At 41.0% G+C, this 44925-nt stretch carries 39 protein-coding genes; 6 read left to right on the top strand and 33 right to left on the bottom strand.

Annotated features, from left to right (window positions below; genetic code table 11):
- From Q8N37_04935 to Q8N37_04870, 14 genes are all read right to left on the bottom strand, one after another.
- Positions 1-1530 (bottom strand): hypothetical protein (locus tag Q8N37_04935; protein MDP3057827.1); only part of this gene is annotated, 1530 nt, incomplete at its 3' end.
- Between the two features lie 176 nt (positions 1531-1706).
- A complete protein-coding gene (locus tag Q8N37_04930) occupies positions 1707-4094 on the bottom strand; it encodes a U32 family peptidase (protein MDP3057826.1) in 2388 nt (795 codons plus the stop codon).
- A 199-nt stretch (positions 4095-4293) separates the two neighbouring features.
- A complete protein-coding gene (locus Q8N37_04925) occupies positions 4294-4734 on the bottom strand; it encodes a YqaA family protein (GenBank protein MDP3057825.1) in 441 nt (146 codons plus the stop codon).
- A gap of 108 nt (positions 4735-4842) precedes the next feature.
- Positions 4843-5175 carry a hypothetical protein gene (locus tag Q8N37_04920; protein MDP3057824.1) on the bottom strand — a complete coding sequence of 111 codons (333 nt, stop codon included), beginning with the start codon at positions 5173-5175 and terminating at the stop codon, positions 4843-4845.
- A gap of 10 nt (positions 5176-5185) precedes the next feature.
- On the bottom strand, positions 5186-5734 hold the full coding sequence (locus Q8N37_04915) for a hypothetical protein (protein ID MDP3057823.1): 549 nt from the start codon (positions 5732-5734) through the stop codon (positions 5186-5188).
- Between the two features lie 75 nt (positions 5735-5809).
- Positions 5810-7285 carry a pilus assembly protein PilM gene (pilM, locus tag Q8N37_04910; protein MDP3057822.1) on the bottom strand — a complete coding sequence of 492 codons (1476 nt, stop codon included), beginning with the start codon at positions 7283-7285 and terminating at the stop codon, positions 5810-5812.
- 27 nt (positions 7286-7312) lie between these two features.
- Positions 7313-7765, bottom strand: a complete 453-nt coding sequence (locus Q8N37_04905) for a hypothetical protein (protein MDP3057821.1) — start codon at positions 7763-7765, stop codon at positions 7313-7315.
- A 5-nt stretch (positions 7766-7770) separates the two neighbouring features.
- Positions 7771-8295, bottom strand: a complete 525-nt coding sequence (locus Q8N37_04900; GenBank protein ID MDP3057820.1) for a hypothetical protein — start codon at positions 8293-8295, stop codon at positions 7771-7773.
- 96 nt (positions 8296-8391) lie between these two features.
- Positions 8392-9357: a hypothetical protein gene (locus Q8N37_04895; GenBank protein ID MDP3057819.1), complete on the bottom strand. Its 966-nt coding sequence runs from the start codon at positions 9355-9357 to the stop codon at positions 8392-8394.
- The gene (locus tag Q8N37_04890) at positions 9303-9989 is read right to left on the bottom strand and encodes a hypothetical protein (protein ID MDP3057818.1); all 687 of its coding nucleotides are present in this window, start codon (positions 9987-9989) and stop codon (positions 9303-9305) included. Before Q8N37_04890 ends, Q8N37_04895 begins: the two co-directional genes overlap by 55 nt.
- 70 nt (positions 9990-10059) lie before the next feature.
- On the bottom strand, positions 10060-18420 hold the full coding sequence (locus tag Q8N37_04885; protein MDP3057817.1) for a hypothetical protein: 8361 nt from the start codon (positions 18418-18420) through the stop codon (positions 10060-10062).
- Positions 18421-18437: 17 nt separating this feature from the next.
- The gene (locus Q8N37_04880; protein MDP3057816.1) at positions 18438-19427 is read right to left on the bottom strand and encodes a serine hydrolase; all 990 of its coding nucleotides are present in this window, start codon (positions 19425-19427) and stop codon (positions 18438-18440) included.
- Between the two features lie 120 nt (positions 19428-19547).
- On the bottom strand, positions 19548-19976 hold the full coding sequence (locus tag Q8N37_04875; GenBank protein ID MDP3057815.1) for a response regulator: 429 nt from the start codon (positions 19974-19976) through the stop codon (positions 19548-19550).
- A 67-nt stretch (positions 19977-20043) separates the two neighbouring features.
- Complete coding sequence (locus tag Q8N37_04870) at positions 20044-20442, bottom strand: response regulator (GenBank protein ID MDP3057814.1); 399 nt, start codon at positions 20440-20442, stop codon at positions 20044-20046.
- Positions 20443-20506: 64 nt separating this feature from the next.
- On the opposite strand from Q8N37_04870, the gene Q8N37_04865 reads away from it, so the two are divergent.
- On the top strand, positions 20507-20707 hold the full coding sequence (locus Q8N37_04865) for a hypothetical protein (protein ID MDP3057813.1): 201 nt from the start codon (positions 20507-20509) through the stop codon (positions 20705-20707).
- Between the two features lie 65 nt (positions 20708-20772).
- Here the strand turns inward: Q8N37_04865 and Q8N37_04860 are convergent, their stop codons facing one another.
- The 15 genes from Q8N37_04860 to Q8N37_04790 form a co-directional block, all read right to left on the bottom strand.
- A complete protein-coding gene (locus tag Q8N37_04860) occupies positions 20773-22818 on the bottom strand; it encodes an ATP-binding protein (GenBank protein ID MDP3057812.1) in 2046 nt (681 codons plus the stop codon).
- A 218-nt stretch (positions 22819-23036) separates the two neighbouring features.
- Positions 23037-24248, bottom strand: coding sequence for an ABC transporter substrate-binding protein (locus Q8N37_04855; protein ID MDP3057811.1), 1212 nt, complete (start codon positions 24246-24248; stop codon positions 23037-23039).
- A 198-nt stretch (positions 24249-24446) separates the two neighbouring features.
- Complete coding sequence (locus Q8N37_04850) at positions 24447-25439, bottom strand: HAMP domain-containing protein (protein ID MDP3057810.1); 993 nt, start codon at positions 25437-25439, stop codon at positions 24447-24449.
- A gap of 2 nt (positions 25440-25441) precedes the next feature.
- Entirely contained in the window at positions 25442-26467 is a 1026-nt protein-coding gene (locus Q8N37_04845) for an ABC transporter substrate binding protein (protein MDP3057809.1), read from the bottom strand.
- 70 nt (positions 26468-26537) lie between these two features.
- Positions 26538-27215: a hypothetical protein gene (locus Q8N37_04840; GenBank protein MDP3057808.1), complete on the bottom strand. Its 678-nt coding sequence runs from the start codon at positions 27213-27215 to the stop codon at positions 26538-26540.
- Positions 27216-27231: 16 nt separating this feature from the next.
- On the bottom strand, positions 27232-27771 hold the full coding sequence (locus Q8N37_04835) for a type II secretion system protein (GenBank protein MDP3057807.1): 540 nt from the start codon (positions 27769-27771) through the stop codon (positions 27232-27234).
- Between the two features lie 79 nt (positions 27772-27850).
- The gene (locus Q8N37_04830) at positions 27851-29062 is read right to left on the bottom strand and encodes a type II secretion system F family protein (protein ID MDP3057806.1); all 1212 of its coding nucleotides are present in this window, start codon (positions 29060-29062) and stop codon (positions 27851-27853) included.
- 94 nt (positions 29063-29156) lie between these two features.
- Positions 29157-30857: a GspE/PulE family protein gene (locus tag Q8N37_04825; protein MDP3057805.1), complete on the bottom strand. Its 1701-nt coding sequence runs from the start codon at positions 30855-30857 to the stop codon at positions 29157-29159.
- A 7-nt stretch (positions 30858-30864) separates the two neighbouring features.
- The gene (locus Q8N37_04820; protein ID MDP3057804.1) at positions 30865-31461 is read right to left on the bottom strand and encodes a hypothetical protein; all 597 of its coding nucleotides are present in this window, start codon (positions 31459-31461) and stop codon (positions 30865-30867) included.
- A gap of 241 nt (positions 31462-31702) precedes the next feature.
- On the bottom strand, positions 31703-32374 hold the full coding sequence (locus Q8N37_04815) for a type II secretion system protein (protein MDP3057803.1): 672 nt from the start codon (positions 32372-32374) through the stop codon (positions 31703-31705).
- 74 nt (positions 32375-32448) lie between these two features.
- The gene (locus Q8N37_04810) at positions 32449-32826 is read right to left on the bottom strand and encodes a response regulator (protein ID MDP3057802.1); all 378 of its coding nucleotides are present in this window, start codon (positions 32824-32826) and stop codon (positions 32449-32451) included.
- 41 nt (positions 32827-32867) lie between these two features.
- A complete protein-coding gene (locus Q8N37_04805) occupies positions 32868-34754 on the bottom strand; it encodes an ATP-binding protein (GenBank protein ID MDP3057801.1) in 1887 nt (628 codons plus the stop codon).
- Between the two features lie 292 nt (positions 34755-35046).
- Positions 35047-36024, bottom strand: a complete 978-nt coding sequence (locus tag Q8N37_04800) for an LD-carboxypeptidase (GenBank protein MDP3057800.1) — start codon at positions 36022-36024, stop codon at positions 35047-35049.
- Between the two features lie 301 nt (positions 36025-36325).
- On the bottom strand, positions 36326-36709 hold the full coding sequence (locus Q8N37_04795; protein ID MDP3057799.1) for a hypothetical protein: 384 nt from the start codon (positions 36707-36709) through the stop codon (positions 36326-36328).
- Positions 36710-36721: 12 nt separating this feature from the next.
- Complete coding sequence (locus tag Q8N37_04790) at positions 36722-37222, bottom strand: Panacea domain-containing protein (protein ID MDP3057798.1); 501 nt, start codon at positions 37220-37222, stop codon at positions 36722-36724.
- A gap of 447 nt (positions 37223-37669) precedes the next feature.
- Here Q8N37_04790 and Q8N37_04785 point away from each other — a divergent pair, with 447 nt between their 5' ends.
- Positions 37670-37954: a hypothetical protein gene (locus tag Q8N37_04785; GenBank protein MDP3057797.1), complete on the top strand. Its 285-nt coding sequence runs from the start codon at positions 37670-37672 to the stop codon at positions 37952-37954.
- Between the two features lie 26 nt (positions 37955-37980).
- Here Q8N37_04785 and Q8N37_04780 read toward each other — a convergent pair whose 3' ends face one another.
- The 3 genes from Q8N37_04780 to Q8N37_04770 all read right to left on the bottom strand — a co-directional run bounded on the left by Q8N37_04780 (position 37981) and on the right by Q8N37_04770 (position 39799).
- Complete coding sequence (locus tag Q8N37_04780) at positions 37981-38433, bottom strand: hypothetical protein (GenBank protein MDP3057796.1); 453 nt, start codon at positions 38431-38433, stop codon at positions 37981-37983.
- Positions 38434-38864: 431 nt separating this feature from the next.
- A complete protein-coding gene (locus Q8N37_04775) occupies positions 38865-39245 on the bottom strand; it encodes a hypothetical protein (protein MDP3057795.1) in 381 nt (126 codons plus the stop codon).
- A gap of 83 nt (positions 39246-39328) precedes the next feature.
- Complete coding sequence (locus Q8N37_04770; protein MDP3057794.1) at positions 39329-39799, bottom strand: hypothetical protein; 471 nt, start codon at positions 39797-39799, stop codon at positions 39329-39331.
- A 28-nt stretch (positions 39800-39827) separates the two neighbouring features.
- Here Q8N37_04770 and Q8N37_04765 point away from each other — a divergent pair, with 28 nt between their 5' ends.
- On the top strand, positions 39828-40049 hold the full coding sequence (locus Q8N37_04765; GenBank protein MDP3057793.1) for a helix-turn-helix transcriptional regulator: 222 nt from the start codon (positions 39828-39830) through the stop codon (positions 40047-40049).
- Between the two features lie 3 nt (positions 40050-40052).
- Positions 40053-41096 (top strand): hypothetical protein, encoded by a 1044-nt coding sequence (locus Q8N37_04760; GenBank protein MDP3057792.1) that lies wholly within the window; start codon positions 40053-40055, stop codon positions 41094-41096.
- Between the two features lie 2 nt (positions 41097-41098).
- Here the strand turns inward: Q8N37_04760 and lexA are convergent, their stop codons facing one another.
- Positions 41099-42676 (bottom strand): transcriptional repressor LexA, encoded by a 1578-nt coding sequence (lexA, locus tag Q8N37_04755; GenBank protein ID MDP3057791.1) that lies wholly within the window; start codon positions 42674-42676, stop codon positions 41099-41101.
- A 98-nt stretch (positions 42677-42774) separates the two neighbouring features.
- Between lexA and Q8N37_04750 the strand changes: the two genes are divergently transcribed.
- Both Q8N37_04750 and Q8N37_04745 read left to right on the top strand, forming a co-directional pair.
- Positions 42775-43188, top strand: a complete 414-nt coding sequence (locus Q8N37_04750; GenBank protein MDP3057790.1) for a very short patch repair endonuclease — start codon at positions 42775-42777, stop codon at positions 43186-43188.
- A 24-nt stretch (positions 43189-43212) separates the two neighbouring features.
- On the top strand, positions 43213-44778 hold the full coding sequence (locus Q8N37_04745; protein MDP3057789.1) for a DUF5677 domain-containing protein: 1566 nt from the start codon (positions 43213-43215) through the stop codon (positions 44776-44778).
- The last annotated feature ends 147 nt before the right edge of the window (positions 44779-44925 follow it).

Raw genomic sequence — 44925 nt, 5'->3', positions numbered from 1 at the left:
GCCTTTGGCGTCAATATTCAAAGCTTCGTCCACGCCGGAAGAAAGGACGGAAAGAGCCACTCCGCCGGCCGCGGCCGCGGATTTGATGTTAAGGCCGGTCGCGGAAGAAACGGTGGAAGCATCAATTTTAAAAGCGGGATTGGTGACGCCGCTGGCTCCGACGACCAAAGCGGTAGCCGAAGCGGAAGTGATCGTTTCCGTGCCGCCTATCGAGAGTCCGGTCAAAGTTCCGAGAGAAGTGATATTGGTTTGCGCCGCGCCGGAGACAGTGGCGGCACTGCCGTCAATGCTCGTGATGCCGGTAAGGACTAAAGCTCCTGAGGCTCGGTTCAAGGCCACGGAGGTCATACCGATAAAAGTGGAAGAACTGTTGGCCGCGCTGTCGCCGGTGTTGGTGCCGGTGGCCGTGCCGCCGCCGGTGGCAAAGTCCGCGTCCGAGAGAGCGGTGTTGAATTGGGCGGTGGTGCCGGTGATCCCGACAATGCTTGTCTGGTCCCCGGTGTTAGCGCCGGAAATTGTTGCATCGCCGGAAATTGTCAGAACGCGATTGGCATTGTTAAGAGTTACGGTCAATGTTTTGTCGGAAACCGTCAGATTTTCCGTATTGGCCAGTTTCAAATCAAAAGCTCCGGTGCCGGTGGAGCGGACACCGAAAGAAGTGAGAGCACCGATTGAACCGCCGGCAATAGTCGGCGCGGTTCCAAAGACCAATGCTCCTGAACCTGTTTCGTCTGAAATAACTCCTTTAAGTTGGAGCGATGTAGTTAAAGCAAATTGAGATAACGGATTAGCTACCAGTGCATCTCCGCCTCCGCCAATTGTTACCCAAGACAATGTCCCAGTTCCATTTGTTTGTAAAAATTGGTTTGGTGTCCCGTCGTCTACCGGAAGAGTCAGAGTGTATGGCGAGGATGTTATACCCGATTGTATAGAAACAGTATTGCTATTCGCAGAATTTTTTAAATTTATAATTCCTGTTATGGACGAAGCTGTTCCCAAAGTAAGCCCGCCTGCATTTACCGCACCGGCTAAATTAAGCGCTCCGGAATTCAATACCGGAATTTGATTGCCCGCTGGAGTTTGCGACGGAGTAAACCCTCCGACCGTATTGGCATTCACGGCAAAACCGGAAGAAACAATTCGCTGGCGCGGGCTCAAATTATCAAAAGTCACTCCGGCGCAAGAACCGCTTACTTGCGCGGCCACGTCAACATTTAAAAAAACGGTGTCATTGTCTTGAAAATTATAATCAAGAAGATCACCGCCTGCCGCCGTATCGCCGACACCCGCGTTAAAAATTCCATTTCTAACATTGACTATCATCGTAAGCGGCGTTCCCGTGGGCCAAATCTTGCTGTCCGGCGCCCCGACAGTCACGTCATTATAAATAGAAAAGCGAAAACAATAATTTTCCGGTGGAACACCGAGCAAATCGCCCGAATTATTTAAAAGCCTTCCTTGATAATTTAAAATTTTTGGCGCGCCGGCAACCGCTTGCGCCGAAGACGGAAGAAGATTAAAAACAGACAATACGACAAGTATTATTGAAAAAATAAAAAACCTAGAATTTTTAATTTTAAATTCTGATTATTTCTCATTTTATTTATTCAAAACAAACCCCCTATTAACCTTTTTGTTTATGTAATATTATACCATATTTTCACCAAAACAACAAAATACCGGATTTTAGCCAATTTAAAAAACTTTTATTCCACTCCCCGGTTAAAATGTCCGGTGGTGGTGTTTTCCGTAAAACCAAAATTACCGGATAAATAATTTTCCACGATTTTTAAAAATTTTCCCGAACCTTCTATCGTCTGAATTATCCTGATATTATCGGCGTCTAAGTTGTTTATGCCGGTAAAATATAGCGGCACAGAATTTAAAATTTGCATCCGGCAATTGGCGCAATCCGTAAAAATCGGAAAATTTATTTTTTTCTCATCAGTTATCCTGCATTTCCTCTCACCGCAAAACGAAGTTCCACGCAACACGCAATGTTCAGCGATCATTAGCGGCAAATAACCGTACACAACCGCTTCTTTTTCCATTTTCTCGCAATTAAGATCATTAATTTCACTAAGCGTGCTTTCCACAGAAGCGGTAAAACCCGAAAAACCTAGATCCTTCATCTCCCGCACCGAATAATTATTAAAAATATTCATCGAAAAATCTCCGATTTTTTTGGCTTTTTCAGGTAAGATCCTCAAGTATCCGAGCGCTGGCACCAGAAATCCGTCATAGTCGGCAAATATTTCTATTTTTTCTCCTTCTCTAAAAATCCTTGGCAACGCCTGATAAACTTCAATATTATTTTTATGGAATTTTTCAACATTAATTTTAAGCGCGGTATAGATCCGGCTGATTTTTTTATTCGCCAGCTCATCCAAAACCGCCGAATCATTCGATTGAATGGCAATCCGCCGTCCGGCATTTACCGCTTTATCTGTCATTGCGAGCCCCGTATTCGGGGCGCGGCAATCTCTAATTTCGGTTATGGGTTGCTTCGTCTCCGCCAGTGGGCGGATTCCTCGCAATGACAAAAGATTCGGCGTTTCTTTTTTCTCGCGCTTAAAAGAATTTATAATTTTTTTTTCGAGTTTCTGCGCGCCGTCGCGGCGCAAATTATTTAAATTTTTTAAAGGAATATAAACTTTCCCGACGATCTCAACATCAATTTTCTCGACAAAAAAAGGCGTAGCCCCAAGCTTAGAGAGCTGTTTGCGCGCCGCGTCTTCCGAAGTCTCGATCTTTATGGCGCTTTCCGCTTTTTCCCCTTCTGTTTTTACGCCATTTATTTCCAGAGAAATATTTTTTCCTTCCTTGGCCCGGAAGATCATTCTTGCCGGGGTCTTTTTTTGATAATTTTCTTCTGCCAGCGCTTCCAATTTTTTATTAAGCTTATAGTCAAAATTTTTATAAACTTTGTCCCCGACCCGAATATCTCCCTCGATAAAAATATTTATGATATCCCCGGACATTTTTTCCACCCGGAATCCGATATTTTTTTCCTGCCCTTCCCGCCCCCAAATTTCCAGCCCATCATTTACTCCCACGTCTTTTGTCCTGATCTTTATTGCGCCGCGCCGCGCTTCTATCACCAAACCCGCCAATACGCCGAAATTTTTCGATCTCTCGGGCGAAATCAGATCTTTGGGTTTTTTATCGAGCAAATAGCCGTGAGAAAATCCTCCTCGATTAAAGATCCCGGCCAATTCTTTTTTATCCGCTTCCAATTCTTCCGGCACTATTTTTTCATTCCGCGCCAAAGAATTTACCGCTTTCCGATATTTTTCCAGCACTCCTCCGACATACGCCGCGCCTTTCATCCGCCCTTCAATCTTTAGTGAATCAACAAATTGAATTTTATCCAAAATATCCAAAGCGCACAGGTCTTTGGTGCTTAATAAATATCCCTCAGTGTTCAAGCTTTCACTCGTTTTGCTGTCAACCAACGCATATTTTTTCCGGCACGGCTGAGCGCAGCGGCCGCGATTTCCACTGCGTCCGCCGATCATCGAACTCAAAAAACATTGCCCGGAATAGGAAAAACACAACGCGCCATGAACAAAACATTTTATCTCGATTCCTCGCCTCTTCGGCGAGTCCGCCGTTGAGGCGGATTGCAGCTTACTTTTAATATCGCAAATTTCTTTTATCGTCAGCTCCCGCGCCAGCACCGCTCTTTTAAAACCCATTTTTCCCAAGACCAAAATATCATTTAAATTATGCGCGCTCATTTGCGTGCTGGCGTGGAGCGGCAGATCAGGCCAATATTTCCGGGCAATATTAAAAACTCCCAGATCCTGAACGATCAAAGCGTCTATGCCTTCCGCGTATAGAAAATTTATATAATCAAAAAGCCCGGCAAACTCGCTGTCTTTTACCAATATGTTTACTGCCGCGTAGCACTTCACGCCTCTCAAATGCGCGTAGTCAATGGCTTTCTTGATTTCCTCCCGCGTCAAATTCACCGCGAGATTTCTCGCGCTAAAGTCTTTTCCGCCAAAATAAACCGCGTCGGCTCCCGCCTCCACCGCCGCGATAAAACTTTTCCAATCTCCTGCCGGAGCAAGAAGTTCAGGTTTTGTCATAATTTTATAAATATTTTAAATCTACAATAAACTTATTATAAGGCGAATGCGGTATATTTTTTTATTGAGGACTCGGGCCAGCTTGCACCAATAAACCGAATAAATTAAAAAATATTTTGCAAACACATTTGATCAATTAAGAAAAACCTTATAGCGCCCGCCGCAAATAAAAAAATATACTGTATTCGCCACTCTACAATTATATGAATTTTTCCGCTAAATAAACCACAAAAGTAAATCTGATGATCTTGCCGAGCAGCGCGTACAGCGAAAAAACCCAAAAATTAATTTCCAAGACCCCGGCAATACCCGCAAAAATATCCCCCACAATCGGAACCCATGTAAGCAAAAGAATCGGTGCGCCGTAACGCTCAAATATTTTATGATACTTTTCCATTTTTCCCTCTTTCTTTTCCGGTCTTTTTTTTAAGATCTTTTCCCTGCCAAGATATCCCAAATAATAGGTGGTGCAGCTTCCGAGATAGCTTCCGATAGCCGCAACGGCGATGATATAAAATAATATATTTCCATCAAGCGCCATCTTTGCAGCAATCAAATCCGGCGACAATGGTAAAATTGTCGCGGCTAAAAAACTGGCCGCAAAAAGAGTTAGGTATGTTATTATCACTATTGATATCATAGATAAAATCTTAGAACAAACGAACAAAAGAGAGAAGCGCGCCGCTCCTCTTTTCTGTTTTTCACATACTAAACATAAATATTTTCTATACGCTTTGCCGTCCGTAACTTAAGGCAATGGACTGGTTGAGGGACTGGGCGAAGGACTGGGCGAAGGACTGGGCGAAGGGCTTGGTGTTAAAGTTTCCAAAGGTATTATTTCCGCCGGAGGTTCTTCCGCGCCGCCGCTCTCTTTCAATCTTAATTTTTCTTTTATATTTTCAAATCCCGCCTTGTCCATAACAGTGGTTTTTTCTTTCACTATTTTTTCGTCCAAGTTAAAAACATATTTATTGATTTGCAGCAAAAAATTAACCACTAAAACAAAACTGCCGATTGCCAAAACAATAACTAAAAAACTCAAAAAAGCGTAGATCTTATCTTTTGTCCGGCTATTCAACATGGTAACAAGATTAATTTTTAATGTAAAGCTTGGCTTTAAAACTTAAATGGCTATTGTCGTTAAAAACTCCCGCGCCATTATTAATGCTAACGCTTCCGATCTCAATGAAATAAGGAAGCCTTTGCATTTTTTTAAAATAACTTTCAAACGATCCGAAATTGCCATCAAGGCTTGCCGAAAAATCAATGCTTCTCATTCCGCCGATGATCTGCGCGATCCCCGAAGAATCAAAAATTAAATTTTGGGTATTATTAGTTTCACTTGCCAGCGCGTCCAGGCTCGTAACCACTTTATCAAGGCCATCTTCTTTAGGCAAAGATTTTTTCAGAATCGGCAACCCGTCCCGCACCAAAGGATAATCGGTTTTAAGAAAAGAATAATTTTCATCTCGATTTTCCAAAACCTTCAACATACTGCGTGATTCATAAATATTCTTGCCGCTTGCTTCAATTTTATTTTTTAATACAAAAGACCCCGCACTGCCCGCGACAATGATCACAAAGATCGTTATGATTAATTTTACAATTTGACTTAATTTCAACCCATTAGAAATTTCCATATTTATATTTTCTTTATTACTTGCCTCGTTAAAAATAATTTATTTATTTATTTCTAACGGGTTTCATATTGTAAGCTATTTCAAATTAAAACTTGTACTAAAAGGAATGTTGCTTTTTTGAGCGATGTTTTGCACGGAAAATTTTACGTTACTGAAAAAAGAAGAATTGGCTAATCGGAATTTAAACGCGTTTAAGTCTTCCCTGGATGAAGAAACCCCGGAAATTGCGATCACACCTGAAATATTATCAAAACTGATGCTTGTCAAAGCTATTCCCGAAGAATTCAAACTGCTGATCTTTCCCATTATAGCCCCGTAATCAGTGCTGGTTTTGGAAGAAACGTTTAACAAGTCGCTGACGTAGCCATTGAATTCTTTGGTTTCCTGGTCAATTTTGGAATAGTCGGCGGGCATTTGCATGTTGCTTCTGGTTTCCATTTGCCGGCTTAAGTCCTTTCCCAAATAAGAAATAAAAAATAGCGAAGTCGTAAAAGCCACTATGTAAAACAACATTATGGTCGCCACTACGATCAAGATCGAGTTGGCAAAAGAGGTCATCTTTTGCGTTTCGTAAAGACTTTCCGTGCCAACCGGCAGCAAGCTGATAATAGTATCCTCGCTCCGGGGAATAAAAGCGCGCTTGGCCGCTCCTCCCACGGGAATCCAGTCATAATTATCTATCGAAGAAATGCCGGAACTGGCTTTTTCGATCAAAACATCTTTGTAATCTATCTTTCCAATGATCTTATCCGCGTCAAAACCCTCACTCATCAATAAAACTTTTTTAATTTTTTCCTTATTGTACTGATTTTCAAAATAATACGACAAATTCTTGATTTTTGTTTTCAAAACTTTGCTAAGATCGCCAATATCTTTGATCGGCGCGCCGCCGGAAGCTTCCTGCCAAAATTCAAACTGGCTGAAATAAGAATTATTACCGCTATAAATCATGCTGGTTACGCCTTCGTCCGTCAAATAAAAAAACAAAGTCGGTTCACCGGTTATTTCCGCCGCCCGGCCGATCGAGAGCGTTGTCGATTCCAAAGCGATAAGACTGAAACCATTCTCCTCCAAAGCGCTTTTATAGGCGTTTACTATTCCTTTGGGAATAATATAGGTCAAAATCTTGTCTTTTACCTTGCCGGTTTCGATCAGTTGCCAATCCAGATAGCATTCGCTCAAAGGCAAAGGCGAAGACTTGGCAACATTAAAACTAATCGCTTCGATCAATTGTTCATTCGTTAAATTTTTTGGAAATTCCAAAATATCGCTATAAATATTATTTTGAGAAACAGTAACGATCGCAAACACGGACAGCGCGCTCCGGGGTTTAAATGTTTTTTTGAGACTAGCCAAAGCGGCGCTTAGTTTTTTTCCATCTTTCACCGCGCCATGATCGATCACGCCCTCTTCCATGTCCACTTCGGATTTTCCTTGAACGGAAATATTGCCAAAACTATCTTTGGCCAAAGCCAGCATCCTAAGCTTTCGATTGCCTATTTCAATACCGACTATTTTTTCTTTGGGAATCAAAAGATTTAGAAAATCCATTTTTAAAATTTATGCTTATGTAAAAATTTAATTGCATAACGCGCCGGATTTCCGGCATTCTTCCCAAGACACAATCGTTACTTTTCCATTATTATCATTGTCCGTATCAGTGTTAAGAACAACTCTGATCTTTTTAGTATTCACCCCCACCGCGCCGGTGCTCAAGATCTCCGTTCTTTCCGCCGCTGGGACGTCTTTGCTGACCACAATATTCGCGCTACCGGTAGTAAGGCTTAAAACATAACCCGCGTTGCTGTAATTTTTATTTCTGACGACTTTCTGCATCGCATCCTTCGCTCCCGCTTCGGCGATATAAAACGCGATAGCGGCTTTATCTTGATTGTAGGTAATATCGCTTTGAACAAATCCGGAAAATGCCATCGCCAGCCCCAGCGCCAATAAAATTATCGACAGAGCCAAAACCGAAGACAGAGCCATGGCGCCTTTTTCTCCCCAATATTTTTTATTATTTTTAAACATCTTAATTACAATCTCAAAGACGCGGTTGTCTTGACGCTTTCAAAAAACTTATAATCTCCCCTTCCGTTATCATTATAGTCTATTTTGAGATTTATTTGAATAGTGCTACCCGCGCGACTAAAAATTTCCGGCGACATGCTGACGGTAACCTGGTCCGTTGTAATGTTTTCCGTAATTTCTCCCGGCAAACCGAAATTTTGCGTTCTTCGTAAAACGCCACTCGAGACGCTGAATCTCGTAGTGGTCTCATCGGCAATTTTAATATCCAAAATATTCCCCGATCCCCCGTCCGCCAAAGTCGCGGAAATGATCTCCTTCCCGGAACGCACCTCATCCACTATCTTCTGGCTGGCAAAACGCAAATTTTGCCTGACTTCGACGCGCACCTCTTCGCGCGTGGAACTGGTGGAAATCGTAAAAAAAAGATTAACGATCACTACCAAAAAACCCGATAAGATGGCGATATAGATCAATAGTTCCAATAGCGAAAAGCCTCCATCAAACTTTTGTTTAGTAATATTAAATACCATATCGTTTTTCGCAACTTTTTGATTTATGATTTACGATTTATGAATTACGATAAAAAAATGCTCTTAAATCGTAAATCGTACTTCTTAAATCTTCTCCTATGGCGACCAATTCACCACCACTTCATCAACCCGGGGATTAATTGATCCGTTGGAAGCGCAATCGCTACTGGAACAAATTATGATTTTATAGCGAAAATAGCGCTTGTTGTTATGATTCAAGGCGCAATCTGTCTCTATGGGAATCGGGGTATCGACATCGGCGATATAGCTTGTGCCGGAAACGCAATCCGGCCCTTCAAATACCCAGGGGCCAATGCTTGAATCCGAAGTGGCAATTTGCAAACCCACCTGCCCGATAGAACCGCCGTTAAGATTTCCTTTCCAGGTCAAAGAATTATAAGCCGCGCCTTTGGTTATTCCCGTATCCACCGTGGAAGATATGATATAACCTAAAACCGGCAAAGTGCCGGCTGTCGGCGGGGTAAACTTGTAAGTGATAACCATTCTGGCATGCACGGCCGAAACATCGGCTCCCGAAACATCAATTTTAAATTCAAAAGGATAAGTGCCGGGAGACCGAATGATCTGCCCAAGGCAATATAAAAGCGAAGTATCGGTTGAATTACCGATGCCGGTATAAAGAATCTTAAAATGATTCGGTTTTCCGAAAGAATCGAGATTAAAAGACTTGGCGCGGGTGGTGGCGAAAGACTGAACGTAATCAGACCCTTGAGTGGCGCGGATATCGGCCGCGATATCGTTCGCGCCGTTCGTCACTCCGGTAATTTCTATATAAGCGTCTTTTATTTGCGGATCCTTTTCACCGATAAAAAGATCAAAAGGAACGGTGGAAGAATTTCCGTTTACCATCACTGCCGGATTCTGGAAAATAAAAAACTTCAGAGTCCTGGTTTGGTGCGAAGGAGGCTGTTTTTCTTCAGGAGCAAAACCAAAAACCATCCGGCTGGAAATTATCAAAACACCGGTTAAAAACAAAAACAAACAAATTATTCCGCCGACATTGAGGTGTTGCCTCTTGAAGTTGAAAGGACGTATCTCCATAGTTTGCCATCGGTATTATAATATAAATTTATGGTCGAAACCGTAGCAGTCGAAAATTGCGGCAATTCCTGAAGAGAGATTATGACCTCGCCCGAATCTCTCCATACGCTTGGCAGATCGGCGCCGCTCGCCGCGGAATCGATCTCTTTTTTGGAAACGATCTGGTCTCCCTGAATAATTATTTCATACCCTTTGCTCGATTTTGTTTTGGAAGAAAAAGCCAATTGCCACTGGCTGGATTTTCCTTCAAGAGTCACGGCGCCCAGAGATTTGATAAAAATCAAACTGGCGTCGCTTGCCCATTTATTCGCTTCCAAAACGGCCAGATCATAGCTTCCTTTCACGGTTAAGACCGCTTTTGATACCACTACTTTTTCAGATTCGGTTTTAGGAACCAGAGGCACTTCTACCGGCCCCTGATCGACTGTTCGCCCTTCTCCGCCGGTTATTTTTTCAGTTTCCGGAATAACCAGCTTCTCTTCAATGACTTTCGGTTTTTCCGGCGGTAAATTAACAACCCCGCCGCCTGTTTTCAAACCCTGAAAGATTTCCGGCGAAACAACATAGACCGCCGCCGCCAAAATAACAACAATAAAAACAACTAAGATCATTACTAAAGATTTTTGATTCATATTTTTTATTTAATGATTTAAGTTAAAAATTAATATAATTTATAAATATTGATACGCTCTTAATTTCAGCTTATAACGGTTCATAATAATAAGTAATGATGGCTTTGGCGCCAAGCAAAGAAGTGCTGGTCGCGCCGCTCACGCTGACAACAAGCGAATTATCAACACTGAAATTATCCGTGCAAGATACACAATCGAAGTTCAAAGAACTGGCATTTTTAGCGAATTTCCAAAAAGTGCTATTGGCACCCGGATCAGCCAAAACATAAGATGTCTCGGAGCTATTCAAATTAACAATAACCGTGATATCGCCGGTTCCGCTTTTTGAAATTCCGAAAACTTCAATAATAACGCTTTTTATAAATATATTGGAGCGATCGATCTTTGATTCGGAAATAAACGTATCGAAAGTCTTATTGAAACTGGTAGCGCCGGTATTCAATTGTTCGATGTAAAATTCCAAGGTTTTCATTACTCTGGTTCGAGGCGCCGTGGTCGTAAAATTATTGCAAGAATTAGCAACGGACGGATTATAAGTATAATTACCAATAGCATCGGCCGAACGAACCATATAATAATAATCTTTGCTGGCAATAAGGCCTGATAAAACCACTGAATGCGAAGTGCCTGAACCGGCCGGCGACTCCGGTTGCTTGTTGGCCAAAACGCTAAATGTCGCGGCCGCGCTGGCTTGAGCGGTCGGACAGACTGTGCCATACGCCACTTGCTGAGTAGCGCTTCCGTCGGTATTCCAAATAATAGTCGCCTGAATATCGGAAACATCAGTTTCGGCAACGCTGGAAATCACCGGACCGGTGGTGTCCACATAAAAATCTGTTACGCCGTCGGCGTTTCCGCCAAAAGAGATCCAGTTGGAAACTTCGTTGGTACCGGAATTTTTAGCTCTAGCTCGCCAATGATATAGTCCATCAGTTAATCCGGAAACCGTTACCGCGACATCGCTAAAAACAGTACCAGGTCCTTGAACCGCGCTTAAAGCGGTCGGCGCGCCGTCAAATGGTATGTAAGTTTGCTTAACTTCAACTTCCAAGACCATATTGATCGAAATCAAAGCCGTGCTGTCGCCTTTTAAGATAACGCTATTGCTATTGACGCCGGCGCCAATGGTAATTTGAGTCACACCATCCGGTTTAAATTGCCTCAAATTGGTCGGGTCAGTCGGCGCGGTAGAGACATAACTGAAATCTTTTGCATTGCTTTCGTAATCAAAACCGCCAACGCCGCTAATCACTTTTACCGCTACGATTCCCGCGCCGGCTGGCACTTTAACTTTAACACCTGTTGCTGAACTATCGCCATTTTCCCAACCCCAAGGCGTCTGAGCTAAAGCATTAGTCGTTCCGAACAAAACATTGGAGATCGGCGTGGTGTAAGAAAAAGCGTTCGGGCAATTAGCAGAACCGGCTTGGCAGAGATGATTTCCAATAACCGTTACGCTGGTACTTTCCGCGCCATCGCTGGGGCTAAGAGAGATGATCCTCGGCGCAATCCTGAAACCGGTATACGAGCTTGTTGTGGCATCGGAACGCGTAAGCGCGATACTGCCCGTATAAGAATCGTCCGCGATAGCGATCGGAACTTGCAAGGTGGAAATCAAGCTCGCTCCCCAAGAAACATAAGTTGGAGCGCTTGTGCCAAGAATAGTGAGCGTTCCCGCCGTAGCACCGAAGTGATTGCCATTAATATGAATTTCACCGTCTTTTAATCCGCTTATCGGACAGGCGGCATCAGTGGCATTATATTCACGCGCGGTATCTCCCGACAAAGTCTCGCAATTGGAAACAGAAGTGATCTGCGGATAAATATAGAAAGCGGAAGAATCATTTGATTGTTTGGTAGTCTGCGGATTTGTCACCTTGACCACGCCGGAATTAGCGCCAGTGTTTGGAATATCCACATTAGTGATCGAAACTGCGCCCCAAGTCGGAGTGGTCGCTGACGGAGCAATGGTATTGATCAAGAGCTGCGCGTTGCCGCCGCTGGTGCCAAAATGATTTCCCGAAATCGTGATCGTGCCTGTCTGTATATCGCCGTCTCCTTTGGCAGCGGTGAATCCCGTGATCTGCGGATAGATATAAAATGTTGACCAGGAATTTGAAGTTTTTGCGTCGGATTTTGTCAAAACAATGCTGCCGGAATCCGTGCCGGCATTGGGAATGCCGACGCCGGTAATTGAAGCCGCGCCCCAGGTCGGCGTACCGTCTTGTGTTTGCCCGTTAACCAAAATAGAGCCGGCGCTGGCGCCAAAATGACTGCCATTCAAAGTAAATGTTCCGTTCTGATATCCGCCATCGGCTTGAGTAGCGGCGGAAATACCCGTCACTCTCGGCCAAATATTTATCGCGCTTTCCGCATCGGTTGAATTAGTAACCTTATTGCTTGTGCCGGCGCCTTGAGTGACGATCGCGTAACCGGAATCAGTGCTGTCGGAAATGCTTGTCGGTACTTGAACTTTTATACAGGTTTCCGCCCAGCCGTCCGCGGCATCACAAGTGCCATCAGCCACAAAAGTCGCAACTGTCCCGCCGACGATCACGGCCGAACCGCTGGTCGGTCCGGTGCCGAATTTATTTCCGATAATAGTGAAAACTCCATCGGTATCGCCAGACGCGTATTCTCTGGCGCCGGTATTTGCGCCCAGCGGCGCGGTCAGAGAAGTGATATCGGGATAAATATAAAACGTCAGGCCGTCGGAATCGGAAACGCCGGCAACATAGACCATTAGACCATTCGTCGTCGCGCCGCCATAAGTCGTAGTCAGATCGGTCAAAGATAATTGAATAGTAATTGAGGTGGCGCCCCAGGCAGTCACTTTTGCGTCAGCAATGATCTGTCCGCCAGTGCCGCCGATCTTCACACAACCGGTGCCGGCGCCGCCCGCGCAAGTAGCGCGATTTCCGGCTGTAACACCGATAAAATCAGTGCCGGTAATAACAATTGTCTGGCTGATCCTGCCGCCGTCGGTAAGCGTGCCTTCCGTTGAATTGGAAATTGAAGTCGCGTTCGGTCCGCAAGCAACAGTATTGAACGTGGAAGCGGTTGCCCACCCTGACCATTCCTGGGAAGTTACTCCGCCATTGTCTTTGTGCCGTTCTCGGAAAGAATAGGTCTTACTGCAAGCGAGAGCCGTCTGTCCGGCTAAAAGTCCGGCAAATGTTCCATTGGTATTATTTACCGTTACCGAGATATTGGCGCTGGATAATGTTTCACTCCATTCAGGAGTAACAAACGTCCCTTCCTCGTCAATCTGCCATTCAGAATCAAGATGAGTGTCGCCGTCAGTGCCGTCGGAAAATGCCGAGCTGTTGATCGTCGGATTAAAAGTCACACCTGATTGACCGGCCGGCACGCCATTGGTCGGAGTAGCTGGCGCGAACTTAATATCATAAGTTAAATTATTAGAAGTATAGGTAGTGTTGGAAGTAATGTTTAAAGCGCCATCCGTTGCCGTGCCGGGAATTACAATTGAAGGAATAGATGTATCGGTCCAAGTGGAAGAGCCGGAAGTCACTGACCCGCCGATAAAATTAACACTATTGGCCGCGCTGAATAAAGTCGGACAAGTGCCTGACTGACAAAGATGGTCGCCCGCAATGCTCACTCCGGTATCGCCTCCGCCGCCTTTGAGATTAACCGGAGTAGTGGAAGCGATCCTGGGCAGAATGCGGAAAACATTTCCGCCGTAATAAGCATGAGTTTTGTTATCGCTTCTTTTAATGACAATGTCGCCGATGTAAGTGGAGTTAACGATAGCAACCGGCACTTGCGCCGTGCTTACTAATGTAGTTGTCCACGAAGTATAGCCGGAAGTATCCACACCCAAAATAGTCAAGGGATTCGCTCCGGCCGGCGTGCCGAAGTGATTGCCGTTAACATGGATCTGTCCGTCTTTAAGTCCGCTTACCGGACACGCGGCGTCAGAAGCGCTGTATTCACGCGCGGCATCTGCCGCCAAAGTTTCACAATTGGAAATAGAAGTGACTTGCGGATAGATATAGAATGTTGATGAGTTATTGGAAGTTTTGGAAGTGCCGGGATTGGTCAAAGTGATCACGCCTGAATCCGTACCGGTATTGGGAATATCAACCGCGGTGACCGAACCCACACCCCAAACTCCGACAGAGGAAGGAGCCACGCCGTTGACGGAAATATTGGCTCCCGTGCCGCCGGCGCCAAAGTGATTGCCGGAAATCGTAATCGTGGCAGTCTGAACATCACCATCTCCTTTGGAAGCGGTATAGCTCGAAATCTGCGGATAAATATAAAATGCGGCTGAATTATTGGAAGTTTTGGAAGTGCCGGGATTGGTCAAAGTGATCACACCTGAATCCGTGCCAGTATTGGGAATATCAACCGTAGTGACCGAGCCCACTGCCCAAGTTCCTATGGAAGAAGGAGCCACACCGTTAATAGAAATATTCGCTGCAACGCCGCCGGCACCAAAGTGATTACCGCTTAAAGTAAAAGTGCCATCCTGATAACCGCCGTCAGCAAAAGTAGCGGCGGAAATTCCCGTAACCTGCGGATAGATATAAAAAGCAGACGAGGCGTTTGACGCTTTGGAATCGCTGGCTCGAGTCACAGTGATCGTGCCGGAATCAGTACCCGCATCCGGCGTATCCACCGTGCTAATGGATGTTGAATTCCAAACGCCAACGCTCGCGGGATTTGTGCCATTAAAAGAAATATTTGTCGTCGCGCCGGATGAACCGAGATGATCGCCATTTATCGTGACCGTGCCGTCCTGATAACCACCATCGGCGAATGTAGCGGTATAGCTTGAGACGGTCGGATAAATATAAAAGTTCAACGGCGAGCCGTCTGATACGCCGGCGGCGACTACTTGCAAAGCCAGCGCGCCTCCGTCAGAAGCAAGAGCAGAATTAACAGTAAAGCTGATAGAGGTATCCGTCCATGCCGTAACATCAGCGTCAGCCACGGTGGCATTACCGCCGACGACAAATCTCACGCAACCGGTGCCGGCGCCGCCCGCGCAATTTGCCCGACTGCCGCCTGCCGCTGTGCCAAAACCGGCGCCTGTTATAGTAGCGCTGTATCCGCTTCGCCCTCCATCGCCGCCGACCTGATAACTTACCGAAGTCGCATCCGGTCCGCAGGAAATAGTATTGAACGTGGAAGCGGTTGCCCATCCTGACCATTCCTGGGAAGTTACGCCGCCGTTATCTTTATGCCTCTCCCTGAAAGAATATGTTTTACCGCAAACAAGAGAAGTTTGGCCGGCCAGAAGTCCGGCAAATGCTCCGTTCGTGTTATTTACAACAACGGAAACATTGGCGCTAGATAATGTTTCACTCCATTCAGGGGTAACAAATGTCCCTTCTTCGTCTATCTGCCATTCGGAATCAAGATGAGTATCAGCGTCAGTACCATCGGAAAATGCTGAACTGTTAATAGTCGGATTAAGAGCAATACTTGATTGCCCGGCAGGCACGCCATTGGTCGGTGTAGTCGGCGCGAATTTAATATCATAGGTTAAATTGTTGGAAGTATAAGTAGTATTGGAAGTAATATTTAAATTTCCATCGGTTGCCGTGCCCGGAATTACAATCGAAGGAATGGAAGTGTCGGTCCAAGTGGAAGAACCGCTTGTCACTGATCCACTGGTAAAATTAACACTATTAGCCGCGCTGAATACTGAAGGGCAAACACCGGATTGGCAAAGATGGTCGCCGGTGATTGAAATAGTATCTCCTCGTCCGCCTTTAAGATTGACTGGAGCAGTGGAAGCGATTTTCGGCAGAATCCTAAAAGTGTTGGAGCCGTAAGCCAAATCGGTTTTTGAACCGGTAGCGGCCGCACGAGTTAAAGTAATGTCGCCGGTGTAAATATTATCGGCGATTGCCGCCGGTACAGTGACAATCACGCCCGTATCTCCCCAGGTGGTAACTGACGCCGCAACCGAGCCAAAACCGCCGGTAAAATAAACAGTTCCGGGATTGGCATTCGTATCAAATCGCGTACCGTTCAAGGTAATACTTTCCAATTCTCGCGCCGCATCAGTCGCAGTTGCGGAAACAGAAGTAATATTCGGATAAACATAATATGTCAGTCTCGCGTCATCAGCCGTGCCGCCCACAGTCACCAGCAAACCGTTAGCGGCAGTGCCGCCGAATGTGGTCACTTGAGCTGATGGCACAGTCGCGGAAATAGTCGTATTGTTCGCGCTGTTGCAAGTCAAAGCTAAGCCAGCCACTTGCACGGAAATTGATCCGCAAACCGTGCCAAAACCGGTGCCGGTAATGGTAAACGTTTCCCCATTTCTACCGCCGTCAGCCAAAGCCGAATCAGTAGCATCAGTGACATTAGGACGAACGGTGGTAATGCCTCCAAGCGCCACCGGATAAGTGCCGGCTTTGGTTGAACCGCCGGAAAGAGTGAAATCAGCCGCGGCTGTAATTTGCGGTTCAATCGTATTTCCGCCCACCGCATTGGCACCCGCATCGATTATTAAATATACACAGGTATAATTCGGGCTTATTGTCAAAGGAATACTGGAAGTCAAAGCGGTAAACGCCGCTTTATCCGAAGCATCAAAAGACACACCTGTTTTAGCGATGGTTTCCGTGCCGGCGTAAGAACAAGTGCCGGCATTAGCAGTCGAATATCTAAGTGTCGCATTAGAAGCATTGAGATTAGCGTTTATCGTACCTGTATCGGAAATTGTCAAAGCCGTAATTGTATCAGCTGAACCGGAATTTTGCTGGAAACGCCAAGCGCCGCCAAGATATTGTCCGGTCGCGCCGGCATCAATATTAACAGTCTGCGTGCCGGTAGTGGTGGTTGTTACTATCGGCGTAGGCGCCGATGTCGTCCCCTGCCCTTCCGCGCTCAAGGCGGTTTCGTCAGTATCTTGGTTTCGTGCTTTTACTTTAACTCCATATAAAGTACTTCCTTGCAATCCTTGTAAAACCAAAGCGTCCAATTGCGCATCAGTTAACCAAACTGCCGTGGCCGAAGGATTGCCAGTGGCATTTACCCATTGATTAATCCAAGTAGCATCATTGGGTGTAGTGGTAACCACTTGCACGGCGAAGTTGGTTGTCGGGTTGGCAGCAGGGTTGCTATTTTCGGCATTAGTTAAATTCAATGTTGACACCGTTGCTCCGCTTAAAGTCGGCGTGCCCGGCACATTAGCCGAAGTATAAGCTGAAGAAATTCCGGAAGCGGTAGTTTCATTCGGGGTGCCGGCCGAATCGCGAGCTTTTACCGTATAGCCATAGCATTGGTTCGGCTGAAGCAAAGTATCGCTATAAGCAGTTCCTGCCTGCCACGCGCTGGAAGTGCCGCCTGTGCCGGCATTGGCGGCACAAATAGAATTATCAAGAGTGAAAAAATAACTGACTGGCGGCGTAGTCGCATCAGTAGCCGTGGTCGCCGTCATATCTATTTGACTAACGCTGAAGTTTGCCGGCGGCGTGGCAAAAGTCATCGGGTTTGGAGTCGGAGGGGTGGTATCAGCCGGCGTTGTTGCTCGCAATCTCACTATAAAAGCCGAACCCGTATGCGCAGCCGCCAAAGTAGAGGCATAGACCGGAGCGGCAGAAGCTGTGCCTGCAGTAACCAAGTGGTAACCGCCGGACATCGCCATATCCCCGCCCGATGTCGTTATTAAATCTGATGCGGGGTATTCCGTGAACGCTCCAACCGTCAATCCGGTTGCGGTAATACCGATTGCCGATTGCGCGCCGGCATCAGAGCGGATAGCGGCATAACCCACGAGCATATCTCCCAAAGTTATTCCCGGGTTAGCGGAAGCGGTAACGGAAAATCCCGTTCCCGCCGTAGCGTCTCCGCCGCCCGCGCCAACGGGAGTTTCCCATGTTTCGCTCGCTCCTTTTTGAAATACGATAATTGCAGCTCCGGAAACATTGTTTGTACCATTGGTAATTGTCGGATTTGTTTCTGACCCCGTATGCTCTTTATAGTAAATACTCGTTTGCATTGAACCGACGTCAACGCCGGCCGCTACTGTGCCGTCTGTTGCGGAACCGATACTTATCCATCCTTGATTAATTGTGGGGGCGTCATTATACGGTTTTGTGCCGTAGGCCAAAAGCATCATATCACCCGCGACCGCGGTAGCAGGAATAACGGGCGTTAAGTTAGCTGTGCCGCTCACATATGCTCCCACATTGCGAACGGATACTGCCGCTCGCGCTTCACGCACTTTCATCTTTTCCGCCAAATTGCGAAGCGATGAAAAATTATCAACCACTCTGGACTGATGTTCGTTTTGCAATAGCCAAACTTTATCCACAATGCCGCTGGTTTTTTCATAAGAATCGACTAACTCTGTCAAAGCATAAAAAGGGATATTGGAAAAAACCACCCCTGTGATAACCAGAAATATAAAAATATTTTTGAATATTTTTAAAAATCTTTTAATCATTAATAAAATATTTAGAATTACTCTTTATATTCTTTTACATAATTAAAAACTTTTTCCGAAATGTCTTTCATAACCTCTTTCGCCTCTTGCTCGGTTTTTGATTTTGTCATTACTACTAAAATATACGGTCTGCTGTCAAAGTATATTATACCTGAATCTATGTAAACTTTCTTGTCTATATTCATCCCTATTTTATGGGCGAAAACAATATTCTCCGGAAAGCCGCTTCCTAGATATTCCCTGAAAGGCTCTTCGGATAAAAAAGAAATAATTTTTTGCGAGTTCGCTTCTGACAAATAAGAAGAGTTGTAAAGCGCGCGCAATATGACAGAATAACGCTTTGCGCTAATGCTCCCGTCGGTTTCCAAAAAACCGTCAAGCCCCATATGAGCATATACTTCATTTATTTCGGAAGGTTCCATATTGCGCAAAAGAATGAAATGCGCCGTATTGTCCGAATCAATCAAAGAACGCCTGGCTAATTCTTCTATGGTAAAAACCGAACCAGTCGGTTTATTGTATAAATCTCCGAATTTATCATCTTTATCGGTTGCCATTAAAACCAATTTATTATCCCATCTCCATTCCCCTTTATCGATCTTTTTTGCCGCCGCCATCGCTATCGGAACTTTCAGCAAACTTGCCGGATAAAATTCCGCATCTTTGCTTACAGAAATATTCGCGCCGGTGGGCAGATATTCAAAATAAACAGAGATATTCGGGTCAGCTTCGTATTTATCACCCAGATAATCGCGAAGCGGCTGAATATTGACTATTAAGTCTTTCTTGTCGTAAATTCCTCTGGCCGGATCAAGAAAATTATATTTGCCGGCGTTTAATTTTCCCGCGAGATCGCTCTCGTTATTTTTATTCGGAACATAATAAAAAAATGTCCAAAGATTCGCTCCGGCCAAAATAAACGCCAAAGCAATTAATGCCATTATAGCACTTTTTTGCTTTTGGTGCATCTTTTCGATTTTTTGCGATTCCTCCTTGTTTTTCGACATAATTCTATTTTCTTTAAATTACAAAATAGCCCTTTTCTGAGATTGCTTCGTCTCCGCCAGCCGGCGGATTCTCGCAATGACAAAAAAACAATACTAAAGTTCATTTAAAAAAATAATAATCTATGCTAAATATTTCTTGATCTTTTCAATTATATCGCTTATTTTCATATTCGCTTTTATAATATATTCCTTGACCTCTCCGATCTCTTTTATCCTTTCAATATCCTGATTTTGCCCCAAGTTCGTCAAAACAACCACCGGAATATTTTTCCATTTTTCATTATTTTTTATCGCTCTTAACACATCAAAACCGCTGGCTCCGGGAAGCATTAGATCCAGAAGCACCAAAGAAGGCGGATCTTTTTCCAGGCTCTTGATCGCCTCGGTTCCATTCATTATGATCCAGACGTTCAATCCCTCCTTTTTAAACTTCGCCTCATAGGCCTTAACCAGCAAAGCATCATCCTCGATCAATAATATGACCTTCCCGATCTTGCCGCTTTTATTTTGATTTGTGTTATTTTGTTCCAACCCGTTAGAAATTTTCATATTGTTTGTTTTTACGCTGCCCCATTAAAAATCAATGATTTTCGTATTTCTAACGGGTTAAATATTTTTAAACTTTAATTAGCTTAATAACTCTTTCTATTATTTCATCAATGTGATAATTGCTTTTTACGATATAATCCGTGGCTCCGAGAGAAAAAGCTTCTTTTATTTTATCCGGGCCGGCGGAAACGCTGACGATGACAAAAGGTATTTTTTTCAACTCCGGCTCTTTTTTAATTTTTCTGAGCAATTCTATGCCATTCATTCCCGGCAAAAGAAGATCCGCCCAGATCAAAGCCGGTTTTTTTTCTTTTATTAACTCCAAGCCTTTTTCCCCGGTCTCGGCCGTAAATACCTCATAGCCGATTTTTTTAAGCTTAAAATCTATCGCCATCAGCAAAGACGGCTCGTCCTCCACAACTACCACTACCGTTTTGTTTTTTTTCAACCCGCCGGAAATTTTCATATTGTTTATTTTTTACACTGCCCCGCTAAAAATCAATATCTTATATATTTCTAACGGATTTTGTGTGTTTAAAATTTATTTAATTATCGCGAATTACGAGATAGCCATTTTCTGTCATTGCGAGCGATCCGCCGATTGGCGGAGAGTGCGGCAATCTCAAGTCTCGACTATAGATTGCGGAGCCTGTTCCGAGCGAAGCGAGGAATCTCGTTCATCTAATTTGGTAAGCGACTTTCTGAAATTCGACAGGTTTGCTTCGGCTTAAGCCTCGCAACCGCCCAAGCTCCTCGCAATGACAAATAAGCATTTTACAAATTTATTTAGTTATATTTATACCGCCAATTTCACTTCGCCCTCTTTGGCTTCCATGCCGCTAAGCGGTATGGTGATGAAGAAGGTCGCGCCCTTGCCTTCTTTTGATTCAAACCACACTTTTCCGCGCCACCCTTCCACTAATAATTTTACCAGCGCCAATCCCAGACCGGACCCCTCGGGCGCCGCTTGTACGGCGTTATTCGCCCGATAAAATTTTTCAAAGATCCTTTCTTGCTGGCTTTTGGGAATTCCGATTCCTTCATTTTTGATCGACAACTCGACAAATTTATCCTTTTTTTCTATTTTTACCGTAATAACTCCTTTTTTCGGAGAATATCTTATGGCATTGGAAATCAAATTTTGAAGCACCTGCCAAATAACGTCATAATCCATATAAATGTCCGGAATTTTTTTGGGAATTGCCTTTATTACCACTTTTTGATTTTTCTTTTCGAGATCCGCTTTAAAAGCCGTTGCGACACTTTCCGTCATCTTGGATAAATTAACCGCTACCGGCTCTATCTTCACTCTTCCGGCTTCAACCCTCGCCATCTGCAGCAAAAGATTCACCAGATTTATCATACGAACGACGCCTTCGTAAATATTGTTAAGAAAAGTTTTTTGGTTTTTATTCATCTTGCCCGCATCCCCTTCCAAGAGCATTTCCGAGAACCACCGAAGCGACGTAAGCGGCGTGCGCAACTGATGGCTGGCAGTGGAAATAAAACCTATCTTCGCGTCATCCAGTTTTTTCTCGCTAGTAATGTCTCTGATCATCAGCACAACTCCGCGGTCGCGGCCCGTCCCCCGCAGAGAAGAAACCGCCATAACAATCGGTATTTTTTCCCCGTCCCTGTCAACATATGAATAATTTTCTCCTATTTTTGTCGTTATGCGATTTTCTGAAAATACCGCGTTAAGAATAAAACAATTCCTGTATGAAAACTTTTTATTATCCTTGTAGATATCTATGATATCCCCTAAATATTTTCCGACTAAGTCGTTTTTTGATTTTCCCAGTATTTTCTCGGTAGAATCATTAACGAGAAGCACGTTCAAACTTATCCCCAGCACTAAAATACTATCATTGACCGAATTGACAATTGCTTCAACATGATCACGCTCTTTTTGTAAATGATACTCCAAAATCTTCTCTTTTTCCAGTGATTTTAAAATTTCAGTATTTTTTTCCGACAACTCTTCCGTCTTCTTTTCCAAGCTTTTTGTTTTTTCTCTAATTTTTTGCTCCATTTGATGCGCGTCTTCCAACAGGTTAAGCATAGCCGTTTTGGCACTTATCTGCAAATCGTTGCTTTTTTTTAGTTCAATGATCCTGTCTTTAGCTTCAAAATTCGCTTTTTTCAATCCTTCTTCTTTTTCTTTTAAATTATCATAAGTATTTTTTAAACTTTCGGCCATATTATTGAAACTTGCCGCCAGTTGGCCGATTTCGTCGTTTGATTTTATTAAAACCTTTTGTTTTAAATTGCCCGCAGCGATCTCAGCAACCATTCTTTCCAAATCTTTAATCGGCTTTACGATTATATTGACAAATAAAAAAACGAGGGCTATGGCGATTGATAAAGAAACCAGTAAGCCAAGAATTAAAAATAAAATGATGTCCATCACCGCCTTATTAATTTGTTTTTTATAGTAGCCTGTCCTTAAAATTCCTTTGTTATATTCCAATCTTATGGCAATATCGTAAATATCTTCCCCGACTTCGTATTGAATTGATTTAATCTGGGTATTCTCTCCGGGAAATAAGAGATTTTTGTGAAGAAGAGTTTCTGATTGTGCTTTGCTCGAAGTGCTTTCGATAATTTGGTTTTTCTCATCAATGACCATTACATAAACAATATCTTTACGAGAGAATTTTTCGTTAAAAATCAAATCAACAATTCTGTCTTTATCGCTGATTAAAATAGGGTCGGTTAAGTTAATCGCCAAACTATTGGCAGCAATAGTAACTCTGTTCAACAACTCATTTGTCAGGATTTTATTCAGTAAAAAATAGACAATTAAAATACTAATTCCTGAAGTTATCAGGATTATAATCAAAAAAAAGGAAAGAAGCTTGGTTCTAATTTTAAAACCGCCAATTATCCTGCTGAATAGTGAGGATATTTTATTTTCCATTAGTATTATCAATTAGATTGGGTTACGAAATCGCCTATTTTAGTTTTATCAGTTACATCCTAAAACTTCGCTTTAGGCAAATCCTAAAGCGAAGTTTTAGGATTTGCCATTCATTGAAATTCCTTAACTACCGATTAAATTCAATGGGGGGGGGAAAAGAAAAGGGTAAATTTTCCATCTTTTATTATTGTTAAATAAACACTGTCTATTCCCTGATGGTCATTGGGGCCAAAACTTACCGCCGACCCCATACCAACTGAGTAATCTTTGATTGACTCTAAAGACTCCATAAACTTTTCTCTGGTTAGATCTTTGCCACTTCTTCTTAGGGCTTCAATTAAAATTCTAGCGTTAATAAAACCTTCTCCTCCTCCAAAGCTGGGATTTTCTCCGGGATAATATTTCTTAAGAGCATTTCTATATAAAGCTACTCCTTCAAAAAGTTTGGCTTCATATTCGTTGACCGGAGGAACGACCTGAGTGACAAAAACATTTTCGGTGGAACCTTCCAAGTCTTTCATAAATTCTTCGGGACCAACGAAAGAGACGCTGTGGAAAAGCATTCCTGGTTTTTTTTGTTTAACTAATTTGACAAATTTTGCTGATGGAGAAGAAGTGCCGACCATTGTCACCGCTTCGGCGCCGGAATTAACAATAGCTTCCACTGCTTCTTCAACATCCATTGTTCCCCTGACATAGGAAACGGCGGTTATTAATTCTTTTCCTTTTTTTTGAAGAGCGATCCTTACTCCTTCAAGTCCATCTAATCCATAGGCATCGGCTTGATAGAAAACCCCGATCTTTTTAAGTCTTAAATCTTCCGTGAAATAATTAACCGCCAACTCGATTTCCTGATAATAAGACGCCCTGATATTAAAGATGTATTTTCTAAACGGTTCTCTAAGCGTGTTAGCCCCGGTTAATAATCCCACCAAGGGAATTTTTTTTTCTTCCACCATGGGAATAATTTTGACTGCCGTTGGTGTTCCCGTATAATTGAACAAGGCAAAAACTTTATCTTCTTCAATCAATTTTTGGGTATTTACAACGCATTTCGCAGGGTCGTACTGGTCATCATAGGCGATTACTCTTATTTTTCTTCCGTAAATCCCGCCTTCTTCATTTATCTGATTGATGCGCGTCATTGCTCCTTTAATATAAGCGCTTCCGAGATAGCCGATTTGTCCGCTTAGGGCAGAAGACGAGCCGACGATGATTTCCGTGGCAGTGACCCCCGGAACAACATCCCGCGTTCCGGAAGATTCCGGTTTTGGGGTCTTAAAATAAACAAATATCGCGCCAGAAATAATAACTAATAAAACAATTGATGTGATAAATAATTTTTTTGACATATTTTATTGATTGTTTAAATTAAAACTAAACCGCCGATTGCGTACTTTTTATTCATATTTTTATTAATTGGTTAATTATTTTATTCGACCTTTGCCCAAATTCTAATAAAATTTTCTGCGACTACTGTCTTGAAAATTTTATTAGAATTTGGAGCACCCAGGCTACGCCTTTTGGCTTGCCTTTATGGACAAAACTCTTTATTCCTTTTTTAACTCCTCGTTTTCTTTCTTTAACTCCACCATTTTCAATTCGCGGCCGACCATCAATTTATTTACCCGTTCTAATTCTGTCAATTTTTTATTAAGTTCTTCGGATCGCTTAGCCACGGTTTCTTCCAATCCTTCCTTTAATTTTTCCAGATCCGCCGTTCTTTCCTTGACTTTCTTTTCCAAACTCCCTCTTTCCGTTTCAAGATCTTTGGTTCTTTCTTTAACTTTTTGCTCTAATATCAAATAAGACCCTTTTAGTTTAATTACCATTTCGTTAAAAGCGGAGGCCAACTCGCCAACTTCATCGCTTGCTTCCACTGCAATTTTTATATCAAGATCTCCTTTACCGATATTAATTGCCGCGTTTCTTAGATTTGTTATTGGCACAACAGTTTTTCTTAAAAAAAGAATGAGAAAAAATCCGATAACTAAAATGGATACGCAAAAAAATAAAAATAGTTTTATTATCTTTGCTATAATATCTTTTTGTTCTTTGATAATATTTTGTAATTCATTCGTTTTGTAATCTAATAATTTATTTTCAAGCACCCTTAGCTTATCTATTGATTCATACACTTTAAGAATTTGATTATTCAAAACAGGCTTATTTTCAGATTGTTCGTTTATTTCAATTAAAAAATTAATATTCCCGCCGAGCTCAAGGAAAGCCATCTTGAATTCTTCTTTCTTCTTCTCGTCATTAACAAGAGTATATATTTCTTGAGAGGATTCTTCGGAATAATCTTTAATTGCCGCCTTAAGTTCTTTGCTTCCAATCACAATATACGCATTAAACTCAGACTCAAATAAGCTTATGCGACTTATCTGTTCTTGTAAAATTACATTCTGATTATTTAACGGAATAATATCGGAGAATTTATCGCTAACAACGGAAAGCGTGTAGCTGCCAACAATAAAGAACATTAAAAAAAGAAAGAAAAACGCCAAAAAAGAAAGAGAAATTTTATTGCTTATTTTCATAATTATTCATCCTTAATTATAGTTTTTGCCGTTCTTATCAAGACGGGAGTAAAAGATACGTTTAGTTTCTTCGCGATTTTTAAATTCAGCATTAAATCGCTTTTTTTGTTTGTTGCTTCGGGAATGTTCTCCGGACTGGCGCCATCCAGTATCTTTAACGCGGTTTGAGCAGACCATTCCCCCTGCTCCTCCGGTATTTTTATCAGTCCTATTAGCACGTACTTCATCATAAAAGATTGGAATGTACCTAAAGGAATCTTTATGTTTTCCAAAACAAATGCCTCTGCCGCCTCGCTATCCCAACCTACTATGCCGGCATTATTTTCGAGTATTGCCAAATCCGTTTCATTTTGAAGATTCAAAAACGCCGCTTTCCATTCATTAAAAGTGTTAACATGATATATTTTTGTAAAATTTATATTGAACATTTTACTTTGATATTCCGCGTTTTTCTTGTCGGTAGAGGTATTCCCGGCTATAAATCCAACTCTTGTCCCTTTTGAATGCTCTTTCAGCATAGAGATGAGCTGGGGGGTTAAACTTATTTCTACCATACCCGTAGCATTTTTGTAAGGCGTTCCGTAGATAGAAGTATCCCAGTTTATACCACAAAAAACAAAAGGCAATTTTGCGTCTTTGTAATATGGCTTGACTAAATACTTGAACGCGGGATCATCACAAACTATGACAACATCGGGTTTAAACTCTTCAATAACCGATTTTGCCAGCAGCCCCGCTTCTTTTCCAAATTGATCGGAATCATTTCTCTTGGTATCCATCCAATGAGTTTTAAGTTCAACTCCCGTGTCTTTCAAAACTCCAACAATACCTTTTGCTACGCCATCACTCCACTCATAACCCTCATGATAAGAATTCACAAAAAGAATTTTTTTGCCCGCATATTTGACAGACGGCACTCCGCTTGTATTGGTTGTTTTTTCTCCGCCTTTTTGCCCCAAAAACCCGACGGCTGCTGCTGCCGCGATTAAAATTAAAACCGCGCCAATGATTATATACTTTTTGTCCATATTTTAAATTTATTAAATTATTAAAACAAAATAATTTTTATTTATCGTTATTAAACCATAAACTAAAAATCTACTGTTTAAGCTTAATGCTCCCGGGCGTGCCGGTATCGATATTCCCGTCATCCGAATCATACTTCGACGAATCGGAAAAATCCGCTTGCCCCGAACCCCCGGACCAATTGCTTTGGCTGAAAGTATTATTTTTCCAGCGCGTTAAATATTCTTCAAGCGTAATATCCGCGCTGCCGCTTTTTGAGACCACCACTTTGATCTTTTGCGTGGAAAGATCTTTCACTTTTTCGTCAGGCGCGCAATTTTCCGCTTCCGTGCAAATCGGCCTTTCCAGCGTCTTTTTGCGGGTAATATTCTCAATGTAGATCTTTCTTGCGTATATTATACCATCAATTGAAATATTTCCCTCATTGCCGACAACCACACTGCCAAGCGCCCAGGAAGAGCCGCTTTTGTAAACATAATACGGCTTTGCCATTCCTTTATCAGTATCCGGATCGCCGCTGCCTGTCGGCGGCAAATAAATATTATGCCAATCCGCCTCGCTAATCGATTGCATCGCCTCAAATCCTTCCTCGGCCAAAGAAATAGCCGAACTTTTGGCGCCGGAATTCTGCCCGCTTTTTTGGCTTACATAAACCAGCCCGCTAACCGCGCCGATAATCGTCGCGCCGACCAAAACCGCCAGCAATATTTCCAGCAAAAGCGCGCCTTTTTGATTTAAAATTTTTTCCATATAATTACTATCCTATTTACTGCCTGTCAATTTTTCCCTGAGAAGTAACAATAATATCTTTAAAACTCGCGCTACTATTCGTTTGCTCAATCCTTACTGTCCCGTATTGCGCCGCGCCGCTTCCCCGATTATTAAAAATAATTTTATTTCCTCCGCCCAAAAGAGAGACATTGCCGATCTTAACAAAAGACGCTAAATAATTATCTTCTTTAACGGCGACTCCGTTGCATTTCAGATCGCAGTCAAAACACTCGCCGCCTCCGCAATCCACCCCTGTTTCGCCATTATCCATCGCGCCATTGCTATTGCAATCATTCCGGAATAAAACAAATTTATTTTCCTGTGCGCTAAAACATACACCCCACGCCTTAAAGTCTTTTCCGCTGATCGAACGCGATTGGGCATCGCGCAAAGTGTCAACTATCATTTTAGAAGTTGAGTCAACCTCAGCCTGCCCTTGATACCCGAAAAACCAAATCACCGCGCCGCTGGAAAGAATAGCCAAAATCGCCATCACGATTATTAATTCCAATAAACTGAAACCACGATTGTTCATCTGATTTAAGATTTAGGATTTAAGATTTAGGATTTTGAATTATTCATAAATCATAATTCATAAATCCTAAATCTGTGCATTAACGTACCGATCCCACTAGTTGATAGATCGGCAAAATAACAGCGAAAGCTATTCCGGCCACCACCGCGCCCATAACCAAAAGGAGAAGCGGTTCGATCAATGACACTAAACTTTTCAAACTATTGTCTATTTCTTCCTCATAAAATTCCGCCAAATCTATTAAAATAGAATCGGTTTTTCCGGTTTTCTCGCCGACGCTAACCATGCTGGAAAGCATATAGGGGAAAACCTCTCCCTGGTGCTTAAAAGCATTTCCCAGAGAAACGCCCCGCACTACTTCAGCTTTTAAATTCTTGATCGTATCAAGATAGCGATTTTGTCCGACCGCTTGAGAAGAGATATCCAAAGCTTTTAGGATCGTCGCTCCGCTGGCCAAAAGGGTTCCGAGGATCCTGGCGAACCTGGCTAAAATTATTTTTTGATACAAAGCAGACACTAGCGGAATTTTAAAAATCACCTGATAGATCGTCCTCTGAAAAAAAACAGCCGAACGAAAATAAAAAATAGCGATGCCGGCAATCAATAAAATTCCTAAGATCAAATAAATATTGCCGGTCAAAAAACTGCTTATCGCGACGATCAGCTTGGTGATCCAAGGAAGTTCATTTTTGCTCTGACTGAAAACTTTGATCAGATTAGGCACGACAAAAATCATTAAAATAGCCACGATGGCGGCTGAAGCAAATATCAAAACCATCGGATAAACCATCGCGCCCCATACTTTTTGCATTAATTTATATTCTTTCGAAAGAGAAACTCCTAAATGTTCCAATGATTGATCAAGCGTGCCCGAAGCTTCTCCCGCTTCCAAGAACGCGATAAAAATCGGAGAAAAAACATTTGGATATTTTTTAAAAGCAACGGAAAGCGGCTGGCCTTTTTCCAGATCAAATTTTGCTTCGGTTAAAATTTTCTTCAGCGCTTTTTTCTTGGTATCGTACAATACTATTTCAATGCCTTCCTTGAGCGTCAGCCCTGCCTTGATAATTGTCGTAAGGTGTTTGACGAGCATTATCCGGTCTTGCGATGAGACGCTCGAAAAAATATCAAATTCAAAACCTTCTACCGAAATTTTTTTGGTATGAATGGAGATGATCGTTAGATCCTGCCGGCTTAGGTAGTCGGACACGGTTCTTTTGTCCGGCGTTTCCAATTCCCCGTTTATAATTTCTCCCTGATTATTCGCGGCAGTATAGACAAATGTAGGCACAAAAATGATTTAAGATTTAAGATTTAAGATTTAAGATTTAAGAAAAATCCAACTCGTTCATAAATCGTAAATCATATATCATAAATCGTGAATCTTACTCTCTGATCACTCTGAGGATTTCGGAAACTGTCGTCTCCCCTCTCTGCACTTTTTCCAGTCCGTCTTCAAACAAAAAAGTCATCCCGTCTTTGGCCGCCTGTTTTTTGATCTTATCGCCGTCAGGACTTACAACGATCAGGTTCTTTATCGCCGGCGTTAATTCCAAGATCTCGTAAATTCCCACCTGCCCGCGATAGCCGGTGCCTCCGCAAATATTGCATCCTTTCGAATGATAGGCCGTATCCAGAGCTTTCACGTCAAATTTGCTATAAGGGTTAAGCGCCAATTGCTTTTTTATTATCTGCGTTACGTCTTTTTTTAATTTATTGCTGGCCAAACAATTGGTGCAATTTCTTCTCACTAATCTTTGCGCCACTATCATCGAAAGAGTGGAAGCAAGCAAAAACGGTTCGGCGCCCATGTCTATCAAGCGCGGAATGGACAGCACGGCATCATTGGTATGAAGCGTGGCGAGCACCAAGTGTCCGGTGAGCGAAGCGTGAATGGCCATTTCCAAAGTTTCTTTATCGCGAATTTCTCCCACCATTATAATATTCGGATTTTGGCGCAAAAAAGACCGCAAGCCTTCGGCAAAAGTAATTCCGGTTTTAGGATTTACCTGGGTCTGATTAATACGCGTAATGTCGTATTCGATCGGATCTTCAATGGTGCAAATATTGACTTCGGGCTTATTGAGAAGATGAAGAATAGTATAAAGCGTCGTGGTCTTGCCGCTGCCGGTGGGACCGGTGACCAAGATCAATCCTTGAGTTTTTGAAATATTGTTTTTCACGATTTCCAGATGCTTTTCACTCAAACCGAGATCCGTGAGATTAAGCGGCCGGGCTGATCCGGCCAAGATGCGCAACACTGCTTTTTCTCCGTGAAAAGTCGGCATAATGGAAACTCTGATGGAAATATCCTGATCTTCGGACTTAAACCTGAATCTGCCATCCTGCGGAACGCGATGCTCGTCAATTTGCAAATTCGCCAATATTTTGATGCGCGCGATAAGCGCCGGATGGATCACCAAAGGAAGATCAATGACATCGTGCAGCAAGCCGTCGATCCTGTAGCGCACTACGACTTTTGATTCAAATATCTCGATGTGAATATCCGAAGAATTATGCGCCACGGCATAACTAAGCATTGTGTCGAGAATCGAGATCACCGGCAGATCTTGCGCGATTTTCACCGCGTCGCCTTTGCTGGCATTGGCCCGTTCGACATTCTCTTTTATGATCTGATGGAATTCTTTGCCGATATCTTTCTGATATTTCTTCCATGTTTCTTTAAGATCGGTAAGTCCGGTAATATAAACCTTGACCGGCATTTTTGTCTTAGCCCTGATATATTCGATCGCCTGCAGGTCCAGAGGGTCTGTCATCGCGACGCGCAAAAATTCCTTTTCCCGCCCAAAAACAACCGCTTGCATTTTCTTGGCCGCCACCTCGCTCAAAAGTTCCATATCGCTGAATTTTATTTCCTCGCTCAAAAGATTTGCCGCCGGAACGCCCAAATATTCCGACAACAACTCGGTCAAATATTTTTCCGTGATAAGATTGTTGCCGATCAAAACATTTTCTATTTTTAAGCCAAAGCGCTCCGCGTCTTTATCCGCTTTTTCATAATCCGCGCCCTCGACGATCCCGGAATCTAAGATTATTTTTTTTATTTCTTTTTGATTTATATGCATAATCGCTTTAAAGTTTTAAATTATCAAAAAATTGCAATTTCATAATAAGATTGCCGAATCCCGCGACAACCAGCGCGCTCAAAGCAATGCTCGTAGTGAGCGCAAGCCGGCTTTTATCTTTTAAAATGATCGCGTTTATAATTCCTTTCAATGTTAACAATCCAAAAGCAATGGCTAAATAAGCGAAAAATTTCGGCCAACCCACGACGAAAGCGGTAAAAAAAGCAAGATAGATATCGGATTTTTCAAAAAATCTCTCTTGCGAAAATTTATTAATTAAAAACAAAAAGCCCGCCCAGATCGTTCCAACGAACAAATTAACGACTTCCGGCCGCCAAAAATGAAAATAGGCGTAACTGGCAAAATACCATGTATTATGCGGCGGCAGAAGATAGCGGCTCATCGGATCCAATTTCCACGCATTATAAGTCGCGATCGTGAGATAAGCGCCTTGCAAAATAAAAAGCGCTATCACGATCAGAACCCCGCGCTTGATCAGTTTAAGATCAAGCTCGCGAGTCTTAAACCAGGAAACTAAAATAACACCAAGCCAAAAAAGCGGAACGGCGAAAATCAGAATGTTTAGAATATTTGCAATATTCATCTGTTAAATATAAAAATTTACAATTTTCAAGCGCCAATTTTCAATCAAATCCCAATGAACTAATTTTCAAATTGAAAATTAAAACATTGAAAATTCATTGAAAATTGAGAATTGTAAATTGAAAATTTTACTTCCATGGCTAATATTAAGATAGATCGTTAGACCCAATATCAAACGTAAGCCGTAGATACCAATCGAACGATCTATCAAAATATTTTTATCTGACAAAACTCTAAATAATTTAAAAATCCGTTCCAGCACCCAAGATATCCAGCTTTGTCCCAACTTCATAATAAGCAGTGTTATTACCGCCGTCTTTGGTCATTTTATTGCTAAATTCACTGCTCTCCAACACAGCGTCTATTTCAAAAGTTAAATTAGTATCGTGGCAAGCGTAGCGATAAACTTTGTCGAGGTTGGTAACGGCGGAATAAGTGCCAATGCTATTTGTCGGATCAAGCGGCATATTGGAAACTGGGGAACCCCCTGTTATCCCGCTTAGATTGACAGGCAGCCAGCCTGTTCCGTCAGTCTTGCCTATATCAGCCGCCACCACTTGCCCGGCAACTACAAGCGCGCTGCCATCCAAAGTGCCCGTAATGAGAGTTGTGGAATCAACCGAATAAAAAATCTTATCATTGGCCGCCCAAGTACCAGCTCCGGCACCGGTTTTACAAGCGGTGTTCGCCGCCGCTCCTCCCAAATAAGCGGGATTAACACTAGTTAAATATAAACCAATCGCGGTTTTTATAGTAGAGAGATCGCTCATTCTCTGAGTATCGCGGCTTTTTTTCAAACTTTCCGCCGGGTTTAAGATCAACACCAGGGTGACTGACAAAATCGCCAAAATCGCGATCACGATCAAAAGCTCAAGTAGTGTAAAACCTTTCGTTAGATTTTTGCTCGTTTTCATTCTTTCACCTCCTTTTAATTAATATTTTAACATTAGAATTTTATCCGCCAGCCGGCGGATCGTGAAACAGCAAACTATTTTATATACTTGCTGATCTTATTAATGATCTCTTCCAATGTATACTCTGTTTTAATAAAATATTCAACCGCTCCCAAAGAAAACGCTTTTTCCTGATCCGATCTCTGCCCAAGATTGGAAAGCGCCACTACGGGAATGCCTTTCATGCTTTCGTCGCTCTTGATCTTTTTTAAAAATTCAAACCCGTTCATTTTCGGCAGCATCAGGTCCAAAACGATCAATTTAGGCATTTCTTTTTTAGCCATCTTAAATCCTTCGTCTCCATCCAGCGCCACCAAAACATCATAGCCCGATCTCTCGAATTTTATCTGATAAGCTTTGATCAAAAAACTATCATCTTCAATAATTAGAATTTTTGTTTTTTCTTTTTTCATATCGCTTTTTTAAAAAATTATTGCTTATGCCGCCGCATATCTTATATTTTACAATATCCTTTACTTATTGGCAAGAAAAAATAGAATACCGATCCCTTATTTTCGCTTGATTTAAACCATATTTTACCCCCAAACACGTCTAAAATCGACTTCACGATATACAGTCCCAAGCCTGTGCCGCTGGCATTATAAGACACGGCATTATTAGCGCGGGAAAACTTTTTGAAAATCTTGTACTGCTCCGCCTTAGGTATTCCTATTCCTTTATCAGCCACTGAAAATAATAATAAACTGGAATTTTTCTTTACTATTTTAACGATTATGTCCGCGCCGCTGGGACTATATTTTGACGAATTAATAACCAAATTATCAATAATATTTTTAAGTAAAACTTTGTCTGTTTCTATCTCAAGTTGCTTGTCCTCCATCCCCAAAAACTTTATTTCTTGGTCTTTTTTTTCCAGCAGCGGCTTAAGCTCGCTCAAAATTTTTTCGACAGTATCTTCTATTTTTATCTTTTCTAAATTAATAATCAGCTGTTTGCTTTCGATGCGGGACATGCTAAGCATCGTGTTCACCAAATTGATCATGCTCTGATTATTAACATACGTTTCTTTTACTATATCCAATTGTTTCTTTTTAAGAGCGCCCACGTCGCCGTTAACCAAAATTTCCAAAAACCATTTTGTCGCGGAAAGCGGAGTTCTTAATTGGTGGGAAGCGATAGAAATAAAATCGGAACGCATCATTTCCAGTTTTCTTTTAGCGGTAATATCGCGAAAAACCACGATACAGCCCATAATTTTTCCCTGCCGGTTCTTGATTGACGTAATGCGCTCTTCGATATAAATCAAACTCCTTCTTTTAATCATTAAAACAAAATGCCTGTCCGCGACAACAACATCTCCTTTTAGCGCCCTGTCAATATGTTTTGTTTTTTCTTTTTTGGTAACCTCGTCTAAGAATTTCAAATATTTATTATAAACAACCCCGCGCAATTTGGTAAATTTAAAACCGGTAAGCGCTTCCGCCGCCGGGTTGAAAATAATGATCTTTTTTTCTTCGTCTATCGCGAACACAGCGTCTCCAATGCTATCAAGGATCGTTTCCAGCCTGTTTTTTTGCTCTTGTGCGATGTCGCGTTCAACATAAACGCTTTTTAAAGCGCTTTCCAAATTAATGCGGGCAAATTCGCGATCTTCTTCGGCAGTTTTTAACTCGCTGACATCCCTGAAAACAACAATCGCGCCGATAATCCCCTCTCTGACAAAAGGAGCAGTGGTAATTTCTACCGGAAACACCCTTCCGGAAACACTCTTATAATAAATATTATCTTTAATGGTGACCGATACGCTCTTTCCGCTTTTCAACATTCTTCTAGCCGGCCATTCATCCGGAGGAAGCTCCTTGTCGCCCTTTAGAAGCGCTAAAATTTTTTTAATATGCTTGCCAACCGAGTTTTTTGCAACTACATTCAAAAGTTTTTCGGCCGTCTTGTTCAACAAAATAATATTCAGATCTTTGTCCAAAACCAACAATCCTTCGCCCATCGAAAAAAGGATCGCTTGAAGCTCCTGACGCTCTTCTTTTATTTTTTTGTCTGAATTTTGAATGCTATCCATCATCTCATTGAACACTTTGATCATATAGCCTATTTCATCATCAGCTTTTATCATGACTCTTTGCTTGAAATCTCCCTGCCTGATCTTGCTAATCGCTTCTCTAGTCGCGTTAATCGGCTTAATGACGAAAAAGTCTAAAAACAAAGCAAGCATTGCCAGTAAAAGGAATAATCCGCCAAAAATAATCAGCACTGCGATATTATCATTTTTAATATCGCTGGAAACAGCTAAAAAAACAGCTGCTATAAAAATAACAAAAGCGGCAACGATCGGCAAAAATAATTTAAAAAATAAATTCAGTCGCATAATAAAAAACCAAAATGAAAAAAATCAAAATGCTCGCTTAGTTTTTAATATTTACATTTTGAATTACTTTCATTATAGCATAAAGCCGAGTTTTAATTAATACTCGGCTTTATATCTCAACAACAAATGCTAAAATAAATTAATTTGACTTTACAGCTTTTTAATTTTGTTATTTGTCATTGAAGGTTCGCTTGCCTCGCTTAATCCGCCAATCGACGAAGAAGCGAGACGCAGGAAGGAAGTTGGAACGTATTTACAGCAAAAACGATTTAAAATTATACCTGTTTATTAGCTAATGTTCGATAATCTCTAGTTTTGAATTTTCTTTTTCTACTCGCATTCTTGCTGTTCCGCCAATTGGAAAAGTGATTATTGGATCAGTATGTCCAAAGTCTACATTGGCAATGACTGGAATTTTATCCAATTCTTTTTTGGTCTTTATTATCTTGATTAATTTATCATCTGTCATCTGGCTAGCCTTCTGAAATCTACCGATAACAATTCCTTTCACTCCTTTGAACTCAGGAAGATGAATGAGGGATTGCAAGTCTCTATTAAAATGATATGGCTTTGATTCTTCATCGTCTTCGAGAAACAATACCGAACCTTCTAAGCTAGGGAAATACTCAGTTCCTTGTAAAAGATTAAATGTGCAAAGATTAGAACCAACAATCGTTCCTTCTGCTCCTCCTTCGTTTATCACTAGCCAACCAGGGTTAGGAACAAGATTTCTATTTTTTTGATCCGCCCACCACATATCATCAGTCCAATTTTTACTTGGTAAGACTTCAAAAGGTTTGTCTTGAAGTAAACATTTTTTAAAATATTCTAAAGTATGGTCAAAATACAGCTCATGGCCAAAAGTTGAATAGTGTGGCCCAGAATAAGTTATCAGGCCTGTCTTGGCATATATCGCATTATTCAAAGCGGTAATATCGGAAAAGCCACAGAGTATCTTTGGATTCTTCTTGATTAAATCCCAATCAATGTATCTTAAAAGCTGGTTACTATTGAATCCGCCAATCACGGTAAAAATCGCTTTTACATCAGGATTACTAAACGCCTCATGCAAATCTTCAATGCGCGATTCGATTGAGTAGGAAACAAATTCGTCTACTTCTTCAATGTGTTTGCCAAAACTCAATTTCAACCCCATTTCGAAAAATCGACGATTCGCGATATTTTTACTTTCTTCGGCGATAATCGACATTGATCTTGATGGCGCAATAACTCGCACTTCATCGCCTTTTTTAAGTTTTGCTGGTTTAATAATTTGCATAGATTTATAGTTATTATTTAATTTAAATTACCATAAAATCAGCTTTTAAGCAACGGGTATCTGTCATTTCTAACATAAAACGAGTAACCAAAAAAGCGAGATTTTACTCGCTTTTTCAGCTTTCTGGACGGGGACGGATCATTTGCCACAAAAATAATCGGCTCCCCCTACTGGACGCATTCAGAACATTTGATTGGAAAACATTAAATCAAGAATTTAACTTTTTAAAAAACTTGAAAATGTTGAATTGCGATTTATAGTAAATAAAAAAGCAGACTAAAATCATGCTTTTTTACGAATCAAGTTTTTTTAAATATTCTTTTAAATCTCGGATATAATCATTATACTTATCTTTTTTTCGGTGACCTTCGCCATGGAAGCCAAGCTCTTTACGTTCTTCAATAAAATCAAGATTAATAGTATTTTCTCTAAGAATAAGATAATAAACAATCCGATAACCACCACTTTTCCCTTTATTACTATCGGGATTCGGTATACCAGCGGCCCAAGCTTCATAACTATTTTTTGGTGATCTATAAACAAGCTTTTGACGAGGAATTTCATTCCGACCTACAGTAGGTGCCCATGATTTAATTGCTTCACGTACAGTAATAGAAATAACGATCTTATCGCACATGCGGACAAACTGTTCTCTTTCAACATAAATCCATGCCATATGCGTAACAAATTACCGAAAGAAATCAATGTCGCTTGCATAGGCATAATCGACAACTTCATACGGTTTTGAATAAAACCAAGGCGCTTCAAGATGCGTCTGCGCAACGATTTTATCGGTCGGCCAATTTCCGAATTCGTCACAAATTTGCTTAAGCAGTTTACTTTGATCAACGGAGAAAACAGACTCGTCTAATTTTGTTGAATCTTTAATCTTAAAATTTATCATTTCGCCATTTTTGTAGTCAATGGTTTGAATATCAATCGCTTGGTCACTATTAAGTTCAGTAAGTATTTCGCCAGCATGTGAGGGTACAGGACCATATTCTTGATGAATATATAAATCTCCAGTAATAGATTTTTTATGATCACGAAAATATACAAAATCAAGATAATATAAAAGCTTATTAAGTTTTGTGCCGTGTAAATACTGATTATTACAATACTTAATAAAATACAAAACAGCGTTTTTATATATACGCTCGTCAATTTTTGGGCATGTAGTATTAACCATAGATCTATTTAAATGATATTATACAAACTTATACTCCAGCTTATAATAACATTATTACAGAGATAGTCAGTAAATTCATTTATAAGTGTAGGACATTTAACTATACCACTTTAACACTAGATGTCAATAGTCAGACACAATCCTATAATTAATTATAACACATTCTGGTTTTAATGACTAATTATGTTATCCACAATTTAACATGATCAGATGAATTTTGCATTAAAACGCAACATTGCTGTTTATGCTTAATATTGCAATTTCAACCATATTTGATAGAATAAATGCAATAATTCCAACGAGGCACGAATACGAAAAATAGGATAAAGCCGAACGAGGCGGATTACTAGCGACATCTATGACAATAAGTTAAAAGAATATAAAGAAATACAACAAGGACTGCTTGAAAAAATGCAAAGGCATAGTATAGCCGATGAAAGCTACTATTTGGCTGTAAATCAAGTATTAAGCCTATCACAAAGGGCTTCAGAAATTTTTGAAAGTTCTGAACCAAACGAAAAACGGCAATTGCTGAATTACTTGCTTCAGAACTGCCGTTTAAACGAAAGAAATCTTTTGTTTGAGCTTAAAAAGCCCTTCGATGCACTTGTAAAATATAACAAGTGTCCAGAAATGCTCCCCCTACTGGACGCATTCAGAACTTTTGACTGGAAAGGTTTAAATCTAGAATTTGGATTTTTAAAATTTGAAGCAATAAGTATGCTAAATTAAAAAGAGTAAACCGCATGATTCACTCTTTATTTGTGTCGTTTTGTTATTTTTTCTTTAGCCAAAATTTCATTGGCCATGTCCAGCATTTTATCGGGCGCACCTCTATCTCTTTCAAAAATATAGTTATCAGGGGTAAAGTGTTTTTTATTCACTTTTTCTATGTCAGTCTTACATCTTCTTCCTTGGTAAGAATCTAAACCAAATCGTTGCACATTATTTGCTTTTTTAAAAGGCAATAATGATACACCGAATTGAATCAGAGAATCTACATCCTTGTTTGAAATAGAATCATTTTTGTCATAAAGTATTGTTCCCAAAACTATGCCTGGAGTTGTGTAATTCGGCTCTATTATTACTCCTTCCGCCAATGACCTTGCTGTTGCAAAAGAAGCTTTTAATATAGCCCGCGCTACATCAAGCTCTGTTTCGTCATTCCCTACATATATATGGGTTGTCCCATTAATCTTTTCGTACTTCATCTATAAACTCCTCCTGATTATCTCTTCCTTTGTTCCCGTTTTATTCTATTCAGAAATATCGTTTTCCAATAGGATATTCACATGCAAGATGAAAAAAATCTATTCTAAGCATAAACGATAGCAATCAGTCAGCTTTCGTTTGATATGTTAGATAATTTTGTTTCTCTGTAGGAACTTTCTTTGCGATTTTTTCTTTAATACAATTAACATTTGCCATTTTAATCCTCCATTATTTTCCTTTACGGAACAAATATAGTAAAAATCGTATTTATTACATCTGTTCCATAAAGGATTTTTTTAAAAGAACAATTTCGCCTCCGATGATTCCATCAGGGGCTTTTCTAAATCTACAAATTATTTTGTGGACTTGGAAAATGAAAAGGGAATTTTGCTTTTAATATAGCTCCCTTAATTGCTTTAAAATTTTTAGTTTATTTACGAAGTTTTTCTTTTTCTTTTATCTGTACAAGAAGCTGATCAATCTCTTTGTTGGTTATTTTTAACTCATACAAACTGATTACGCCATCTTTAGTAGCTTGTATTACTACTTCTGCAAAGTGCATAGCGGGCTGTAGGCCAAAATCTTGATCACATATTAAATGCCCCAAATACCTAATAGCTTCTCGTCGCTGAACCTCTTTAACATACAGGTCAATTTTTTCATCAGTTGTTTTTAACTCGTCCCAACTGATTATTTTGTTTCTAACAGCTTGCTTTATTTTTAGCGCATCAAGCTTTGCTGTTTCAAAACAATATCCTTTTTTTAATCTTTTGAGCTCTTTTATTGCTTCAAGTCCTCTTTCATCTTTCATATTTATTTTTCCTCCAGAATATGCATACCTATTTTTACATTGCTGTAAGTCTAGGATTTTTCGCCACGATTTCTACATCATGACTAGCCAGTATAGCAGGTTTTAAGCCAAAAGTCAATAGTCGGTGGTATTAAAAATAACCGCTTAGATAAGCGGTTATTTTGACAGCTCCGAACGCTGAACGAAATCCGAACTTTTTTTAGCGAAAATCCGAACGCTGAATTTTGATGCTCCGCCCCGCCGCCGCTCGCTGATGCTCGCTCCGACAAAGAAAAGTTTTGTTCACGATTTTTTATTTGCGCGCGCCCGATTTTTTCTTCTAAAAGGAAAACGAAACTTTTCTTTGGCTGTCTGCTCTGAACGAGCAGGGCGGCGGGGCTTCGCTTCGGCTCGGGCGAGGCGGAATTCCCCCCACACCCCCCTTCCGCCTCGCCCTCGCTTGGGCTGGCGAAATTTTTGACGGCGGAAATAATCTTTTCCTTGCCCCACCCTCCCTGCGCGGAAAAGGTTGCAGAACTCCCTAATTTAGTATATGACAATTTGGAATATGACACAATGGCATATTATAATAAAAATACTAATATGACAAAAGCAATTTATTCAAAAGACCATAAATACATTGTTGAGCAATTAAAAAAAGCTCGCCAAGGAGCGGGCTTAGATCAGGCAGAAGTTGCAAAATTGCTCGGCAAGACACAATCCCATGTTTCCAAGGTTGAAGCGGGTCAGCGGCGTATTGACATTGTTCATTTACGGGAATTCGCAAAAATATATCGGAAAGACATATCGTTTTTTATTAAATAGATTATGAAATATAAAATTACAAGAAAAGATTTCGATACCGCGTTTAACTTTGCCCTTAGGTATCATCTTGAACCAAAAAAATCTCAGTCTTCTCGAACATCTGGGGCTTCAAGAGGTTTGGGCGGAGTTTTGGACAGTTTCATTCTGGGAAAACTCGTTGAGCTTGGAGTTGCTAATGTTCTTAAATCATTAAATCCGAGCAAAGATTATATTTTAGATTTCGATATCAAGCAAAACAACGAAGTTCTAAATGAACCAGATATCGTTAGTGTTGTAGAAAATAGAAAAGAGAGAAAGCCCAAGTGTTTTTTGGAAATAAAAAACATTTCCAAAGATGATCGGTGGATCGGTCTTACGCTTGAACAATTTGATACGATTAAAAGATCATCTAAGCCAGAGAATATTTTTGTCATAGGCGCTTATATACAGAATAACAATCAAGGGAATATCAAGCAAAAAGATCTGTTGGGAATTTATCTTAGAGACAAATTTAAGTCTGAGATATTTAAAGATTTTACCAGCATTGAAAATATCGAGATAGTTATTGAATATGCCATATCTGGAAAAGAGCTAGATGAACATGGCATCGAATTTAAGAAAGGTTTTTTTATGTATGAAACAGAGATATTTGAAATTGCTGGAAAACAGACGGACAGCAATATAGGCAAGGGAAAACTAAAGAAGATCGGGACTTTTTCAAATGGCGTTCTCGAAAGATATGTTATGGATAGCAAATTTCCAGATCCTAAGTTTATTGGGAATATTAAATTCAACGGCAAAATTGAATCATACGAAAAACTTAATCAAAAAAGCTCACGGCGATTTATTCATTGCCTTACTAATGTTGTAGTTTCAAATGATGTGCTTGGAACATTCAATCTGGAAAAAGGGAAGACATATCTTTTCAATCTTCATACGGTCGGGAGAAACCCTGCTTTAAATAGAAATAATATTTGGATAGCGAAAAGAAACATCCCGTCTTTGCAGTCCAAAAAATTAATCACCGAAACCGAAAAAAATCTTGAGCACATCGCGAAAGAAATATAATCCTATTCCATTGCTTTCATCATTTGTCTTGCGACAGCCTCAATTACTGGCACGCTTACCGAATTTCCAAGCTGTTTATATAGGGCAGAATCTGCAATTTGCGGCAATTTGTAATTTTCCGGGAAACCTTGAACGCGAGCGCATTCTAGCGGAGTCAGTTTCCTAATTCCTTTCTTATCTTTAATAATGGGCACATTATGCCCCCCCATGCCCATGTTTGCTGTGAGCGTTGGACAAACACCGCTTTTATTTTCACGGACATATTGCCTGCGCCATTGATATACTTTTCCTTCTTCTTTTACAAAACCTTTCAATTTTTCATATAAAGGTTTTCCATTGTAATAATACTTTTCAGAGACATTTTTTTCTAGCAAGTCATTGATCTTTTTCGATAGTTTTATCGGATCGGGAAAAGAAAACTTGTCGGCATAATCTTTATTTTTGAAACCTACAATATAAATTCGTTCTCGATTCTGCGGAATATTCCCGTATTCCATGCTATTTAAGACTTTAGGTTTTATGTGGTAGCCGAGATTTTTCAATGTTTCCTCGATTATTTTGAAAGTTTTTCCCCCGTCATGGCTTTTTAGATTTTTTACATTTTCTAGAAGAAAACCTTCTGGCTTACGAGCATCGATAATCCGCGCAATATCGAAAAATAAATTTCCACGCCCTTTTTCGTCGTTAAATCCCTGCCTATATCCTGCGATAGAAAATGCTTGGCAAGGGAACCCGCCTAATAAAAAATCAAATTCTGGCAAATCGTCTATGCCGATTTTTCTTATATCCTCAACAATTAATTTCGAATCCTTAAAATTAAGATCGTATGTTTCTTTACATTGAGGTTCAAAATCATTTGCAAAAACAGTGCTAAAACCAGCATTTTCAAAACCAATCCTTATTCCGCCAATACCTGCAAATAGGTCAATGGTTCTGAATCCATGCCTTGTCTTTTTTTGTGGTTTTTTCTCCTCTTTTGTATCTATATTCCTAATTATCTGAACAACCACGCCCCTCACTTCAACTTCTTTTCTATAAAAAGGGAGCAAGCTTTGATTTCTCGGTTCTAGCCGAAATCTTGTTTTTTCCCGATATAACTTTTTAAGCGTTGCTTCGTTGTCGTCAATAATGGCCACGACTGTCTGTCCATTTTCTGCTACTGATTGTTTTTTAATCACGACAATATCGCCATCAAAAATACCTTCGTCAATCATACTTTCACCGACAACACGGAGCGCGTAATAACCCTCTGAGGTTTTAATGCTAGGATTTATAAGTGAAATCGTATCCTCTATATTCTCTATTGCTTCAATCGGCTGACCGGCAGCAATTCTCCCAATAATTGGAATCTCAATAATTGATTTTATTTTTTTCTTAAGAGAGATGCCTCTTGCTGAATTATCAGATTTTGAAAGATAGCCTTTTTCTTTTAGGGTATTTATATGTTCGTGAATTGTTGAAACCGCCCTAAGTTTTAACTTCTTCCTAATTTCTTCAATCGTGGGCGAAATGCCATTTTCAGCTCGATATGTATTTATAAAATCGAAGACCAGTTTTTGTTTTTTTGTCAGAGTTTGCATATTGCTATAAAAGTTAGTTTGCGCTACAATTCAATTATAACCGAAAAGGAACCGAAAATCAAAGCGGTAGTTATCCACAGATTTTTAATCAATGTTTTATGGACGTTTTTTCTAAAAAGAAAAGAAGCGAAATAATGTCAAAAATTCGCTCGAAAAATACAAAAGCTGAGCGCATTGTTTTTTGCGAGCTCCGGAAAAGAAAAATCTATTTCCAAAAACATTATAAAAAAGCCGCTGGTTCCCCTGACATCGCCTTTCCTAGAAAAAAGATAGCAATTTTTATTGACGGGGACTTCTGGCACGGAAGATATTTTTTAAAAGATGAGAAGAGGCTTCCCAAAAAATACTGGCGAGAAAAAATTAAATCAAATATCTTGCGCGATAAAAGAAATCGAGCAAAGCTGAAAAAACAAGGGTGGAAAATTTTGAGAATCTGGGAGCATGAAATAATAAAAAATCCGATTAAAGCATTCTGGGAAATTGGTAAATTTATAAATAAATCGAAAGTATAAAAGAGCGAGTTATTCACATATACCATGCAAGAAGATAAATTAGAGAAAAAAACCGAAGAACAGCGCACAACGGACATTTCTAAGCATAAACGGGAAGGTAAAACTCTCCTCCCTCCGTTTCGGCAACTTCCAATGAGCCCTTCCTCTTGGAAAGATAATCGGATGCCGGAAATGCTCTGGGCTGTTTTGTTGATTGGAAATATAAAGCGAGAGGAAGCCCTTGATATTTTTCGAAAGGTTGCCGAGCTGGTGAGAAAAAATCCGACCTTATCGGATGTTACACACTCGGGAATAGCGACTTGGCCAAAAGAGAGCCGGATCGCCTTAATCAACCTACTTAAAGAATCACATCCCGAAGCACAAAAAATCTTGCGCTCGCTCGTCATATTTCCCGCGCTTCCAGGCTATAGTGAATGGAAAGAAATTTTAGGAGATCCAAAAGACGAGGGAGAGACCGCGGATTTTCTCGCAAAGGGCGTGAGTGCAACTTTATGGCATCAATCGCAAGAGGCCACCGATTGCAGATGGATTAAATTTTTATGCGAAATTCACGGCGGAAAAATAAAATTTTCAAGCTCTATTGGTGGAATTGATGAGACCTTGCGAGGCGTATTTGAATATCCAAACTACGGGGATTTGAGACACGTGCGTCCCTTTATACGCGCTTCCGAAATTGGAATGCAAATGAGAAATGAAGGAAAACAAAATGATTGGCCGGAGAAATTTTGGAAAGCATGCCTGCAATCAACACTCTGCGCACCTCTGCCAAGAAAAGAACAAAGAAAGGATAGTATCAGAGTAAGCCACGACCAAATTCACAGAACTAGACATCTCCTTCTGCTTCATTATCTCAAGACTGATGAATCTACTGCCATTGAGTCTAGACACGATGCAATATTTGGTTTTGGTTTCTATGCGTTAAGACTATTGGATGAATTAGTCGCTACGAATCTATCGAGAGGAATGATAGGCAGACTAGCTCTTAGGTCGTGCGTAGAAGCTTATATCACACTTTCTTATCTCATTAAGAAAAAAGACGAAGCTACATGGAGCGATTATCGAAATTATGGAATTGGGAAAATGAAATTAAGCTATCTAAAAAACAGGGATTTGAAGGACAAACCATCTTTTATTGATGAGGCATTTCTGAAGGAAATAACAAATGAAGATCAGTGGGAGGAGTTTTCTGATATAGATCTCGGGCACTGGACAGATTCAGATTTGCGAAAGATGAGTGATGATGCTGGGTGTAAGGATATTTATGACGCATATTACGATTGGACATCGTCTTTTTCGCATGGCAATTGGGGTGCAATACGAGAAGCCAATTTCGCCATGTGCGCAAATCCATTACATAGACTACATCTTATTCCTTCGGTTTCCGTCTATCCGTTACCCGGCGTGTTGGAAGACGTAGTAAAAATAACAAATTTTATTTTAGAGCTCATACACTCTCAGTATCCCGATCTCAACTGTAAGATTATGAGCGAACCTAAGCCAGAGAAAATTTCTTGGTGGAAAGGGATATATTCAAAAATTCGCTATCGTAAAATGTATAAATTCTTAGGCTTTATCACTGGCCAAAAATAAAATCGCCGTCAAAAATTTCGCCAGCCCAAGCGAGGGCGAGGCGGCAGGGGGTTGTGGGGGGAATTCCGCCTCGCCCGAGCCGAAGCGAAGCCCCGCCGCCCTGCTCGTTCAGAGCAGACAGCCAAAGAAAAGTTTCGTTTTCCTTTT

The sequence above is a fragment of the bacterium genome (assembly GCA_030693205.1).
Lineage (GTDB): Bacteria > Patescibacteriota > Minisyncoccia > JAHIHE01 > JAHIHE01 > JAHILZ01.
The sequence above is the reverse complement of the archived record's forward strand: the minus strand, read 5'-3'. Positions and strand labels throughout refer to the sequence as shown.

Coding starts and splice junctions, on each gene's coding strand:
- Q8N37_04930 (MDP3057826.1), bottom strand. CDS start 4,094: ATGACAAAACCTGAACTTCTTGCTCCGGCAGGAGATTGGAAAAGTTTT.
- Q8N37_04925 (MDP3057825.1), bottom strand. CDS start 4,734: ATGATATCAATAGTGATAATAACATACCTAACTCTTTTTGCGGCCAGT.
- Q8N37_04920 (MDP3057824.1), bottom strand. CDS start 5,175: ATGTTGAATAGCCGGACAAAAGATAAGATCTACGCTTTTTTGAGTTTT.
- Q8N37_04915 (MDP3057823.1), bottom strand. CDS start 5,734: ATGGAAATTTCTAATGGGTTGAAATTAAGTCAAATTGTAAAATTAATC.
- pilM (MDP3057822.1), bottom strand. CDS start 7,285: ATGGATTTTCTAAATCTTTTGATTCCCAAAGAAAAAATAGTCGGTATT.
- Q8N37_04905 (MDP3057821.1), bottom strand. CDS start 7,765: ATGTTTAAAAATAATAAAAAATATTGGGGAGAAAAAGGCGCCATGGCT.
- Q8N37_04900 (MDP3057820.1), bottom strand. CDS start 8,295: ATGGTATTTAATATTACTAAACAAAAGTTTGATGGAGGCTTTTCGCTA.
- Q8N37_04895 (MDP3057819.1), bottom strand. CDS start 9,357: ATGGAGATACGTCCTTTCAACTTCAAGAGGCAACACCTCAATGTCGGC.
- Q8N37_04890 (MDP3057818.1), bottom strand. CDS start 9,989: ATGAATCAAAAATCTTTAGTAATGATCTTAGTTGTTTTTATTGTTGTT.
- Q8N37_04885 (MDP3057817.1), bottom strand. CDS start 18,420: ATGATTAAAAGATTTTTAAAAATATTCAAAAATATTTTTATATTTCTG.
- Q8N37_04880 (MDP3057816.1), bottom strand. CDS start 19,427: ATGTCGAAAAACAAGGAGGAATCGCAAAAAATCGAAAAGATGCACCAA.
- Q8N37_04875 (MDP3057815.1), bottom strand. CDS start 19,976: ATGAAAATTTCTAACGGGTTGGAACAAAATAACACAAATCAAAATAAA.
- Q8N37_04870 (MDP3057814.1), bottom strand. CDS start 20,442: ATGAAAATTTCCGGCGGGTTGAAAAAAAACAAAACGGTAGTGGTAGTT.
- Q8N37_04855 (MDP3057811.1), bottom strand. CDS start 24,248: ATGTCAAAAAAATTATTTATCACATCAATTGTTTTATTAGTTATTATT.
- Q8N37_04850 (MDP3057810.1), bottom strand. CDS start 25,439: ATGAAAATAAGCAATAAAATTTCTCTTTCTTTTTTGGCGTTTTTCTTT.
- Q8N37_04845 (MDP3057809.1), bottom strand. CDS start 26,467: ATGGACAAAAAGTATATAATCATTGGCGCGGTTTTAATTTTAATCGCG.
- Q8N37_04840 (MDP3057808.1), bottom strand. CDS start 27,215: ATGGAAAAAATTTTAAATCAAAAAGGCGCGCTTTTGCTGGAAATATTG.
- Q8N37_04835 (MDP3057807.1), bottom strand. CDS start 27,771: ATGAACAATCGTGGTTTCAGTTTATTGGAATTAATAATCGTGATGGCG.
- Q8N37_04825 (MDP3057805.1), bottom strand. CDS start 30,857: ATGCATATAAATCAAAAAGAAATAAAAAAAATAATCTTAGATTCCGGG.
- Q8N37_04820 (MDP3057804.1), bottom strand. CDS start 31,461: ATGAATATTGCAAATATTCTAAACATTCTGATTTTCGCCGTTCCGCTT.
- Q8N37_04815 (MDP3057803.1), bottom strand. CDS start 32,374: ATGAAAACGAGCAAAAATCTAACGAAAGGTTTTACACTACTTGAGCTT.
- Q8N37_04810 (MDP3057802.1), bottom strand. CDS start 32,826: ATGAAAAAAGAAAAAACAAAAATTCTAATTATTGAAGATGATAGTTTT.
- Q8N37_04805 (MDP3057801.1), bottom strand. CDS start 34,754: ATGCGACTGAATTTATTTTTTAAATTATTTTTGCCGATCGTTGCCGCT.
- Q8N37_04795 (MDP3057799.1), bottom strand. CDS start 36,709: ATGGCATGGATTTATGTTGAAAGAGAACAGTTTGTCCGCATGTGCGAT.
- Q8N37_04790 (MDP3057798.1), bottom strand. CDS start 37,222: ATGGTTAATACTACATGCCCAAAAATTGACGAGCGTATATATAAAAAC.
- Q8N37_04780 (MDP3057796.1), bottom strand. CDS start 38,433: ATGAAGTACGAAAAGATTAATGGGACAACCCATATATATGTAGGGAAT.
- Q8N37_04775 (MDP3057795.1), bottom strand. CDS start 39,245: ATGAAAGATGAAAGAGGACTTGAAGCAATAAAAGAGCTCAAAAGATTA.
- Q8N37_04765 (MDP3057793.1), top strand. CDS start 39,828: ATGACAAAAGCAATTTATTCAAAAGACCATAAATACATTGTTGAGCAA.
- Q8N37_04760 (MDP3057792.1), top strand. CDS start 40,053: ATGAAATATAAAATTACAAGAAAAGATTTCGATACCGCGTTTAACTTT.
- lexA (MDP3057791.1), bottom strand. CDS start 42,676: ATGCAAACTCTGACAAAAAAACAAAAACTGGTCTTCGATTTTATAAAT.
- Q8N37_04750 (MDP3057790.1), top strand. CDS start 42,775: ATGGACGTTTTTTCTAAAAAGAAAAGAAGCGAAATAATGTCAAAAATT.
- Q8N37_04745 (MDP3057789.1), top strand. CDS start 43,213: ATGCAAGAAGATAAATTAGAGAAAAAAACCGAAGAACAGCGCACAACG.